This window comes from Nonomuraea sp. NPDC002799, assembly GCF_053592075.1.
Genome location: NZ_JBSFVA010000030.1, coordinates 1 through 56,073 on the forward strand (window position 1 = coordinate 1; position 56,073 = coordinate 56,073).

At 66.4% G+C, this 56,073-nt stretch carries 54 protein-coding genes and 2 pseudogenes (1 of these 56 only partly in view); 18 read left to right on the forward strand and 38 right to left on the reverse strand.

The annotated features are described in order from the left end of the window. Positions 1-362, forward strand: a 362-nt coding sequence (locus tag ACWD0F_RS38140; protein ID WP_449885148.1) for a tyrosine-type recombinase/integrase, incomplete at its 5' end; no start/stop codon positions are given. Positions 363-490: 128 nt separating this feature from the next. On the opposite strand, the gene ACWD0F_RS38145 is transcribed toward ACWD0F_RS38140, so the two are convergent. Together ACWD0F_RS38145 and ACWD0F_RS38150 are read right to left on the reverse strand one after the other, a co-directional pair. Then, on the reverse strand, positions 491-1,138 hold the full coding sequence (locus ACWD0F_RS38145; RefSeq protein ID WP_449885151.1) for a response regulator: 648 nt from the start codon (positions 1,136-1,138) through the stop codon (positions 491-493). A 3-nt stretch (positions 1,139-1,141) separates the two neighbouring features. Further along, positions 1,142-2,260, reverse strand: coding sequence for a sensor histidine kinase (locus ACWD0F_RS38150; RefSeq protein WP_449885154.1), 1,119 nt, complete (start codon positions 2,258-2,260; stop codon positions 1,142-1,144). A gap of 129 nt (positions 2,261-2,389) precedes the next feature. Between ACWD0F_RS38150 and ACWD0F_RS38155 the strand changes: the two genes are divergently transcribed. Further along, a complete protein-coding gene (locus ACWD0F_RS38155; protein WP_449885156.1) occupies positions 2,390-3,103 on the forward strand; it encodes an ABC transporter ATP-binding protein in 714 nt (237 codons plus the stop codon). After that, positions 3,100-3,828 carry an ABC transporter permease gene (locus ACWD0F_RS38160; protein ID WP_449885159.1) on the forward strand — a complete coding sequence of 243 codons (729 nt, stop codon included), beginning with the start codon at positions 3,100-3,102 and terminating at the stop codon, positions 3,826-3,828. The genes ACWD0F_RS38155 and ACWD0F_RS38160 overlap by 4 nt, the downstream gene beginning before the upstream one ends. A 136-nt stretch (positions 3,829-3,964) precedes the next feature. On the opposite strand, the gene ACWD0F_RS38165 is transcribed toward ACWD0F_RS38160, so the two are convergent. Continuing rightward, complete coding sequence (locus tag ACWD0F_RS38165) at positions 3,965-4,129, reverse strand: hypothetical protein (protein ID WP_449885161.1); 165 nt, start codon at positions 4,127-4,129, stop codon at positions 3,965-3,967. Positions 4,130-4,524: 395 nt separating this feature from the next. Between ACWD0F_RS38165 and ACWD0F_RS38170 the strand changes: the two are divergent. Further along, a pseudogene (locus ACWD0F_RS38170) lies at positions 4,525-4,635 on the forward strand (IS3 family transposase); the annotation flags it as partial. Between the two features lie 57 nt (positions 4,636-4,692). On the opposite strand, the gene ACWD0F_RS38175 reads toward ACWD0F_RS38170, so the two are convergent. The 11 genes from ACWD0F_RS38175 to ACWD0F_RS38225 form a co-directional block, all read right to left on the reverse strand. Then, positions 4,693-4,884, reverse strand: coding sequence for a hypothetical protein (locus ACWD0F_RS38175; protein WP_449885164.1), 192 nt, complete (start codon positions 4,882-4,884; stop codon positions 4,693-4,695). Between the two features lie 457 nt (positions 4,885-5,341). Continuing rightward, complete coding sequence (locus tag ACWD0F_RS38180) at positions 5,342-6,928, reverse strand: peptide ABC transporter substrate-binding protein (protein WP_449885167.1); 1,587 nt, start codon at positions 6,926-6,928, stop codon at positions 5,342-5,344. 138 nt (positions 6,929-7,066) lie between these two features. Next, positions 7,067-8,113 carry a hypothetical protein gene (locus tag ACWD0F_RS38185; protein WP_449885170.1) on the reverse strand — a complete coding sequence of 349 codons (1,047 nt, stop codon included), beginning with the start codon at positions 8,111-8,113 and terminating at the stop codon, positions 7,067-7,069. Between the two features lie 23 nt (positions 8,114-8,136). After that, a complete protein-coding gene (locus tag ACWD0F_RS38190) occupies positions 8,137-8,724 on the reverse strand; it encodes a pyridoxine/pyridoxamine 5'-phosphate oxidase (RefSeq protein ID WP_449885173.1) in 588 nt (195 codons plus the stop codon). Further along, positions 8,721-9,941, reverse strand: coding sequence for an amidohydrolase family protein (locus ACWD0F_RS38195; protein WP_449885175.1), 1,221 nt, complete (start codon positions 9,939-9,941; stop codon positions 8,721-8,723). Before ACWD0F_RS38195 ends, ACWD0F_RS38190 begins: the two co-directional genes overlap by 4 nt. A 25-nt stretch (positions 9,942-9,966) precedes the next feature. Beyond that, positions 9,967-11,226 carry an amidohydrolase family protein gene (locus ACWD0F_RS38200; RefSeq protein WP_449885178.1) on the reverse strand — a complete coding sequence of 420 codons (1,260 nt, stop codon included), beginning with the start codon at positions 11,224-11,226 and terminating at the stop codon, positions 9,967-9,969. 30 nt (positions 11,227-11,256) lie between these two features. Beyond that, the gene (locus tag ACWD0F_RS38205) at positions 11,257-12,273 is read right to left on the reverse strand and encodes an ABC transporter ATP-binding protein (protein WP_449885180.1); all 1,017 of its coding nucleotides are present in this window, start codon (positions 12,271-12,273) and stop codon (positions 11,257-11,259) included. After that, positions 12,251-13,255: an ABC transporter ATP-binding protein gene (locus tag ACWD0F_RS38210; RefSeq protein WP_449885182.1), complete on the reverse strand. Its 1,005-nt coding sequence runs from the start codon at positions 13,253-13,255 to the stop codon at positions 12,251-12,253. The genes ACWD0F_RS38205 and ACWD0F_RS38210 overlap by 23 nt, the downstream gene beginning before the upstream one ends. Further along, positions 13,252-14,151, reverse strand: a complete 900-nt coding sequence (locus ACWD0F_RS38215; RefSeq protein ID WP_449885184.1) for an ABC transporter permease — start codon at positions 14,149-14,151, stop codon at positions 13,252-13,254. Before ACWD0F_RS38215 ends, ACWD0F_RS38210 begins: the two co-directional genes overlap by 4 nt. Then, positions 14,144-15,067: an ABC transporter permease gene (locus ACWD0F_RS38220; protein ID WP_449885187.1), complete on the reverse strand. Its 924-nt coding sequence runs from the start codon at positions 15,065-15,067 to the stop codon at positions 14,144-14,146. Before ACWD0F_RS38220 ends, ACWD0F_RS38215 begins: the two co-directional genes overlap by 8 nt. A 364-nt stretch (positions 15,068-15,431) precedes the next feature. Then, the gene (locus tag ACWD0F_RS38225; RefSeq protein ID WP_449885190.1) at positions 15,432-16,592 is read right to left on the reverse strand and encodes a diaminopropionate ammonia-lyase; all 1,161 of its coding nucleotides are present in this window, start codon (positions 16,590-16,592) and stop codon (positions 15,432-15,434) included. A gap of 116 nt (positions 16,593-16,708) precedes the next feature. Here ACWD0F_RS38225 and ACWD0F_RS38230 point away from each other — a divergent pair, with 116 nt between their 5' ends. From ACWD0F_RS38230 to ACWD0F_RS38240, 3 genes are read left to right on the forward strand one after another with little or no spacing between them, the layout of a single operon-like run. Then, entirely contained in the window at positions 16,709-17,368 is a 660-nt protein-coding gene (locus ACWD0F_RS38230; RefSeq protein WP_449885193.1) for a GntR family transcriptional regulator, read from the forward strand. Then, positions 17,369-18,442, forward strand: a complete 1,074-nt coding sequence (locus tag ACWD0F_RS38235; RefSeq protein WP_449885196.1) for a histidinol-phosphate transaminase — start codon at positions 17,369-17,371, stop codon at positions 18,440-18,442. It abuts the gene before it with no gap. 11 nt (positions 18,443-18,453) lie between these two features. Further along, a complete protein-coding gene (locus ACWD0F_RS38240; RefSeq protein ID WP_449885199.1) occupies positions 18,454-19,677 on the forward strand; it encodes a pyridoxal phosphate-dependent aminotransferase in 1,224 nt (407 codons plus the stop codon). A 354-nt stretch (positions 19,678-20,031) separates the two neighbouring features. Here ACWD0F_RS38240 and ACWD0F_RS38245 read toward each other — a convergent pair. Further along, positions 20,032-20,277, reverse strand: a pseudogene (locus ACWD0F_RS38245) (transposase); the annotation flags it as partial. A 117-nt stretch (positions 20,278-20,394) separates the two neighbouring features. Between ACWD0F_RS38245 and ACWD0F_RS38250 the strand changes: the two are divergent. The 3 genes from ACWD0F_RS38250 (at position 20,395) to ACWD0F_RS38260 (ending at position 24,666) form a co-directional block, all read left to right on the forward strand. Next, positions 20,395-21,483, forward strand: a complete 1,089-nt coding sequence (locus ACWD0F_RS38250) for an integrase core domain-containing protein (protein ID WP_449885202.1) — start codon at positions 20,395-20,397, stop codon at positions 21,481-21,483. A 75-nt stretch (positions 21,484-21,558) separates the two neighbouring features. Beyond that, positions 21,559-22,137 carry a tyrosine-type recombinase/integrase gene (locus ACWD0F_RS38255; RefSeq protein ID WP_449885205.1) on the forward strand — a complete coding sequence of 193 codons (579 nt, stop codon included), beginning with the start codon at positions 21,559-21,561 and terminating at the stop codon, positions 22,135-22,137. Between the two features lie 1,146 nt (positions 22,138-23,283). Beyond that, entirely contained in the window at positions 23,284-24,666 is a 1,383-nt protein-coding gene (locus ACWD0F_RS38260; RefSeq protein WP_449885208.1) for a hypothetical protein, read from the forward strand. 22 nt (positions 24,667-24,688) lie between these two features. Here the strand turns inward: ACWD0F_RS38260 and ACWD0F_RS38265 are convergent, their stop codons facing one another. Further along, positions 24,689-25,699, reverse strand: a complete 1,011-nt coding sequence (locus ACWD0F_RS38265) for a hypothetical protein (RefSeq protein WP_449885211.1) — start codon at positions 25,697-25,699, stop codon at positions 24,689-24,691. 1,019 nt (positions 25,700-26,718) lie between these two features. On the opposite strand from ACWD0F_RS38265, the gene ACWD0F_RS38270 reads away from it, so the two are divergent. The 3 genes from ACWD0F_RS38270 to ACWD0F_RS38280 all read left to right on the forward strand — a co-directional run bounded on the left by ACWD0F_RS38270 (position 26,719) and on the right by ACWD0F_RS38280 (position 31,244). Further along, a complete protein-coding gene (locus tag ACWD0F_RS38270) occupies positions 26,719-27,429 on the forward strand; it encodes a DUF2637 domain-containing protein (RefSeq protein WP_449885214.1) in 711 nt (236 codons plus the stop codon). Positions 27,430-28,213: 784 nt separating this feature from the next. Then, positions 28,214-29,176, forward strand: a complete 963-nt coding sequence (locus ACWD0F_RS38275; protein ID WP_449885216.1) for a hypothetical protein — start codon at positions 28,214-28,216, stop codon at positions 29,174-29,176. 259 nt (positions 29,177-29,435) lie between these two features. Continuing rightward, positions 29,436-31,244 (forward strand): AAA family ATPase, encoded by a 1,809-nt coding sequence (locus ACWD0F_RS38280; protein WP_449885219.1) that lies wholly within the window; start codon positions 29,436-29,438, stop codon positions 31,242-31,244. 213 nt (positions 31,245-31,457) lie between these two features. Here the strand turns inward: ACWD0F_RS38280 and ACWD0F_RS38285 are convergent, their stop codons facing one another. Further along, on the reverse strand, positions 31,458-31,805 hold the full coding sequence (locus ACWD0F_RS38285) for an IS66 family transposase (protein ID WP_449885221.1): 348 nt from the start codon (positions 31,803-31,805) through the stop codon (positions 31,458-31,460). A gap of 105 nt (positions 31,806-31,910) precedes the next feature. Here ACWD0F_RS38285 and ACWD0F_RS38290 point away from each other — a divergent pair, with 105 nt between their 5' ends. Further along, a complete protein-coding gene (locus ACWD0F_RS38290) occupies positions 31,911-32,399 on the forward strand; it encodes an RNA polymerase sigma factor (protein WP_449885224.1) in 489 nt (162 codons plus the stop codon). Beyond that, the gene (locus ACWD0F_RS38295; RefSeq protein WP_449885226.1) at positions 32,392-33,105 is read left to right on the forward strand and encodes a hypothetical protein; all 714 of its coding nucleotides are present in this window, start codon (positions 32,392-32,394) and stop codon (positions 33,103-33,105) included. The genes ACWD0F_RS38290 and ACWD0F_RS38295 overlap by 8 nt, the downstream gene beginning before the upstream one ends. A gap of 145 nt (positions 33,106-33,250) precedes the next feature. On the opposite strand, the gene ACWD0F_RS38300 is transcribed toward ACWD0F_RS38295, so the two are convergent. From ACWD0F_RS38300 to ACWD0F_RS38325, 6 genes are all read right to left on the reverse strand, one after another. Then, positions 33,251-33,493: a hypothetical protein gene (locus ACWD0F_RS38300; RefSeq protein WP_449885229.1), complete on the reverse strand. Its 243-nt coding sequence runs from the start codon at positions 33,491-33,493 to the stop codon at positions 33,251-33,253. A 336-nt stretch (positions 33,494-33,829) separates the two neighbouring features. Continuing rightward, positions 33,830-34,633 (reverse strand): SDR family NAD(P)-dependent oxidoreductase, encoded by an 804-nt coding sequence (locus ACWD0F_RS38305; RefSeq protein ID WP_449885232.1) that lies wholly within the window; start codon positions 34,631-34,633, stop codon positions 33,830-33,832. Next, positions 34,630-35,043 carry a carboxymuconolactone decarboxylase family protein gene (locus ACWD0F_RS38310; protein WP_449885235.1) on the reverse strand — a complete coding sequence of 138 codons (414 nt, stop codon included), beginning with the start codon at positions 35,041-35,043 and terminating at the stop codon, positions 34,630-34,632. The genes ACWD0F_RS38305 and ACWD0F_RS38310 overlap by 4 nt, the downstream gene beginning before the upstream one ends. Continuing rightward, positions 35,040-36,251, reverse strand: a complete 1,212-nt coding sequence (locus ACWD0F_RS38315) for a cytochrome P450 (protein WP_449885237.1) — start codon at positions 36,249-36,251, stop codon at positions 35,040-35,042. Before ACWD0F_RS38315 ends, ACWD0F_RS38310 begins: the two co-directional genes overlap by 4 nt. 20 nt (positions 36,252-36,271) lie before the next feature. Further along, positions 36,272-37,480, reverse strand: a complete 1,209-nt coding sequence (locus ACWD0F_RS38320; RefSeq protein ID WP_449885240.1) for an NAD(P)/FAD-dependent oxidoreductase — start codon at positions 37,478-37,480, stop codon at positions 36,272-36,274. Positions 37,481-37,535: 55 nt separating this feature from the next. After that, a complete protein-coding gene (locus ACWD0F_RS38325) occupies positions 37,536-37,730 on the reverse strand; it encodes a ferredoxin (RefSeq protein ID WP_449885243.1) in 195 nt (64 codons plus the stop codon). Between the two features lie 153 nt (positions 37,731-37,883). On the opposite strand from ACWD0F_RS38325, the gene ACWD0F_RS38330 reads away from it, so the two are divergent. After that, on the forward strand, positions 37,884-38,516 hold the full coding sequence (locus tag ACWD0F_RS38330) for a TetR/AcrR family transcriptional regulator (protein WP_449885246.1): 633 nt from the start codon (positions 37,884-37,886) through the stop codon (positions 38,514-38,516). A gap of 184 nt (positions 38,517-38,700) precedes the next feature. Here the strand turns inward: ACWD0F_RS38330 and ACWD0F_RS38335 are convergent, their stop codons facing one another. From ACWD0F_RS38335 to ACWD0F_RS38350, 4 genes are all read right to left on the reverse strand, one after another. After that, a complete protein-coding gene (locus ACWD0F_RS38335) occupies positions 38,701-39,843 on the reverse strand; it encodes a flavin reductase (protein ID WP_449885249.1) in 1,143 nt (380 codons plus the stop codon). Positions 39,844-40,013: 170 nt separating this feature from the next. Further along, positions 40,014-40,961 (reverse strand): amidohydrolase family protein, encoded by a 948-nt coding sequence (locus tag ACWD0F_RS38340; RefSeq protein WP_449885252.1) that lies wholly within the window; start codon positions 40,959-40,961, stop codon positions 40,014-40,016. Next, positions 40,961-42,106 (reverse strand): LLM class flavin-dependent oxidoreductase, encoded by a 1,146-nt coding sequence (locus ACWD0F_RS38345; RefSeq protein WP_449885254.1) that lies wholly within the window; start codon positions 42,104-42,106, stop codon positions 40,961-40,963. The genes ACWD0F_RS38340 and ACWD0F_RS38345 overlap by 1 nt, the downstream gene beginning before the upstream one ends. Before the next feature lie 3 nt (positions 42,107-42,109). Continuing rightward, positions 42,110-43,402 carry an MFS transporter gene (locus ACWD0F_RS38350; RefSeq protein WP_449885257.1) on the reverse strand — a complete coding sequence of 431 codons (1,293 nt, stop codon included), beginning with the start codon at positions 43,400-43,402 and terminating at the stop codon, positions 42,110-42,112. Positions 43,403-43,735: 333 nt separating this feature from the next. Between ACWD0F_RS38350 and ACWD0F_RS38355 the strand changes: the two genes are divergently transcribed. Both ACWD0F_RS38355 and ACWD0F_RS38360 read left to right on the forward strand, forming a co-directional pair. Further along, a complete protein-coding gene (locus ACWD0F_RS38355; protein WP_449885260.1) occupies positions 43,736-44,872 on the forward strand; it encodes an LLM class flavin-dependent oxidoreductase in 1,137 nt (378 codons plus the stop codon). 152 nt (positions 44,873-45,024) lie between these two features. Further along, the gene (locus ACWD0F_RS38360) at positions 45,025-45,633 is read left to right on the forward strand and encodes a TetR/AcrR family transcriptional regulator (RefSeq protein WP_449885263.1); all 609 of its coding nucleotides are present in this window, start codon (positions 45,025-45,027) and stop codon (positions 45,631-45,633) included. Here ACWD0F_RS38360 and ACWD0F_RS38365 read toward each other — a convergent pair. The 11 genes from ACWD0F_RS38365 to ACWD0F_RS38415 all read right to left on the reverse strand — a co-directional run. Then, a complete protein-coding gene (locus tag ACWD0F_RS38365) occupies positions 45,620-46,555 on the reverse strand; it encodes a LysR family transcriptional regulator (protein ID WP_449885265.1) in 936 nt (311 codons plus the stop codon). The two genes, ACWD0F_RS38360 and ACWD0F_RS38365, sit on opposite strands and share 14 nt — an antisense overlap. A gap of 191 nt (positions 46,556-46,746) precedes the next feature. After that, complete coding sequence (locus ACWD0F_RS38370; protein ID WP_449885267.1) at positions 46,747-47,694, reverse strand: fumarylacetoacetate hydrolase family protein; 948 nt, start codon at positions 47,692-47,694, stop codon at positions 46,747-46,749. A 146-nt stretch (positions 47,695-47,840) separates the two neighbouring features. Beyond that, positions 47,841-48,773, reverse strand: a complete 933-nt coding sequence (locus ACWD0F_RS38375; RefSeq protein ID WP_449885269.1) for a VOC family protein — start codon at positions 48,771-48,773, stop codon at positions 47,841-47,843. Further along, positions 48,770-49,768, reverse strand: a complete 999-nt coding sequence (locus ACWD0F_RS38380; protein ID WP_449885271.1) for an amidohydrolase family protein — start codon at positions 49,766-49,768, stop codon at positions 48,770-48,772. The genes ACWD0F_RS38375 and ACWD0F_RS38380 overlap by 4 nt, the downstream gene beginning before the upstream one ends. Next, a complete protein-coding gene (locus ACWD0F_RS38385; protein WP_449885274.1) occupies positions 49,765-50,874 on the reverse strand; it encodes an FAD-dependent monooxygenase in 1,110 nt (369 codons plus the stop codon). Before ACWD0F_RS38385 ends, ACWD0F_RS38380 begins: the two co-directional genes overlap by 4 nt. After that, positions 50,874-51,851: a cyclase family protein gene (locus tag ACWD0F_RS38390; protein WP_449885276.1), complete on the reverse strand. Its 978-nt coding sequence runs from the start codon at positions 51,849-51,851 to the stop codon at positions 50,874-50,876. Before ACWD0F_RS38390 ends, ACWD0F_RS38385 begins: the two co-directional genes overlap by 1 nt. Then, positions 51,841-52,764 (reverse strand): fumarylacetoacetate hydrolase family protein, encoded by a 924-nt coding sequence (locus ACWD0F_RS38395; protein ID WP_449885279.1) that lies wholly within the window; start codon positions 52,762-52,764, stop codon positions 51,841-51,843. Before ACWD0F_RS38395 ends, ACWD0F_RS38390 begins: the two co-directional genes overlap by 11 nt. Before the next feature lie 78 nt (positions 52,765-52,842). Then, positions 52,843-53,496, reverse strand: a complete 654-nt coding sequence (locus ACWD0F_RS38400; protein ID WP_449885282.1) for a TetR/AcrR family transcriptional regulator — start codon at positions 53,494-53,496, stop codon at positions 52,843-52,845. 73 nt (positions 53,497-53,569) lie between these two features. Continuing rightward, positions 53,570-54,547: an amidohydrolase family protein gene (locus ACWD0F_RS38405; protein ID WP_449885285.1), complete on the reverse strand. Its 978-nt coding sequence runs from the start codon at positions 54,545-54,547 to the stop codon at positions 53,570-53,572. After that, entirely contained in the window at positions 54,544-55,635 is a 1,092-nt protein-coding gene (locus ACWD0F_RS38410; protein ID WP_449885287.1) for an LLM class flavin-dependent oxidoreductase, read from the reverse strand. Before ACWD0F_RS38410 ends, ACWD0F_RS38405 begins: the two co-directional genes overlap by 4 nt. A 169-nt stretch (positions 55,636-55,804) precedes the next feature. Next, positions 55,805-56,073, reverse strand: partial view of a TetR/AcrR family transcriptional regulator gene (locus ACWD0F_RS38415; protein WP_449885289.1) — the final stretch only. It continues 415 nt past the right edge of the window; the window shows 269 of its 684 coding nt (coding positions 416-684); its start codon lies off the right edge, out of view; the stop codon is at positions 55,805-55,807.

Sequence of the window (56,073 nt, forward strand, 5' to 3'; positions counted from 1 at the left end):
ATGATCGACAATGCCAGCAAGCGCATAACGGACGAGGCGACACCAACCTGGCGAGGAACGTACTAACACAAACATGGGCAAACCAAATGCCCTCTAAGAACGCGCCACGCGCGCTGGCCGAGCGCGCCCGCATCCGCTGGCTGCGCGCCGTGGCCGAAATCGCCCAGACGGCCGGCCTGGACGATCCCGCCACCGCGCACGTCCTGCGTCACACGCTCGCCACCACTCTGGTCCGCGGCAAGACTGACCTGGTCCTGGTTGCCGAGATCCTTGGCCACGCCCGCCTGGAGACCATCCGGCGCTACAGCTTGCCGTCCGACAAGGACAAGGAAGACGCCCTCAAGCTACGGCGCGTACTTTGACCTGCGCGTCCCGCGCAGGCTCATCGCCTCGGTCAAGTGGCCCAAATTGGACGCTCTATTAGTTATTCGCGGGTTGCGGGCGGCGGTGGCCCCATAGTGCCCGATCGAGGAACTGGCCGCAGCGGGGATCAGAGTAGTCCGGCGTCGCGGACCTTCATGGCGACCTGAACACGGTTGTCGGTGCCGAGCTTGGCGAAGATGCGGGTGATGTTGGCCTTGACCGTGGCGACGCTCATATAGAGTCCCTGTGCGATCTCGGCGTTGGAACGTCCTCTGGCCACCTCGACGGCCACCTGCCGTTCCCGGTCGGTCAGCTTGGCCAGCTCCCGATGGGCCTCCTCGCGGTGTGGCTCGTGCCCGCCTGTGGCGGCCGCGATCACCTGGTGAGTGACGCTCGGTGACAGCACCGGCTCGCCGGCGGCCACGGTGCGAACCGCCTCGACCATCTTGCCCGGCGGGGTGTCCTTGAGCAGGAACCCGGCGGCGCCAAGGCGGAGCGCACGCAGCACCATGTCGTCGGCGTCGAAGGCGGTCAGGATCAGGATCCGCGACGGCTCCGGCCAGGACAGCAGCGTCTCGGTCGTGACCAGGCCGTCCTGGCCGGGCATGCGGATGTCCATCAGCACGACGCAGGGCCGCAACTCGCGGATCACGCCCACCGCCTCGCGGCCGTTGCCCGCCTCGCCGACGATCTTCATGTCGGACTCGCCGCCCAGGATGAGGCGCAGGCCCGTACGCACCATCGGGTCGTCGTCCACGATCACCACTCGGATCACGGGTCAACCCTTCCACGGCAGTCGGACATCGAGGATGAACCGCCCGTTCTGGTGGTCATGTGTCATCGTGCCGCCCGCCAGACGGACCCGTTCGCCCAGGCCCACCAGGCCAATTCTTCCGCCGGGACCGGCGGCTGCCCCGAAAGAGGCCGGGTTGGTCACGTGGATGTGCAGCGCGTCACCCGGCCGCCCGTTCAGCTCGACGGTTACGCTGCTGGCTGGTGCGTGCTTTCGCGCGTTGGTGAGCGCCTCTTGGACGACTCGGTACGCGTTGCGCCCGGTCTGCGTGGGCAGCAGGTCGTGTTGTTCGATGGCGTCGGCCACGATGACCTTCTGCCCGGCGGCCCGTACCTCGTGGAACAGGTCCCGCAGGTCGGCCAGGGTCGGCTGCGGGGCCGCAGTGGCGCCACCGGCGTGGAGGGTGCCGAGCACGGTGCGAAGCTCGTTGAGCGACTGGTGGGCGTTCTCCTGGATAACCTGCGCGGTCTGCCTCATTTCCTCGGGGCCGAGGTCTGTTCGGTAAGCCAGGCCGCCGGCGAGCATCGCCAGCAGTGACATGCGATGGGCCAGGGCGTCGTGCATCTCGTGGGCGATCTTCGCACGTTCGGCCAGTTTGGCCTGTTCGATGCGCTGTAGTTCCGCCCGGTCGGCGGCCAGGTCGGCATCGCGCAGCGAGCGTAGGTAGAGACCGAAGATGGTCAGCCCGCCGAGGATCGCGGTGCTGGTGGTCAGGCTGACAACGGCCTGCTGCGTTGTGCCGCCGGAGAGCGCGTACACGCCCGTACAGGCCCAGAACAGAAACGCGATCGGGACGATCTGCCGCCGGCGGCGGTGCGTGCACAGCGACACGTACGCCACCTGGGCGGGCCCGGTCGCCATGCTGGACAGGGCGGTCAGCAATACGGTCACCGCGGCGATCTGCCACGGCCACCGACGCCGCGACCGCATCAGGACCAGCCCCAGCACGCTCAGACCCACGTCGAGCAGCGCGCGCGGCAGCCGATCCGGATGCTGCGGGAGGACCCAGGCCCAGATCGCGCCGTAGAACAGCATCGGCGCCACGGCCGCGAGGTAACGCAGCGCGCTGCCCCAGCGGTCGAGTGGCGGCTGATGGTCGTACACGGGTTCAAGCATAGGAAAGCCGCGACCGTGCCCTTAGCGACCTGGGTCGATGGCACTACCGCCCTAGGGCTACCCGATGCTCGACCTGGCTCCGATGAGTGAGCGCCGTACTTGCGATGAACTTGGTCCGTGATTGAGTTCAGCCATGTAAGCAAGACCTACAAAGACGTGCGGGCGCTCGAGGACGTGTCCTTCACCGTCGAGCCGGGCAGCGTCACGGGTTTCGTCGGCCCTAATGGCGCGGGCAAATCCACCGCGCTGCGCATCCTGCTGGGGCTCGGCCGGGCCACCTCCGGGTCGGCCACCGTGTTCAGGCTCCCGTACCAAGAACTGGAGCACCCGGCCTCCCAAGTGGGTACGCTGCTCGACGCCAACGCACTGCACCCCGGCCGCAGTGGGCGCGAGACCCTGACCCTCGGCGCGATCGTCCTGGGACTGCCCAGGGTGCGCGTCGACGAAGTGCTCGACCTGGTCGGCCTGACCCGCGCGGAAGGGCGGCGCGCCGTCGGGTCCTACTCCCTCGGCATGCGACAGCGGCTAGGCATCGCGCACGCGCTGCTCGGCAAGCCTCGTGCGCTCGTCCTGGACGAGCCGGTCAACGGCCTGGACCCGCAGGGGATTCACTGGATGCGCGCGCTGCTGCGCGACCTTGCCGACGCGGGCTGCGCCGTTCTGCTGAGCTCCCATCTCCTGCACGAGGTGGAGCAGGTGGCCGACCACATCGTGGTGATCGGCCGCGGGCGCGTGCTCGTCCAGGGCTCCATCGCCGAGCTCAACCACGGCCGCAGCCTGGAGCAGACCTTCCTGGAGCTGACCGCGAACACCGATCGGAGCCTCGCATGACCACGCCCTTCCACCGCCTGCTGACCGTCGAGAGCCGCAAGCTCTTCGACACCCGCAGCTCCATGATCCTCACCGCGGTCCTGCTCTGCCTGACGGTCGGGGCGATCGTCGGCCGCGGCCTGTATCTGGGCCCCGACCTGCGACGCCTGGTCTGGACGGCCGGCATCGGCTACGCCACCCTCCTGCCGGTGCTCGCGATCCTCACCGTGACGAACGAGTGGAGCCAACGCACCGCGCTGACCACCTTCGCGCTCGAACCCCGCCGCCGGCGGGTGATGGCCGCCAAGCTGATCCCGAACGTGCTCGTGGCAGTGGCAGCAAGCCTGTTCGCCCTGCTCGTCGCGGTCCCCGCGACCGCGCTCGCCGGCGCCGTACGGCACACGCCCGCCCACTGGAACGCCACCTTCGCCACCCTGGCCGGTTGGACGACCACCAACGTGCTCTTCGTCTTGATGGGATTGGCCCTGGGCGCACTCCTGCTCAACGCTCCCGCGGCGATCGTCGTCTGCCTGGCGAGCACCGGCCTGTGGAGCGCCGTCGCCACGCTCGGCGGCACAGGCGCGACGATCGCGGAATGGCTCGACCTGAACAGAACCACCGCCTCGCTGTCCACCGGCGACTGGGCGCATGTCGCCCCCGCCCGCCTCGCCGCATCGACCGCCCTGTGGATCGTCATCCCTTTGCTGCTCGGCACGGCCCGCGCGGCGCGCAAGGAAGTGAAATAACGCTACGGCCGAGTCGGATGCGGCGGTTCTGCCGTGATCTTCCGGAGCAAGGCGTGCAGGGTCAGCCGCTCGGCCTGGTCCAACGGGCCGAGAATCGTCTCCTCGAGGGCGGCCATCGCGATGTCCAGCCCAGCGTTCATGCGACGCCGGTCGGCGTCGCATGAACGCGCTTGCCACTCACGTCGCCGCGCTCCATTCGGCGCTCGACGAGACTGCGGTGCTCCAGCCCCTGCAGCAGGCTCGAAACGGCCGCCGCGCTCGTACGGGTCCACTGTGCGATGTCGCGCTTGTGCCGCTTCATAACTCATCGGGTGGCGCCTGATCTGCGGCTTTGACCTCCAGAGGCCTCGCGGGCAAGATCGCGGTCTGTGCCGGTTCGTCTGCTGTATCTGACCTTGATTCGAGTGTTTGGCTGGCTGGTGTTGCTGGGGCGTAGTCAGGCGTCCAAAGACGCCGAGATCATGGTGCTCCGGCATGAGGTGGCCGTGTTGAAACGGCAGATCGTCCGGCCGAAGCCGGACTGGGCCGATCGGGCCCTCCTGGCGGCGTTGGCCCGTTTCCTGCCGACGGCGCTGCGAGCTCACCGGCTGGTCACCCCAGGCACCTTATTGGCCTGGCATAGGCGTTTGATCAAACGCGCATGGATTTACCCCCACCGCACTGGCCGTCCCGGAACAAAGCAAGGATATCCAGGATCTGGTCCTCCGTCTGGCCCGCGAGAACCCCAGGTGGGGGTACCGGCGGGTACATGGTGAGCTGGTTCGCCTCGGCTTGCAGGTTAGCGAGGCGACCGTGCGCCGGATCCTGCGTTCACACCGACACCGGCCGGCGCCACGAAGCCTCGACACCTCTTGGCGGACGTTTCTACGGCTGCACGCGAAAGGACTGCTCGCCTGTGACTTCTTCCACATCGACACGATCTTCTTGAAACGCCTGTACGTCCTGTTCGTCATGGAGGTAGAAACACGACGCGTTCACATCCTGGGCGTGACTGCCCATCCCACCGGCGCCTGGACGGCCCAGCAGGCCCGCAACCTGCTCATGGACCTCGGGCACAGGGCCACCTCGTTCCGGTTCCTTATCCGTGACCGGGATACCAAGTTCACCTCCGTTTTCGAGGAGATCTTTGCCAGGGCTGGTGTCACGGTGGTGAAGACTCCGCCGCGGACGCCCCGAGTCAACTGCTACGCCGAACGCTGGGTGCGCACCGTCCGAGCCGAATGCGCTGATGCTGATCTACGACGAACGCCATCTGCGATCGGTTCTGAACGAGTACGCCGAGCACTACAACGCGCACCGCCCGCACCAGTCCCGCCAACAACGCCCACCCGATCAAGACGAGGACGTCGTGGTGCCGCTGGAAGGCCGGATTCAGCGCCGAAGGTGCTCAGCGGAGCCATCAACGAGTACCACCGGGCCGCCTGACAGGCCCGACGAAACACCAGCTCAGACCACGTGTACGAGTTTTGAAGCGGTACAGATTCCCAGCGCTTTCATTTGCGGGTGAGAGCGATCACTTGACCGTCACGGATTCGACACGCAGGCGGCGGAACGGATCGACGATCACGTCACTGACCCGGGCGGAGTGTCCGGAGATGATTCCCTGGTACCACAGGGGAATGTAGGGCATGTCGTCGAGCAGGACCTTTTCGGCCTGGAGATACTTCTCGTCGGCCTGCAGGGGATCTGCCGCGGAGTCCCCCTCCCCAAGAAGGTCTTCGAACTTCTGGTTGTGGTACTGAGAGAAGTTTTCGCCGGCGCCCTTGACGTACAGCGGCTTGAGATAGTTCGCGATGCTGGGGAAGTAGAAGGTCCATGCCGTGCGAAAGGCGGTGTCCACCTTGCCCGCGCCCAGGTCGTCCAGCAGCACGGACAGCTTGGGGTAGGCATTGATCTTGACATCGACGCCGAGGGCGCTCGACACCTGCCGCGCCACGGCCTCCACCCACTCCTTGTTCTCAGGTGCATCGCTGTTGTAGCCGATGGTGAACGTGTTGCCCGGGATCCCGCCCGCCGCCTGGAACATCGTTTTCGCCGCCGCGGCGTCGTGCTTACAGCTGGCGCCACAAGCGTCGGCGGCCGCGCGCGGTACGACCGGTGGCACATAGCCGGTCGCTCGGGTGCGCGTGTTGAGGAAGATCGCCTTGATGATCGCGTCGCGATCGATCGCCATGGAGATGGCCTTCCGTACGCCGGCCTCCTTGAACTTCTCGTTGGCCACCGGGAAGCCGAGATATTCCATCCGCCCACTGGGCGACTCCTGGAAACGCTCACCGAGGAGTTGCTTCGCCTCGTTGACCTTCGCGGTCGGGATCGCCCGCAAGATGTCGAGGTTGCCGGCGAGGAGGTCGTTGTATGCGGTGTCAAAGCTCTGGTAGATCCGGTAGGTGACAGCGGCCGCCTTCGCCTTCGTGCCACCGTAGGAGTTGTAACGGCTCAGTTTGATCGTCTGGTCGTGCACCCAGGCGCCGTTCATCATGAACGGCCCGTTGCCGATCGGCTGCTGCTCGAAGTCCTTGGGGTTTTCGTAGGCGACCTTCGGTAGCGGAGAGAAGGCCGGATAGCCCAGCAGTTGCCGGAACTGCGATGACGGCCGGACCAGCTTGACCTCGAGATGTTGATCATCGATCGCTTTCAGGCCCGACATCGATGAGGCGGCACCGGAGACAGTCTCCTTGTACCCGGAGATGTCCCCGAAGACATAGGCGTTCAGCTGCGCGGAGTCCTTCTTGACCGCGAAGTTCCAGGCGTCGGCGAAGGACTTGGCGGTCACTTTCTCGCCGTTGTGGAAAGTCCAGCCGTCCTTCAGCTTGATCTTCCAGACGATGTTGTCCGTGGTCTCGATGTTCTCCGCGACCTGCATCTGGGTTTCGTTGGTTTTGATGTCGAAGGTCACCAACGGAGTGAACAGGGCGGACACGATTTCGGCGCCGTAGACCTCCGAGTAATTGGCCGGCATCAGCGATGACGGTTCCAGGATCGCCGTGGAGAACTGCTCGGGGTCGCTGTTCGGGGAGTCGGCGCCTGAACACGAAGCGGTCGACGTCAGCAATGCTGATGCGACGACGACCGTCGCGATGGCTCGAAAGGGCGAGATCATGGGTCCACCTATGAGTCTTTGGCCACTGCTGTCGTGGCCGACAGGCGATAAGCTGAATTCTGTATTCATATAAAGATGATGTTGACCGGCAGCACCCGCTGCCGCGCGGGCACGCTCACTCCGTCAAGGCGGCTTCCGCTAGCCCTTGACGTTGTCCTCCAGCCAGGAGGTGATCGTATGAGCCACTCTGTCCGCGCTGCGATCCATCATGATCATGTGTGAGTTGCCGGAGTAACCGTGATCCGGAAGGTCGATCCAGGTGGACCGTCCTCCGGCCGCTCGCAGCGCATCGTGAAAGCGACGGGCGGAGGCGTACAACTCGCCCCATGAGTCATCCGCATCCAAATGGTCGCCCCAGATGACGAGGTGCGGAATCCGGCGCAGCTTCCTGAAATCGACGGTCGACGGGTCGGGGGCACCGGACGGTTCGATCGCGACGTGCGCACGGACCTGGTCGGGAGCGGCGATGGTCACCGCGTAGCCGAGCGGGCCGGCCGCACTGTGGGAGAGGATCACACTGGGCCCGACCTTGGCGACCAGGGCTTCATAGCCGGCCTGGGTCGACTGATCGTAGGTGCGAAAACGCGGTACCACCTGCTTGACGAACTCGTCGAAGGCTGCCACGGGGAACAGCGTGTCCGGGTACGGCCGGCGATCAGCCGGATCGGTGGCATAGGAGCCGGCGGGCCCGATGCGGAACAATTCCCAGAGTTGTTGCTTTGTACGGAACACCGGTTCGGCCGGGGCGATCTCCGGGTAGCGTTGCCACGGGGCGCGGCCTCCCGCGAACCCGTCGGTCAGATGGACGTCATGCCCCTCGGCCAGGAAAAGTTGCTGCCACCCCGGCCGCCCATCCGGCGTGGTCTCGAAGCAGGCGCCGCTCAGGCCACCGCCGTGCCACATGAGCAGTGGCAGTGAACTGCGAGGGCGCACCAGACGCACATACTGGACATAGACCTGTCCTGTTTCGAAGTCGCCGTTGGGATCTACCCGAACCGGGGGCTGCCCCTCGGCAACGAAGGCGTCCCGAGGCGCGGCACCGGTGAGCGTCATCGAGCGTCCGCCGACGTAGTAGCTGCCCATCTCACGTACGCGGATGCCGTCGCCGTCCGGACTGCCCAGGCCACCTGCCGCACCGACGATCACCGTGGGCACGGCACCGGCCAGGAGCTCTCGACGTTTCATGTCTAACTTCCGATCTAACAAGCTCAGGAACTGAGCGCCTGCCGTATCCAGGTGTCCCCGACGAGCCGAAACCGATCACGTATGTGCAGGCGATCGGGGCGACCCGCCTGGACGAACTCGTACTCCACCGGAGTGATCACATATCCGGCCCAGTGCGTGGGCACGGGCACGGGTGTGCCCTCCGGCCAGCGGCGGGTGGCCGCGGCCATGGCGGCGTCCAGGACGCTGCGGTCCGCGATGGGCGCGGACTGGTGGCTCGCCCAGCTCCCGAGCTGGGCGAGCCGGGATCGGCGGCGAAACTCACGATTCGCTTCCGCCGTGCTCATGCGAACCGCTCGGCCACGCACGCTGACCTGACGGCGCAGCGACATCCAGGTGAACAGCACCGCCACCTGGGGATGGGCGGAGATGTCCTGCGCCTTGCCGGAACGGCTGTCGGTGACGAAGCCGATCCGGCGGTCGGCCATGAGCTTCACCGCGACGGTGCGCAGGCTGGGGTCGCCGGCCGGACCGACGGTGCCCAGCGACATGAGTTCCGTCTGCGGATCGCCGGCTTCCCGCGCGGCCGCCTGCCAGCCGAGCAGGATGCACATCGGGTCGTCCTGGCTCACCGGGTGACCTGCCCGTCACGTGCCACGGCGAGGATCCGGTCGAGCGCGGTCAGATCCCGCACGGGATCGCCGTCCGTCGCGATGAAATCTGCCAGATATCCGGGTGCGATCCGGCCGAGACGGTTGCCCATGCCGAGTGCGGCGGCAGCGTGGGTGGTCGCCGCGGCCAGGGTGTCCCGGTTGCTCATCCCCGCGCCGGCCATGAGCCGCAGTTCGGTGGGCAACGCGTCGAAAGGGGTGAAGCGCCAGCCCGCGTCCGTGCCGCCCACCATCCGGACGCCGCCGCTCACCAGGCGCCGAAAGTCTTCCAGGTCGTGGGGATGACGCCTTCGCCACAGTCTGCCCACGTCCCCGGAGGCCGCGGGTGGCGCGGCGAGCACATGGTGACCGACGGAAAGGGTGGGACAGATGACCGCGCCGGCGTGGGCGAGCGATTCGGCGACAGCCGGGTCGAAGCCGCTGCCGTCCTCCTGTGCTGTGCGGAACTTCCCGTGTTCCATGAGCGTGACACCCGCCGCGAGGGCGGATCGCATGGAGTCGGCCGACAGGCAGTGGACTTTCAGCGGACGGCCGAGCGCCGCGGCCGTGTCGACGGCGGCTCGGAGCGTCTCCTGGGGAAAGCTGGGCTCCCAAGCCGGTGCACCAGGGGTGCCGCCGCCGGAGGCCATGATCTTGAGGAAGTCGGCTCCAGCTGCGGCGAACCGCGTGGCCAGCTCCACCACGTCACCCGCGTCCGCCGCCTCTCCGCCGAAGCGCCAGGTGTGTCCGCGTACCGTCGTGATCGGTGCTGCGGCCACCAGCGTCCGGGAGCAGCCGGCCAGGTCGGCAGCCCTGGCACGCACCGCGAATACGGCTTCCGGCTGGCCGCCGCAGTCGGCGACGGTGGTGATGCCCGCACGCAGCGCGGTCCGGGCGTTCTTGATGCCCAGTTCCACTCGCTCATGCATGGTGAGCGCCGCCGAGACCTCTTCTCCGGTTCCATCCCCGAACTCGGTCAGGTGAACGTGGGAGTCCACGAGACCGGGGGAGACCACCGCCTGCCCGAGGTCGAGGGTGGGACAGGCGTCGGGCCATTCGGCCGGCCTGGTCGGGCCGGGGACGATCTCCGCGAAACGACCGTCCTTGATGAGCAGCCACGCGGGACCCGGGGCTGCCGCCCAGGGGTCCGTACGCAGGAGCCCGGCATATACCACCAGCTCACCGGGTGACCGGGTCATGGCCCTTCGCCTCATCTCAGGGAGTTCAGCGGACCGGCGTCCACAGAAGCTCGGAAGCCTTCGCGGATACGGTGAGGTCGTCGCGGTGGACCAGACCACCCTTCATGACGAACGCCACCCGCTTGAGCGCCTCGATGTCCTGGACGGGATCGCCGTCGACAGCGATGAGGTCGGCGTGAGCGCCGGCGGCGAGCGTGCCGATCTGTCCCTGCTTGCGCAGCACGTCTGCCGCCACCACGGTGGCCGACCTGATCGCGTCCAGCGGCTTCATGCCGTACTGCACCATCAGGCTGAACTCGTCCATCTGCTCGCCGTGGGGGAAGGAGCCGACGTCGGTGCCGAAAGCGATCTTGACACCGAGTTCGAGGCCGCGCTTGAAAGCTCCTTCGTGCCTTTTGACGAAGCGCCTGTCGAACTCGGTGTGCTGGCGCTTGTAATACGTGCCCATGGTCGGCACCCAGTAGGTGCCGAACTCGAGCATCGCCTGCAGGTCCTCCTCCGTGAGGAGCGGGCCGTGCTCCAGTGTGCGGACGCCGCCGCGGATCGCGGCCTGAGCGCCGTCCTTGCCGTAGGCGTGCGCGGCGACGTCGCGCCGGTACCGCTTGGCCTCGGCGACCACGGCGGCGATGTCCTCCTCGGTGAACTGGTGGAGTGGCTCCAGTTCCTCCGGCTCGACATCCTTGCGCGTGCTGGTCGCGTAGATCTTGACCCAGTCCGCGCCGATCTTGATCTGGCGGCGGACCTCCTTGATCAGCTCGTCCCGGGTGTCCACCATCCCCGCGACGTCGGGCAGGTTCAGCTCGGGGTTGACCTTGTCGTCGATGCGCATGTCACCGCCGGTGATGGAGATGCCGTCGGAGGCCACGGCCATCCTCGGCCCGGGGATGATGCCCTCCTCGATGGCGTCCCGCAGCGCGGTGTCACCGTGCCAGACCTGTTCGTTGTCGGTGTCACGAGCGCTGGTGAAACCGATCTGCAGAGCCCGGTCACACGCCGCGACCCCCTCGATCACCCGGTAGACCTGCGTCTTGAACAGGATCGCCGGCGGCCACACCTGGTCTTCGGGGCGCAGCAGCATGTGGGTGTGGCAGTCCACGAGACCGGGCATGAGAGTCAGCCGGCCCATGTCGACGACCTCGGCGTCGGCAGGCGGGGTGTCAACGACGGACACAATCCGGCCGTCGGCTACGACGACGCTCGCGTTCTCGTAGTACTCGCCTGACTCAGGGTCCAGCACACGGGCGGCGCGCACGGCGTACTGCCGGTCGTTGGGGGGATTGTTCACTTTTCCTCCTGAATGGTGTGCAAAAAATGGTTACGAGATGGCTTGGTGTCCGGAGAGCGTCCGGATGGGACCGACGAAGTGACACGCCGTACGGTGACGTGCGTCCATGCCCTCCATCAGCCTGGGCTCGTGCGCCGCGCACACGTCCTCCGCTTTCCAGCAGCGAGTGCGGAAGCGGCAGCCGCTCGGGGGCGCCGTCGGGCTGGGGGGATCGCCCTCAAGCATGATCACGTCTTGCTCCTGGGCCAGGCGCGGGTCCGTCGGCAAGGCGGCGGACAGCAGCGCCTGGGTGTACGGGTGTCCTGGCTCGCCGTAGACGGCGTCCTCGGCCCCTATCTCGATGATCTTTCCCAGGTACATGACGGCCACCCGATGGCTGATCTGGCGGACGACGGCCAGGTCGTGGGCAATGAAGATGTAGGACAGGTTCATGCGTTCCTGCAGATCCGCCAGCAGGTTGAGGACCTGCGCCTGGATCGAGACGTCCAGCGCCGAGACCGGCTCGTCGCAGACGACGATCTCCGGACCGAGCACGAGCGCGCGGGCGATGCCGACGCGCTGGCGCTGGCCGCCGGAGAACTCGTGTGGATAGCGGTTGATGTGATCGGGATTGAGGCCGATCAGGTCGAACAGTTCCCGGGTCCGGCGCCTGCGCTCAGCAGCCGTCCCCTCCCCATGCACCACCAGCGGCTCGGCGACGATGTCACCCACCGTCATGCGGGGGTCCAGGCTGGTGTACGGGTCTTGCAGAATAATCTGGATCTTGCGCCGCAGCGCCTTCAAGCCGGCTCGGCTGAGCCGGTGAATGTCCTCACCGCGGTAGGTGACGGCGCCGGACGTGGGCCTGTCGAGCGCGACCAGAATCCGGCCCAGCGTGGACTTCCCGCAACCGGATTCGCCGACCAGGCCGAGCGTCTCCCGCTCTCCCAAGGTGAAGGACACACCGTCGACGGCATGCACCTGTGACGCTTGGCCCCTCGGCCAGCGACGCCCTGCCGGGTAATGGCGCGCGACGTCCGTGACCTCAAGAATTGGCTGGGAGCACATCGGCGATCAGCTCCTTTCCCAGATGACAGGCGCTCCAACGGCCTTGCGCGTGCTCGCTCAGCTCCGGCTCGCGCTCTTCGCACGCGGCGTGAGCGAGAGCACAGCGAAAGCGGAAGGGGCAGCCGTCCGTCTCCGTGCCCAGCACCGGCGGCTGTCCGGGCAGGGCTGCGAGCTGCCCGGCCCGGCGGTCGGCCCGCGGGACCGCCTCAAGCAGCGCTCTGGTGTACGGATGTGCAGGACGGCCGAAGATGTCACGCACCGCGCCCGACTCCACGACCCGGCCGGCATACATGACCACCACCCGGTCCGCGACCGAGGCGACGGCGCCGAAGTCGTGAGTGATCAGCACCAGCCCCATGGACAGTTCGCTCTGCAACGTCTGGAGCAGGCGAAGGATCTGAACCTGCACGGTCGCGTCCAGCGCGGTTGTGGGCTCGTCCGCGATCAGCACCTGCGGCGAGAGCGCCAGCGCCATCGCGATCACGGCACGCTGCCGCATTCCCCCGGAGAACTGATGCGGGTACTGGCGGTAGCGCTTCTCCGCGTCCGGGATGCGGACCTGCCGCATCAGCTCGACCGCCTTTTCCTTCGCCTGGGCCCGGGACAGGCCGAGGCGGGTGCGTAGGGTCTCGCCGATCTGCGGCCCTACGCGTACGACGGGGTTGAGCGCGGACAACGAGTCCTGGAAAACCATGGCGATGCCCTCGCCGCGCACCTTGCGCCTCTCGGCCTCCGGCAGGCGAAGCAGGTCGCGACCGCCCCAGTACACGCTGCCGCCAGTGATCTTGGCCGGCGGGGTGTCCAGGATTCCCATGATCACCTGGGCGGTCATGCTCTTGCCCGACCCCGACTCCCCGAGAACCGCGAGAGTCTCTCCGCGCTCCACATGCCAGCTCACGCCGCGCAGTACTCGCACGGACCTGTCATCGCCGGCGAACTCGACCCGCAGGTCGTCGACGGCAAGCAGATGTTCGTTGGTCACGATGCCCCTCTCGGGTCGATCGCATCCCGGACGACGTCGCCGAGCAGGATGACCGCCAAGACAGTGACGCTGAGGAACAACGCCGGGCCCAGCAGCGGTAGCGGAGCCTCCAGGAACCGCGCCTGGGCGTCGTGGATCATCTGCCCCCACGAGATCGTCGGGGGGCGCAGCCCGACCCCGAGCATCGAGATGATGGACTCGTAGGTGATGAACACGCCGAGATTCGTCGTCACGACCACCAGCCACGGACCGAGGCTGTTCGGCACCACGTGCCGGGCCAGCGCCCTGAATCGTGAGCAGCCGATGGCCGCCGCGGCCAGCACGTAGTCATGCTGCTTCGCTTCCATCACCGACGAACGGGTGATCCGGGCGACCTGCGGCCAGCCGTGCACCATCAGCGCGATGATCACCATCCAGGCGCCGCTGTCCGACGTGCCGAACAGCGTGAGCAGGACGCTGGCGCCCAGCAGCAGCGGGATGGCCAGGAAGATCTCGATGACCCTTGACAGGGCGCCGTCGACCCAGCCGCCGAAGTATCCGGCCGCGGCGCCGATGACGCCGCCGATGAGACCGGTCAACAGGGAGACGGCGACGCCGATGCCGAGGCTCGCCCGCGCGCCGTACACGCTGCGCGAGAACACGTCGCAGCCCTGCAGATCGCGGCCGAACCAGTGTCCGGCATCCGCTCCGGCGAGCGTTGAGCCGAGGTCGCACTGGTATGGATCGGCCGGCGACAGAAGACCCGGCGCGACGGCCATGGCCGCCATGATCAAGAGCAGAACGGCGGACAGGAAGAACAACGGACTGCGCGACAACCTGCGCCAGACCGCCGGCCGCCTCCGTCGCGGCTCCGCGGTTCGCTGCGGTATGTCACTGACCGTAGCGAGCTCAGGCATAACGAATCCTCGGGTCGAGTACGGCGTACAGCAGGTCGACGACCAGGTTCACGATCACGTAGACGAGGACGAAGACGGTGACGATGCCCACCACTGTGGTGCGCTCGCCCAGATAGACGGCACGCGCCATGGCCTGGCCCATGCCGGGGAGATTGAAGATGCTCTCGGTGATGACGGCGCCGCTGAGGAGCGCGCCCACCTCCAGGCCGAGGAAGGTCACTACCGGAATGAGGCTGTTACGCAGGGCGTGGTGCACCACGACCCGGACCCTGGTGACCCCCTTCGCGGTGGCCATGCGCACGTAGTCCTCGCGCAGCGCCTCGTTGAGCTGACCTCGGGTCAGCCGTGCGACGTAGGCGGTGGAGAGTGATCCGAGCACAAGCCCAGGCAGGATGTAGCTGAGCAGTCCGTCCTGCGATCCGGCCACGGGCAGCCAGCCCAGCTTCACGCCCACAACGAGCTGGAGGATGAACGCGGTCACGAAGAAGGGGATGGATAGTCCGGCGAGGGTGAAGATGCGCACTCCGGTGTCGGCGATGCCGTTGCGGCGCAGAGCGGACAGGATTCCGGCGCCCATTCCGACGAGAATCTGAAACGCCAGGGCGACGGCGGCGAGTTGCGCGCTGACCCCGATCCGTTCACTGAGCATCTGGGCCACGTCCTGCCCGCTGAATGTCTGCCCCAAGTCGCCTTGAACGACTCCGAGCAGGAAACGGCCGTACTGCATGAGCAACGGGTCGTCGAGGTGATATCTGGCGCGGATCGCCTCCGCGAACGCCGGGTCGGCGGCACGCTCACCGGCCAGCGCCTGTACGGGATCGCCCGGCAGAGCGAAGGTTATGACGAAGATGGTGAAGGTCGCGCCGACGAGGACCAGCACCGCCTGTGCGACGCGGCTCGTGAGGTAACGGAGCAAGGTGGTTTCCTTCGCTTGCTTTACTTCACGAGCACAGGCTCGGCCCGCGGCACGTGTCTCGGGCTCTCCCTGAAGATCGCCTTTGTGGCCGGGGAGTAAAAACGGGACATGACCGAGCGGGCCATGCCGACGGCCGCCAGGCCTCTCGTGCGCAGCAATATATTCATCCCATCTTTGTTTCGTCGAGAAGGCCGGAGTCGGCCGTCGGGGATGCGAGCAGTTGAGGCAGGCCCCTAGATGTGCGCTCTGAACACAGAATGCAGATGCCTGGCGACCGTTGTCAAGAAGATGGGGGAGCCTATTTGTCCTGGCGAAAAATCAGGAACCGGGGCGTCCGAATCTCACACGCTCCGGGCACGGGCGGTCAGCCGCTGGAGGCGGCCATACCTTCTACGGTGCGCAAATAGCTCTCGCGGTCACTGGCGCCCTCGGTGTTCAGCAGCAGGATGGCACTGCGCGGCGTCAGCCCAAGGCCGGCGCGAAGGTCGGGGTTGGTCGTCGCCAGCAGGGCGCCTGCGAGCGAAGCGGCACCGCTTTCTCCCGACTCGATCCCACACTCGGCCAGTATCCGCATGGCATCGCGCGCGGCTTCGTCGTCAACCGTGAGAGTGGCGTCCACCGTCTCGACCAGGACCGGCCAGGCCACCACGCTGGTCTCGCCACAGTTCAGGCCCGCCATGATCGAGTGGTGCGGTCCCGGCACCGTGATGCGCTCTCCCGCGGACAGTGAACGGTGCACACAGTCGGCCCTGTCGGGTTCCACCGTGGCGATGCGCGTAGCCGGGCGCCCGCCGAAGTGCAGGCCGACCGCCGCGGCGAAGGCCCCCACCCCCGCAGGCACGACTGCCAGATCCACGGCTTGGGCGGGATCGAGACCCAGCTCGCCGACCTGCTCGTCGAACTCCTGAAAGATCGTCGAATATCCCTCGATCACGCGTTTCGGCACTGTCTCGTATCCGGGCCAGGCGGTGTCGGAGATCAGGATGGTGCGTGGATCGTGATCGGCTTGGGCCGCGGCGTAGCGCACCGCGTCGTCGTAGCTCGCGAACACCCGGACAACCTGGGCTCCTTCGCCCTCGATGGCCGCCGCCCGCGACGCCGACACATCGAGCGGCACGTAGATGAGCGCGCGCAGGCCGAGGAGCGCGGCGATATGGGCCACGGCCCTGCCGTGATTGCCGTCCGTCGCGCAGGTCAGTACGTGATCACGTACCGGCCCGGCGGCCTGGCGGAGCTCTTCGAACGTGGCGGAGGGGTCGAGGCCAAGGCGTTCACACAGCGTGCGGTGGATGCCCCAGGACGAACCGAGGATCTTGAACGAGGGCAGGCCGAGCCGGGACTGCTCGTTCTTGACCAGCACGCGCCCCACCCCCATCCGTCGCGCGAGATCCGGCACATCCACCAGGGGCGTACGCGTATAACCCGGCAAGGTCCGGTGAAACCGCCGGGGAGCGTCATACAGGTCGTCACTCAACGTCAACCTATTCGTGACTTTGAGTGATTGATGGAGGGCAAAACGGGGCATGGAGCGGCCTCCGCAGGTATAGGTGGATGAGTCGGAGTCAGAGTCACGCGAATGCACTCTGAGTTCAGTATGTAGTATTCTCTTCTCGACACCCTAGAGCAGAGCCTGGAGGCGCAGTGGCGATCGATCGCAGACTCTTGCGCGAGCAAGTCCGAGACGACATTCTCGATCGCCTTCTCAAGGGCAAATATCCGGTGGGCTCCCGCATCAACGAAGTCCATCTCGCCACGGAGATCGGCGTGAGCCGGACCCCGCTTCGCGAAGCGCTGGCAAGCCTGGCGCAGGAGGGCATCCTCGACGCCCGCCCGAATCGGGGCTACTACGTCTCAACACTCAGCGAGAAGGATGTCCGCGAGGCCTATCCGATCATCGCGAACCTCGAAGTGTTCGCGATGAAGCTCTCCGACCTTGGGGAACTCGCCGAACGCGCTCCGCAACTCATCGAACTGGCCGAGCAGATGATGCCCGCCGGGGACGCGCGCGACACACAGCGCGCCGATGACGAGTGGCACGCGTGCCTGCTGGCGTCCTGCCCCAATGGCCGGCTCCTTGACATGATCCAGGACTCCAAGCGCGTCATCCATCGCTACGAACATGCCTATCTCGGCGATCCTGACACCGCCCGGGAATCGGTCCTCCAGCACAAGCGCATCGCCGCGGCCCTGGCAGAACAAGACCTGGCCACGGCCATCCGCGAGTTGGAAAGCAACTGGACGACCTCCATGCATCGCCTCCTCGCGCGCATCAATGGATCGCCAGACGCAACCGGAGAATGAATGCCACCCCTGCTTGTCCGCGACGACTTGCGGACGACTCGGCCGTACGACACGCACCCCTTCCCCTCCGCAGTCGCTCCAGCGGCGCCGCTGAACAACAACGAGTCCCCGTTTCCGCTCATGGGACGCCACCTTGAGGCGCTGCACGCCGCCGCGAATCACGCGTTGGCGCACGCCAATCGCTATCCGGACACCGACCTGACGGCGCTGCGGACCGCGCTGGCACGGTATGTCGGCCAAGGCGTAAGCCCCGACATGGTCTGGGCTGGTAACGGCTCCAACGAGGTGTTACAGCACCTACTCCAGGCCTACGGCGGCCCTGGACGCTCTGCTCTCGGATTCGGGCCCAGCTACTCCATGCACCAGAACGTCGCTAGGGTGACCGGAACCCGATGGACGTCCGCGACCCGGGGACCGGACTTCGCCCTCGATCATGAGATGGCCATCGCCGCCGTCCAACGGCACAGACCTGACATCATCTTTCTCTGCGCGCCCAACAATCCGACAGGAACACCTCTGGACCTCGCGACGCTGGACGCCATCCTGCGTACGGCACCAGGGCTGGTCGTGCTCGACGAAGCCTACGTCGAGTTCTCCAGCGTAGGCTGCCAGGCCGCGCTCCTCGCCGAGCACCCTCAGCTGGTGATCTCCCGGACCATGTCGAAGGCGTTCGGTCTCGCCGGGATCCGGATGGGCTTTCTGCTCGCCTCACCGAACGTGCTGGAGCCTCTGCGGGTCGTCGCGCTGCCGTACCACCTGTCCACGCTGACAGTGGCGGTCGCGCTCGCCGCACTCGAGCACGCCGACGACCTGCTGGCTCACATCCCGGTCATCCTCTCCGAGCGCACGAGAATGCGCAGTGCGCTGATCGACGCTGGTCACGACGTAGCACCGAGTGATGCAAACTTCCTTTTCTTCGACACCGGAGCCGACTCCTCGCAAGTGGCGGCGCGGCTGGCCGAACGCGGCGTTCTCGTCCGTGATCTGGGCCCGGCCAGCTGGTTGCGCGTGAGCGTCGGACACCCCGATGAGAACGACTTCTTTCTCAATGCCCTCGCCGATTTGTCCTTGTGAGTGGAGGAACCATGTCTATCAAGTTGAGCGAACGAGCAGGTGCCATAGCGGGGTCTGCGACCATGGCGGTCTCATCGCGCGCAGCCGAACTGCGAGCAGCGGGACACCGCATTGTAAGCTTCGGCGCCGGGGAGCCCGACTTTCCCACCCCTGACCACATTGTGGAAGCCGCCCAGCGGGCTTGCACCGATCCGGTCAATCATCGATACACCTCCGCGGCCGGGCTGCCGGATTTGCGGCAAGCCATCGCCCAGACCGTCCTCACCGATACCGGCCTCAACATTGACGACAGCGCCATCCTTGTGACGAACGGCGCCAAGCAGGCGGTCTATCTCGCCTGCATGGTCCTGCTCGACGGTGGCGATGAGGCTCTCATTCCCGCCCCTTACTGGACCACCTATCCCGAGGCCGTACGGCTTGCCGGCGCGACGCCGATCGCGGTTGCCACTGACAGCCGCATGGACTACAAGGTGACACCCGAGCTTTTGGACGCACACCTGTCGCCACGGACCAAGGTGCTGTTCTTCGGCTCTCCCGCGAATCCGACCGGCACCGTCTACACGCCGGAAGAGACTCGGGCGATCGGCGTATGGGCGGCACAGCGCGGCATCTGGGTGATCAGCGATGAGATCTACCAGCATCTGGTTTATGACGGAGCGGTGGCCCAGTCCATGCCCGTGGCGGCCCCCGAGGTGGCCGAGCATTGCATCGTCATCGGCGGCGTGTCGAAGACGTATGGCATGACGGGCTGGCGCGTCGGTTGGCTCTACGGTCCCCACGCGGCGGTCAAGGCAGCGATCAACCTGCAATCCCACATGTCGTCCAACGTCGCCAACGTCGCCCAGGCCGCCGCCGTGGTGGCGCTGCGTAGCGGTCGCCCAGGCTTCGCCGACGTACTGGCCGCCTACGATCGGCGGCGCCGGCTCATGGTTGACGTTCTCCAGGGAATCCGCGGGGTCGACTGTCCCACCCCCGTTGGCGCCTTCTACTGCTTCCCCTCCGTTGAGCGCCTGCTCACCCGGACCATCCTCGGCCGCTCCTTCGCGAACACCGCCGAGCTGGCCACATTTATCCTGGATGAAGCTTCAGTTGCCCTGCTGCCCGGCGAAGCCTTCGGCGCTCCGGGCTGCCTCCGCCTGTCCTATGCCCTGGACGACCAGAGCCTCCAGACAGGCATGGAACGCCTGCAGCGACTTCTCAGCTCTCAAGATCTTCCCCGCGCCCACGTCCACTGATCCGGCTGGGCGCTGTTCTGGTGCAGCGGTTCCCGTTCCCAGCGGCAGGCCGAGCATGTGCCGGTCAGGTCGCGAGGTGCGACTCGCGGATGCCACCGCCTCCATCAGCTCGCCCGTGCCCGGCCCTGCACCGCCTGCCCGACACCGCCGGACGGCCGCCTCGTGCTGCGCTGGTGGTGGCCGCGTAAGCGCGGACCGACCGCAGGATGGCCACGACGACGCCGGTCAGGCTGACCCGAGCGCAGCCAGAGACACCGGCGCGGGGACACTGTCGGACGGCAGCCGGTTAGAGCCGGCTAGGAGTGTCCTGAAGATCTTGATGAGTGAGTCGGCGTGAGCTGGCTCACCCTCTTGTTATGGAGTGATCGGGGCGAGAGTCCAGATGCCTCTGCTGCGGGTGAGTCCGAGATTGATCAGGCGGCGGAGGTTGAGGGCGGCGCCGCGGTGGTGGAGCCAGCGGTGGTTGGCAGCGGTGCCGCGGTAGCGCAGGTGGCGGTTGCCTCGGGCGACCAGCCAGGCCACGGCGCGTTCGACCATGGGCCGCCAGCGGCGGTAGTCGTCTTGCCAGGCGGGATCGGTGGCGGCTTGGTGGCGGGCGGCGGCCTTGCGCCTGCCGACAATCCCGTCCGGCCAGGTCATGGCCTTGCGAAGCCCAGACTGGCATAGGCGGTCTCCACCCGTCCAGGCAGGAAACTGTGTGCGGCATGATGATCGGTCGTGCTTCTTCGCCTGGCGTATTTCACCGTCACGAACGCGTTCGCCGCACTGCGGCTACTGCCGATGAGTGATCGTGACAAGGATGTCGAGATTCTCGCTCTGCGTCACCAGATCATGGTCCTTCAGCGGCAGCTCGGCGCCGATGTACGGGTAAGGTTCGCCCCTGAAGACCGCCTGTTCTTATCCGCGCTCCTGACCTCACTGCCCCGAGCCGTCCTGCGTCGGCTGCGGCTTGTCGTCCGCCCGGACACCATCCTGCGCTGGCACCGCGAGATCGTGAAGCAGCAGCATGCCCGTACCTGCCGGCCGAAGCGGCGAGGGCGCCCGCCCACGGTCCGCTCCATCCGCACGCTCATCCTGCGCTTGGTCCGAGAGAACCCATCCTGGGGCTATCGGCGAGTGCACGGCGAGCTCACCACGCTCGGACTGAAGGTCGCACCGTCCACGGTCTGGGAGATTCTCCGACAGGAAGGCATCGACCCAGCACCCGAGCGGGCCTCCACCACCTGGGCCGGCTTCCTACGATCACAAGCCGACGCACTCCTGGCTTGCGACTTCATCGAAACCGTCACCCTCAAAGGACAGCGCCAATACATCCTCGCCGTCATCGAGCACGCCACCAGGCGCATCCGCGTGCTTGGCACCACCACTCACCCCACCGCGGCCTGGGTGACCCAGACGATAAGGAACCTCATCATGGACCTGGAGGACGCGAGCTGCCGGGCACGCTTCCTGATCCGAGACCGTGACGGCAAGTTCCCCGCACGCATAGACGAGATCCTCGCCGAAGCCAGGATCCAGACCGTACTCACCGGCATCCGGATGCCACGGATGAACTCCATCATGGAGCGATGGGTGCAAACCTGCCGCCGCGAACTCCTGGACCGCTGCCTGCTCTGGAACGAACGCCACCTACGCCACGCCCTGGGCGAGTACGAACGCTTCTACAACGAGCATCGCGCTCATCAAGCCCTCGACCAGGCGGCTCCACTCCGCGCCGTCCCCGAACCGGCGCGCATCATCGACCTGAACATCTGCCGACACGACCGGCTCGGCGGAATCATCCACGAATACTCACACGCCGCTTGAACTGGACGGACGCAATTTTCGGCAGGCGCACTCTCCTATGTGGGTAGCTGGCATCGTGCCCGAGGACGCCGCCTCGTGGCGTTCTTCGCCACCCTGTACTTCGCCGGCCTCCGTCCAGCCGAGGCGATCGGGCTCCGAGAAAGCGACTGCTTTCTGCCGGAGGAGGGATGGGGGCTGCTCACTCTCGAAGTCACCCGCCCAAGCAGTGGCAAGCAATGGACAGACAACGGGACCGTACACGACCAGCGCGGGCTCAAACAGCGGGAGGAACGCGAGGTTCGACCGGTGCCGATCCCGCCCGAACTGGTTCGCATCCTGCGAGATCACCTCCGAGAGTTCGGCACGGCCCCAGACGGACGGCTGTTCCGCAACGAACGCGGTGGCGTTCTCGGCGCTTCAACTTACTCACGGGCCTGGGAAGAGGCCCGCCGCTTCGCCTTGACCCCGCAGCAGGTCGCCTCGCCGCTCGCTGGAAAGCCCTACGATCTCCGCCACGCCGCCCTCTCCACGTGGCTAAACGCAGGTGTCGACGCGACCGTGGTAGCGGAGCGCGCCGGCAACAGCGTGGAAGTCCTCCTCAAGCGGTACGCCAAGTGCCTCGACGGGCGCGACAGCCAGATCAATCTCCGAATCGAGGCCGCCCTCGAGACCTAACCACTCGGTAGAAGCCTGAGCACGCCCTCAAGCGGAAAGGGCGACGAAGAACGGGCGGAGCCTCCCTACGCGTCTGGAGGCTTCGCCGATGAGTGCCTGCTTGCAAACGGGAGCCAGGTACTCTCCACGATCAAGATGGATCAGGATCGACTGCGATCTCAATCTGACGATGGAAGCCTCCGTTCTCATCATGACCGATTACCACTGCTCGCGTGGGAGACGTCCCGTCCCATCCCTGCTGCCGCAGATCGCGTCGCACTTGTGCGATACGAGTTGACATCGCTATGGGTATGGGCTCGTCCAGCAACATTGGACGTGCTACGACGATGGCCTGCCCTCCATCGCCACGCCTCATAAAGGCTACAGGGAACGCATGCTCCACATAAAGGGGCGCAGCTTGCTCACTACCCAGGAGTAGATCTATTGACACCGCATCCATCTCGGGGTGGGGAGGGATATCTACGGCGGGCTTCTCACTAACCTGCTCGTTGTATCCCTCGCGAAGTTCACTCCGAGGCACAGTAATACGCATCGCGTGGATCCACCCTGGGACAAGCTCCCCGTGCTCCTTTACAACGCCCAGATAAGGAGACTCGCCTTGTTGAAGTCGACCTCGTCCTTCACGTGTTACCGAGAAGTGCCATTGCCCAGATTCGTGGAAGGACGTCTTGAGCAGGTGTCCAGCTTCGCGATGTATCGCATATACGTCACCCTTGCCCTTGACTGTAAGGATCGACCAAGATGACCCGAGACGGTCACCTTCTCGCACGCGGAACCGTACTTGTGTACCGGGTCTCAGGGCCACTGACATCGCCTCCTTGTAGCTGCTCCGCGCGAAGCGCCAGAGCCATTCCCACCATACGACACCACATACGTGGCCAGGACCTGCATATTTCTTCTCTAGTTAAGAAATCACGCTCAATCCACTCGGACGTGTGCTAGCCTACGTCCGGTACCTTGGTTAGCTGTGGGCGCTGAGGGCCGGAAATGCGGGTCGGCTGGGGCCGACTATCGATGATGCAGTGACTGTGGCATCGGTGGGGCGAGTTCGATTCTCGTATGTACGGCAAAGGACCGTACTCTACCCCGGCGGTCCCCTATCGTTAGTCGAGGGGACCGTTGCGCCTACATATGGATGCTGTGCACATGACAAGGAAACTTCGTCTAACGAGAAGTCATTTCCTGACTATCCAGGTGCCATTCGTTGATCTCAGACTTCTCATCAGCCGTGACACCGGTCGATTGTCTCGACCGAGTTGGCCCGACCCAGATATAGGTCGGGAATTTATCCGCGGTGTTGGTGTGGTTCGCCCACTGCTGGATACCACCGAACCACGTCCATGGCGCGGCCCTCAGCCGTTCATCGATGCAACTCCTCTTATTAGGTTCCCGGCAGCAGCCTGGAGTGATCGATCATCGATATGGATTAAGCCGATCCATCGGCGACTGCTCTCGACTGGGCTAACATGGCGTGCCGATCTTGCGTTTGTGATCAAGTGGAGGGAAGGTGTTGGACCTCGCACCGCCACAGCATTGGCGCAAAGAATCTTCAATCTTCCCGTGCGCATATCGGGGCAAGAGAGGCCGCTGCGTGAGTTCGATCAAATGTTGGCGGCAGACCTTCTGCAGAGAACCACTCGTAAGGGCCGCAGCGAAACGGCGCGGTTTATAAGTTCTGGCCGGCCACTCTTCTTCCTCGACGAAGTCGATACAGCCCGTAATAAGATCGCCTTTCAGGCTAATTTCACCATTCTAGGCGCTCGTCCGATAGCAACTTTTGTTCTGCGCAGAAGAGAGTTTCACGTTGATGAAGCTCGTTTCATTCGTACGGAACTATTTCGAACGTATCATCAACTGGAGACGCTGCGACTCGTTCTGCGCGCGCGGCGATCTTACCCAGATGGTTTCGACTCCAGATTGCTGCGCGATTTTCTCGCGTCTCAACTCAAGCGCCTGTCTCGTCGAGGAAAAAAGGGGTATCTGCAACCTGATATAATGGGGATAGTGGCTACTGTGGCTGAATTTCCGATTAATGACCTTATTTTTCTGGCCGATGACTTCCGCGGAGAAAGCAAGGGACTTGTGCGCCAGATGAAAGACCTTGCTGAGAGCATAGATAGGTCGAGTCATCAGCAGACCGAAGCCATCCCAATCAACTGTACGGTTACTCTTGAAAGGTTAGAAATGAATACCGGTGATAACTTCACATTCAACGACCAGGCGGCTGGCGTGTTTGGTCGTGATAACACTGTGCAAGGCAATACCTTCGTCGCGGGATCGAACACCTCGCAGAGCGTTAATCTAGGTAACCTCATGTCCGCCGTGAGTCAATTAAGGGAACACCTGGATGCCGATTCTGCTACTGATCTAGATGTAGCAAGTGCAGAAATAGATGAGGCCGACAGCCCTCAGAAGATAAAGTCTGCCTTGCAAAAGATTGCAGGCATCGCCACCATGGCGGGTACCGCTGGCACGGCAGTGATCGAGGCTGTCAAGTCAGTAGCGGACGCATTGGCAATTGGCCAGTAGGCACAATGCCAAGTAGCACTCGCTAAGGGGCAGCGGCAGAGACCAGCTTCTTCAGCTGTGTGGCATAGGTAGGAAGCGGAGTAGCACAGAGCTCAGCGGACAGAAGAACGCCTGCTAGACAGCGCATCTCCGCTATTTCCATTTCGTCGGCCTCCCGATCTTCTCCGTGAGCCAGCCTGCATCGGCGACTATACAGGCGGTCAATGAGTTTTTTCCACATCCCTGGAGAGCAACCCAAAAGCGAGTGCAGTCGCGTGGCCATATGTGTCCGATCGAGAAGTGCTTCTGCTACTAGCCATAAGGTTATGTATTTTATGGCGAGATCAGACTGAGCGGCTGCAAGTTGCCACCATTGACACGCTATACGCACAACCGAGCGTTTGCTCTCGCGACGAGAGAGCCAGTTGTCGATTAGTGGTTTCAACGTATCGCGTAATCCGGTGGCAGTCTCTCCCTGCAAGTCGAGTTGCGGCTCCCACGCAAGCGAATCTGATGCGAGTGACCTGTTCCAATGCCAGTCGGGGAAAACCTCACCTACTTCTTCTGCAAGTGGAACCGCAGCCACTCTATGTCCGAATGAAAATTGGAGTAATGTCAACATGCTCGCTGTTGCCTTGCGACCCTCAACGGCTATTGGTTTCGTTTCGTTAGACTCCGTACGCATGAGCATTTCCACAAACGAAATTGACGTAACTGTTTCCTGCCATGCTTTGAACTCGATCACTTCAGGCCCTTTGCTCCTGAATGTGACTTGCTCGCCAGGCGGGGAAGAGTGTATTTCCTGAGGAAGAATCCATTGACCATGTTCACGCATCGGCACGGCGTTCGTGAGAACCATTCCACCAATATCCACATCGCCAACACCGATCCGGATGCGCATGTTGCTAAAGCCAAAAACTGCTTCTGGATAAACCATCCAGGCTAGCGAGCGCCAGACGATTCGATATCCTGAGTGGCCTTTTCCGGCAGGATGGTTTTCATCGGCATTTTGCCAACCGCTAGCCCGCAAGAACTCTAAGCCGTCGTAGTCCATGCTTCAGCATAACCTTTGCGGCAGACGTGGATCGACCCCAAGCCGATACCTTCAGTCGACACAACGCACGATCTGCGCAATTTGCGTCAAACGTCCGGATTGATGTGATGCATTCATCCCATCATGGAACGTCCAGAACGTTGCCTCGGCATTTGTACTCCGACGCCTTGCATAAGCGGCGCGGGCCGCGACCGGCCGGAGAGCCGCAGTGCGGCCAGCATCCGCCCGAAGCGGCAGGACCCCGCAGTCGGGCTGTCCATGAGGCTGTAGAGAAGAGTTCCATTCAATCGCCCGATCGGTGTCGAGCTTGAGATGGGCAGCCAGAACCGTCGATCAGCGGCGGTTCTTATCGGATTGCATTAACGCCCACGCCTACGAACTGGTTGACGCATCGGCCATCGCCGCCGTCGTGGTGCCTGCTGCTGTTACACCGCGGCGTCTCGAGGCACGCGCACGCCGCTCCGGAGCGCGAAGCCTATCGGTGCTCTTTCCAAGCGACTAGTCTTTGCCGGTTTGAGGATCTTCGGTTGGGCAGCTTTCCACGACGGGTGCAGGTCCGTGCTAGCGCGCCACAGGCGATCCCGCGCCGATCACGGCAGCTGGCGAGTGAGCAGCACCGCGGGCGAGTTGGGGATCTGCTGGCCGGCGTCAATCTCAGTCCCGTTTGAGGAAGCACCAGTGACATGGAGCCGCCTCGCCGTTCGAGGTTCAGAGGGAAACTCGATCATGGTCCACGGTTGGTCCACAACTAGTGAGCTTCAACGAGAACGGGCGGGACTCCGTGAGACTGGAGGCCCGCCCGTACTTGCGATGTTTGCCCTGGTCAGCGGCCTAAACCGCTGATCAAGATCGAGTGCCCCCTGCGAGGGACACAGAACTAGGGAACGCGTCGATGTGCCCTCTGAGCAGGGCGTTCTTACAGCTCAGCGATCGGAGCCGAGCCGGCAGGCGAAGCTCGAGGCGGTCCGTCGGCTGCCGCGGCGGCGCTCGGGGTCGGCAGCGCGAGCGATGGACGGGCGGTGATCGCGGTGGCTGCTCCTGCCGATGTCGTCGATCCTGCAAGAACGCCATCCAGGTCTGGGGACCATCCAGCTGAGGCGATCGATTCGCCGGTTGCGGAGCCGCTGTCGGCGGATCGATGGATCCGCTGGACGACCACCGGGGCGGTCCTCGTGCTGGCGGCGATCGCGGCTGTGGTGTCCTTCCGGCACATGCGCGAGTTGGCCTTGGCGCATGGGGAGGATGTGCTGGCCGCCGCGCTCATTCCGTTGGCGGTGGATGGCACGATCGTGGCGGCTTCGATGTCGCTGTTGCGGGCCAGTCGGCACGGTTCGCGTGGTGGTCTGCTGCCGTGGGCGTTGCTGATCGTCAGCGGTCTCGCCAGTATTGGGGCCAATGTGGCGGTGGCGGAGCCGACGGTGATTGCTCGGTTGATCGCGGGGTGGCCGAGTCTGGCGCTCATCGGGGCGTACGAGATGCTGATGTGTCAGGTCCGGCAATCCGCTGCCCGCCTCGGAACGCGGCCGGAACGATCATCGGGTGAGTCGGCCTCGCAGCAGTCTTCAGAGGGGGAGCGAGCGCTTCAGCGTGCGGCCTGGGAGTGGGCAAGGACCGTGGCAGGCGAGAACGGGCTGCTTCCGACGGGGCTGGTGATTGCCCAGCAGTTCGAACGTTCGCCGCGCTGGGGGAGGCTGGTGAAAAGGGCGGGGTTGGCGGGAGAACTTGGGTGAATCTGGCGGCCGCACGATGGGAGGCCCCCGATACGCCAGGTAAATCGGCCCAGACACTGGGCACCTCAAGATCAGCATGGTGGAGAGTCTGGTCCCGGACTGGATCACAGCTGAGAGGACCCCCCCCGCAGGCGCGGGGCCGACACATGCTGATCTGGTAGTTGTTCGGCTCGACTGCGGAACACCCCCGCACGCGCGAGACCGACGCGCGATCACACGCCTTGGTATCCCATGCACCCGGAACACCCCCGCATGCGCGGGGCCGACGAACAGGGAGGTCTGAATGGCCGGTACGTACCAGGAACACCCCCGCATGCGCGGTGCCGACACTTGTTCACCTGCGGGTTTGCCAACGGAGTGTGCCGTTTCCTTTGGTTCGGACAGAACGCCCTGAGCTTCAAGCATCCCGACTCTGAGCATTGCTTCGATCGCGCGGGCCTGAAGGATGTCACTGCAGCACACAGCGGTGAGTAGAAGTATCGACACCCATTAGGGTCATGAGGCTTTTCGTCGTTACTGCACGATCTCCTTGAGCGCCGCCCCTACTGCTGTGGCTTCGGACGGAGTCATGTCACATCCGATACCCCGGAAGACCGAGACCCCCGTAACACTCTACCGCTCCAAAGTCTACCCGGAGGGCGCACACATGCTGATTCGGGCGGCGGCCGATGCGGCGGTCCATTAGTCTTTTCGAGACGGCGGTTGCTGAGCGGTTTGTGATGTGTGGTGCTCACTTCCGCCGTCAGGTGCAGATGCCGTTGAGTCCTGAGGTGAGGGTACGCATATGGACGATGGCACGCCGGCACGGGCCATGCCCGGGCAGGTGATGAGCGACGAGGCGGTGGGGCGGCTGCTGTGTGCCCTTGCCGACGGATGCCGCCAGGCATGGACGGCTCAAGCAGAGGCCAGCCGACAGCTCGATGAGTCGTCGGCGGCAAGCCACCAGCCGGGTGAGCACACCGAGCCGGGTCTGCTCATCGACCCGAGACGTGCGCTCGCCCACGAGCGTACGCTGCTTGCCGAGGATGTCGTGGCCCACCAATACCGGACAGCCCGGCGTTTCATCGCCTGGTGGGTCGATATGGCGATATGCGCCGTGGTCTCCGCAGTCTGCGGGACACCCCTGACCGTGGCTCGCGCGGTGGCAGGCGACCCAAGCCAGTGCTTGGAGGCAGAGGAACTAGCCCTGCTCCCGCCGATCCCGAAAGAGGACCGGCAACTCGCCCAGCTCGCTCTGGACATGGATGAGGGGCTCCCTGCCGACCCGTCGCGCGCCGGGATGGCCCTGGTCGGTGGTCACGCGTTCGCCGCCGAGATCGGACTGTCGGTCAAGCACACCTCCTTCGATGGGCAGGCGGTGCTCGTCGAAGATGGCGCACCGGAAGCGCGACGCAGGCGCTTGTGGGGCCAGACGTGGATGGTATATCAGATGCCGCCGTTGCCCGAGACCAAGGGCCTTCTGCAGACCCTGGAGGAGATCGGTGTGCCGCCTGCGGTGATGTCAGACGTTAAGGCGGCGTCGGACGCTGTCGATGCGGCTCTGCGGGCCCGAGTACGCGCCGTCGAGCTGGAAGAACGGGACGGCCTGGAGAACGCCACAACCGAGGATGCGCTAGACGCGGAGGCTACCGAGCTGTGGGGACGTTATGACCGGTTGCCCGACCTGCTGATGGACTATGCCCGCTGCCTGACTGGGCACTTGCCCGCCCTGCGTAATGCCCGCGCGATGTCACTCAAGGCGCACTGATTCAGCTCCTCGATTCTGTGGGGACATCTGCAGACAGCCCGATGACTGTGGTTGACACCACCGAAAACCCGTCGCCGCGGGCGTTATAAGCCAGTGCCACCACGTCGCATAGCCCCAGCTCAAACCACATAGATCAATATTCGAGCTGTACAGGTTGAGAAACGTAGTTTCAGCACTCATCGCAAATTGCCCGGTGCGGAGACATGTCTACCCAATACGCTGGCGTGCATCACCCCTGCAAGGAGTAAGGAAGGCCACGATGAACGACAGGGTAGAGCATGTTGAGTGGTCCGACGGTGGGGCGGGCACACACAGAGATTTGAACAATCTTATAGACGGCAACGCCGATAGATTCTCTATACAAATCGACAGGGTCACCACCGTCGCTGGGGACATAATTCACCTCCCCCCTAGTGGGGTCACGGTCGTAACTGGAGGCAACAATGCAGGGAAATCAACATTCTTGAGCGAGCTGGGAAAGCATTTAGGCTGGAATGGAGGAGCAAGAACTCCGGGGCGAATCATTGAACATGTTAGCTTGGAAAGAACGGGTGGTGCAAAGGATCTTATCGCCTGGCTGGATTCGCATCATGCGAGAGCCGCCTCGCGCCAGAACGGCGAAGGTTTCATGGATCAGCGTCACACCCACACTTCGATGACTAGCATTATCAATGCCTGGCAGACAGAGAATTCGACTGGAAGCCTACACCAACTTTCCGGTCTTCTGGTTCATTCAGGTGACGCACATGCACGACTTCAATGGGTCCAGCCGCAGCCGGCCAGGAAGGATTTCGGTCAGCCTGCAAGTCATCCCATACATCGGTTGCAGGACGACAATGAGATTCTGCAGGAAATCTGCAACCTATCGGAAATGATATTCCGTGAACAAGTCGTCCTCGACTGGTTGAGTGGCGAAGTACTACTTCGTGTCGGGACTCTAGCGGTGGACGTTCCACCGGCCAATGCCATCACTGCAGAGTATAGGCGGGCGCTAACTGCGCTACCTCCACTGCATGAACAAGGCGATGGCATGAAGAGTCTCCTGGGATTATTGCTACCAATAATCACAAGCCATTATCCGATTGCCATTGTCGATGAGCCCGAAGCTTTTCTTCATCCGCCTCAAGCAAACATGCTAGGGAAAATTCTCGGAAAACTGGCTCGGGATCGGGGTGTGCAAATAATCCTTGCAACGCATGACAGAAATCTGCTCATTGGGCTGCTGGAGTCTCAAGCATCAGTCTCAGTGGTACGACTTGATAGAAGAGGCGACAACGTATTTGCGCATCAAATAGACCCAAGTCGGGTTCAGGATCTATGGAGCGACCCAGTTCTCCGCTATACGAACGTGCTGGACGGGTTGTTTCACAGGGTTGTAGTTCTCGCGGAAGCAGATAGAGATTGTCGATTTTACAAAGCATCGCTGGATGCGGCGGAGTCGTTCGAACGACTCTCATTCAATGCGGGCGATGTTCTGTTTGTTCCTGCAGGAGGCAAAGATGGCTTTGTACGCCTTGCAATTGCGCTACAAGGAGTTTCGGTTCCGATCATCGCAGTCTCCGATCTGGATTTGCTTAACGATGAATCCAAAGCGAAGAGGCTGGTCACTTCATTCGGCGCCGACTGGAACGCTCACTCCGCAGAGTATCGAATTGCCACCCATGCCTTTCGCCAACCACGCGCCAGCCTCTCCTGCAGAATAATTTTGTCCCAAATACAGCTGATACTACAGGAGCATCTAGACAAGGCATATGATCGCGGCATTGCCGAGCAGGTTAAGGCGGCGATGCGGGTGGATCCGAGCGCATGGCAACAGCTCAAGGATGCTGGCGACCGTGCCTTCAAAGGAGAAGCAGCCGTGGCTGCGAATATTCTCCTGAACTGGCTCGATAGCATCGGCATCGTTCTAGTTCGCGCTGGTGAGCTTGAACGACTCGCACCCTTGGTTTCCACACAAAAGGGCGCTGGTTGGTTGGACGATGCGATACAGCAGGGCGCACATGAACAAGCTCTAGCCCAAGACCACATCAAGCGAGTGATCAAAACGGTTGAACGAATGCTTGGCTGATGTAGTACATGGCAGAGTCACAGCGTCGGTCGGGACAGCTGCACTGCGTTTTCGAGCCGCGCGCTGCTTTATCACAGCCGAAGGCCGTCACGACTCGTCCGCCGCGCTGTCCTGTGGGCCTGTCCCGCTCGGAAATACGGTTTCGTGCTGTGAGCTGGTGCTTTGCTGCGTAATCGGGGAGGTAGCTGCGTATCCATTCAGGCCTGTGATTGATCAGGCGGATTGAGGCGGCATCCAGGGGTTCCCGGCCAGGGCGTCGCGGAGGGCGTCGAGTGGGTGGATGCCGTGGTTGCGGGCGGTGCCGAGGTAGGAGCGGATGAGGCAGTAGCGGGCGGCGGTGCGTACGCTGCGCCAGCAGCCTCCGATCTTCATCTGCAGTTTGACCATGCGCTGTGGCTGCTCGGCGGGGTTGTTGGTGAAGGGCACGGCGAAGTCGGCGGTGAAGCGCCACACCTGCGGGGCCCGGGCTTGTAGCCGCCGTGCCAGGGTAGCCGGGATGTCGCCCTGAGGGCCAGTCGCGGTGGGTGTTGGTGGCGATGCCCCAGGCCACCGCCTGGTCATAGCGGGCGCGCAGCCCGTTTGAAACTTCCGGATCCATGGTGGTGGCGCCCTCGGCGCGGGCTTTGGCGACCGCGGCCTTGGCCTCGGTCAGCGCGGATCTTCGACATGCACTTCGCCGAGATTCACCGCTACATCGCCCGGCGGCTTTCCATAGACGACGCCGACGACCTGGCGGCCGAGGTCTTCCTCGTCGCTGCTAGAGGCGGATACGAATCCTCGCGCGGTCAGGTCAGGCCCTGGCTGTACGGCATCGCCCCCAAGCTCATCTCCAGGCACCGCCGCAGCGAGATCCGCAAGTGGAAAGCGCTCAGCCGGACCTCCGAACGCGAGGCGCAAAGCCACGAGGACGCGACGCTCACGCGTGTCGCGGCCGGAACGCTCAATGGCAGGCTCGCGGGGGCGCTTGCCGGTCTGAACCGCGGCGACCGGGACGTGGTGTTGCTGGTGGCGCTGGGCGGATTGACCCACCAGGAGGTCGCCGCTGCCCTGGAGATCCCCTACGGCACCGTCGCGTCCCGGCTCAACCGAGCACGTAAGCAGCTTCGCAAGGCACTAGGCGACGTCAACCCGCTGAAGGAGGCGCACGATGGATGAGGTCACGCTGCTCGCCCAGGCGGTACCGGACGTGCCGCCGCCGTCATCCGAGACCGTGGCCAGGGCCCGCGCGCGGCTGGCCGCCCGCCATGCTTTCGCACGGCGGCCCCGCACGCGCTGGTACTGGACGACAGGCGCCGCCGTCGCCACCACGGTGGTCGTCACGACAGTGGTCATGCTGGTGTCGAACCTGGTCGGCGCTTCCGAACCCGCGCCGCCGCCCGCGGCCTCCCCGGCCTTCGAGCAGGAGCCGCGCGTCTACAAGGGGCTGGATCGTCTGGCGGGAGCCAGGATGCCAGAGTCGGCCACGAAAGTGAGCCTCCGGTTCCGTCCCACAAGCAAGAAGATCGCGATCGTGATCTTCTGCCAGACACCCGGCTCGATCTTCTTCAGCCATGAGGCAGGGAGCAGCGCCGGCGGCGTGTGCGGCCCGGACGGTGCACTCAGCATGCTCGCGGACAAGGCCTACGAACCGGGCTGGCTCGGCCGCGATCACAACATCACGTTCTGGGTCTTTCCCCCCGATGCGCCCGTCGCGCGTGGACGCGGTTCGTGCCCGCCCGCGGGTGTATGCGAGAGGAAGTACGAGCTGTCCAGCCCGAAGACAGCCGACCGGCTGGCCGCCAAACTGGGCAGGCGACCCGGAGCCTGGTCGGTCGCGGCATACGACGTCCCGGCCGCGCCGACGGTCTCGTCCGCTGATTGAAGCGTTCCCCGAATGCGATCTTGGCTGCCAAGTAACGCCCAGTAGCCAGGCTGGTTGTCTGCACGGATGCCCGAAGCGGTCTGCACGCTCAGGCGTGCAGACCATCTGGTGGGACGCGGCTTGGTGTGGCATCTCATGAGATTGGTTACGGCTGGACGTTCTTGCGCGGTCGTCGCGTGCGGCCGGGGAACGTGGTATCCGGCCGGGGCGGCGGCGGGATCGGGATGGGGTCGCCGTTGGCCAGATACATGCGGACGAACACGGTGTCCTGATGAGCGGAGCCCGCTTGGGCGGCCGCGTCGAGGACGCTCAAGTCGTCCAGGACGTCGACGGCCCGGTTGGTCAGGCCGATGTGGGCTCCGTCCGTCCGGTCGTCGAGGTCGATCACCTCGCTCGCGATGCCCGCTGCCCGAGGGCTGCGGCCAGCGCGGAGCCGGCGATGCCCGCGCCGACGATCAGGATTGGCCCGTCGAGCGCGTCGTGGTCTGCCATCGAGGCTCCTCCCATGTGGCGTATCCGTGACCGACCGCGCGCGGCCAGCGATCTCACGACTCATCGAAGCGGCGGATCGCTGGCGTACCGGCGGCCTGTCCGTACCCGGCGTTCTGCGGGTGCCGGGCGTCATCGACCTTAGGCGAGGCCGGGACGCCCGGACCAGCTCAGTACGTTCGGTTCGCGCCACGACCGTCTTCGCCCGGACCGATGGCCCTCTCGCCGGGCCGGATCAAGCGTGGCGGGAGCGCAGGCTGAAGCCGCCGTCCACGGCCAGGACGGCGCCGGTGATGAACGCCGCCTCGTCCGAGGCGAGGAAGAGGGCGGCGTTGGCCACATCGTCGCTGGTGCCCTGATGACCCATGGGGACCAGCGCGGCCCGGCGGGCCGCCACCTGCGCGCGGTCCACGCCACCTGCGCGTGCGACGGCGTCGACGCCCATGGGGGTGTCCATCATGCCGGGTGCGAGGCAGTTGATCCGCACGCCATGGGGCGCGTACTCCAGCGCGAGGCTGCGGGTCATGGAGTGGACCGCCGCTTTGGAGGTGGTGTAGGCGATGGTCTCGCCACCGGCGAGCAGCCCGGCCATGGAGGAGATGTTGACGATAGCTCCGCTGCCTCGTTCCCGCAGGTGGGGCAGGACGTATTTGCACGTCAGCCACATTCCGGTGAGGTTGACCTCGAAGCCGCGGCGCCAGGCGTCCGCCGGGAGGTCCTCGGTGCGTCCGGCGGGCACGATGCCGACGTTGTTGTGCAGGATGTCGACGTGTCCCATGCCTGCCAGGGCGGCGTCGAGGATGCCCGCGCAGTCGGATTCGACGGTGATGTCGGCCCGGTGCGCCGTCGCCGTGCCGCCTTCTCGGCGGATCAGCTCCGCCGTCGTCTCGGCCGAGTCGAGGTCGCGGTCGACGACCAGGACCTTGGCGCCTTCGCGGGCGAAGAGCTGCGCGACCGCCCGGCCGTTTCCGGTCGTGGCGCCAGGCGTCTGCCCGCCGCCGACGATCACGGCGGTCTTGCCTTCCAGCCGTCCGGTCATCGACTGCTCTCCTTGCCGTCATCGCCGGAACGTTCGGCGACGATGTCGTTGATGAGGAACTCGAAGGCCGAGGCCACCGGGAAGCCCGCGTAGTAGGCGAGCTGGCGGGCCATCTCCTGGAGTTGTCCCTCGTCCAGGTCGCCGCTGTCGAGAGCGGCGTGGACGTGGTAGGGGGTGATACGTTCCCGGCCGAGCATCGCCAGGACGGTGAGGGTGATCAGCCGCCGGTCACGGATCGAGAGCTCTGGTCGCTGCCACACGTCGGCGAAGACGGTCTTGACGCACAGGTCGCCGAGTGATTGGCCGTGCCCGTCGGCGCCCGGTCCGCACATCACTGTCTCGTAGGTGGCTCTGCCCTGGTCGATGAGGTGCGCGAAGGGGTCGTGCTCCTTCGCGGGGGTGGCGCTCACCACGTCACCGGCAGGTCTTCGAGCCCGTACGTGAGCGCCTGGTCGTGGAAGCGCAACTCCTTCTCGTCCACGGCCAGCCGCAGGCCGGGAAGGCGCTGGAAGAGCCGGGGCCAGGCGACCTGCATCTCGACGCGGGACAGGTTCTGGCCCAGGCACTGGTGGATGCCGAAGCCGAACCCGACGTGCCGGCGCTCGACGCGGGTGATGTCCAGTTGCTCGGGCGCGGCGAAGACGGCCGGGTCCCGGTTGGCGGCGGGCAGGTTGCAGATGACACCCTCGCCGGCCCGGATGAGCACGCCGCCGATCTCGGTGTCCTGGATGGCGACCCGGCGCGGCTCGCTCTGCACCATGCTCCAGTACCGCATCATCTCCTCGACGCAGGTGGCCGCGTACCTCGCGGGATCTGATAGCAGGATGTCGCGCTGTCCAGGCTCGCGCAGCAGGGCGAGGATGCCGAGACCGATCATGTTGGCGGTGGTCTCGTGACCGGCGCCGATCACCAGCATGCCCAGCCTGACGGCCTGCTCGAAGGTGAGGTCGCCACCCGCGACATGCACGTTGACCAGCCGCGACAACAGCGAATCGTCGGGGTCACGGCGCTTGCGTTCCACGTGGTCGGTGAGGTTGGCGTGCAGCGCCTGCTGGGCCGCCAGCTTCTCCTCGTGCGGGGCGTTCAGCTGGACGATCTTCTTGGAGGACTCGTGAACGGTGTGGCGCTCGGCGTAGGGGACGCCGAGCACGTCGCAGATGACGACGGTGGGCAGGGCGAGCGCGAAGTGCTCGATCAGATCCACCGGCCGCGGCATGGTCACCAGGTCGTCGATGAGCTGGTCGGTGAGTTCGGCGATCCGCGGCCGGAGCGCCTCGGAGCGCTTGGCGGTGAAGTCCGGGTTGAGTATGCGGCGGATGGGCAGGTGCTCGTCGCCGTCCTTGCGGAAGAAGATGCCGCCTTCCACCTGCGGCTGGGCGCTGCTGGTGCTCGGGAAGCCGGGGGTGGTGACGTCGGCGCTGAAGCGGTCGGTGGCGCCGAGGACCTGCCGCACCTGCTCGTGGCTGGTGATCAGCCAGGGGGTGCTGTCGTTCCAGATCTTCACCCGGCGCGGTGCGCCGCCTTCGCGGAATTCCGTGGCGACCTCCGGCGGGGCGTACGGGCATCCACGCCGGAGCGGGAAGTCGGGGGTGGCGGCGTGATCGATGGTGGTCGTCATGCGATGTCCTTTCCTGGAGGTCAGGCGGCTGCGTCGGTGAGGGCGTCGTCCCAGGCTGCGCGGGAGGCGACGAGGGCGCGGAGGGCGCGCAGCGGGCGGATCATGTTCACGCCCAGCGCGGCGGTGACGTGTCCTTGTCTCCCGTACAGCGCGGTGAACCTCCGCTCCTCGATGCTCCCCTCGACGACGCGCATCCGGTCGGCGCCACGCGTCCGGCCATAAATCTGGATCTTGCGGTCGTACTGGTCGGACCAGACGTAGGGCACGGTGACGAAGGGCGTGGCGGCCTCGGGTCCGGCGAGGATATTGCGCGCCACGGCCAGACCCTGTTCGGAGGCGTTCGTACGGTGCTCGACGCGCAGCCGCTCGCCGGTGGCCGGGTCGGGCCAGGAGGCCACGTCACCGGCGGCCCACACGTTGCCGCCCGCGTGGAGGGTGGCGTCGCACTCGACGCCGTCGCCGACGGGGATCCCGCTTCCGGCGAGCCATTCGATGTTGGGCCGGGCTCCGATACCGACGAGGACGGCGCCCGCCTCGATGGTGCGACCGTCGGCGAGCCGCACCCCGGTGGCGCGGCGGCCGTCGGCGACGACGCTCTCGACCCGCGCTCCCGTCACGACCGACACGCCGTGTTCACGGTGTACGTCCGTCAGCATGGCCCCGATGCCGGGGCCGACCGCGTCGGCGAGCGGCACCTCCTGGTCGGTCACCATGGTGACCGCACGACCCAGGCCGCGAGCGACGGCGGCCGCCTCCGCACCGATGAACCCACCGCCGACGATCACCAGAGGCCGGCGGCTGTTCAGCGACTCCTGCAACGCGAGCGCGTCGTCCAGGGTGCGCAGCACGTGGACGCCTTCGATGCCGTCGCTCCCGGGAAGCCTCCGGGGACGGACGCCGGTCGCGACGATCAGATCGTCGTAGTGGACGGGATCGCCGGAATCGAGGTGGACCTCGCGGCAGTCGACGTCCAGCCCCCGAGCCCGTACCCCGAGGCGGACCTCCACCCCGAGGTCGTCGTAGACCTCGGGCGAGCGCAGCAGCAGCCGCTCGGCCGTCCAGTCACCGGCGAGAAGTTGCTTGGACAGCGGAGGACGGTCGTAGGGCAGGTGCTTCTCCTCCCCGACGAGGACGAGCCGCCCGTCGAACCCGGAACGGCGCAGTCCCTCGACGGCGGCCAGGCCGGCCGCGGAGGCGCCGACGACCACCACGGTGCGCAGCGCGCTCATGGGCGCTCCTCTCGTGGTGCGGCTGTGGCACCTGAGAGCGCTGCGCCGTGGCCGCTCATTCGTGGATCTCGATCGCCGCGGCCGGGCAGACGGCTGCGGCGTCGCGGACGTTGTCGTGCTGGCCGGCCGGTGGCCGCGCGTCGAGCAGGACGACGACGCCGTCCTCGTCGCGCTGGTCGAACACCTCAGGGGCGGACAGGACGCACTGACCGGCTCCGCAGCACTTGGCCTCATCGATGGTGATGTGCATGGTTGCCTCCAAATCGGGGGCGCTTGACGGAGAGCGCGCCACCCGTTAATAAACACTCGTTAATTTACAATCGTTTAGTTAGAGTGGGCAAGCTGACGGCGTGTGAGATGACCCACAGCCCGACCAGGGCCTTCTCTGTGCGAGGCTGGAGACATGCCCCAACGCCCCGACGCCTCCCTGCCTGCTCCAGGCCCCGCCAGGCGGAGACCGCGCAATGCCCGCGGGGAGGGCGAGAAGCTGCGCGAGGAGATCATCGAGGCCGTGATCCGGCTCATCGCCGACGAGCAGCGCATGAGGCCCATGCCGCTGTCCCTGCGCGAGGTGGCACGCGAGGCAGGCATCACCGCGCCCGCCATCTACCTGCATTTCGCTGACAAGGAAGAGCTCACCCGAGCTGCTTTCGGCCACCTTTTCGCGCGGCTTCTGGAGGTGATGGACCGCGCCGACGAGGACACGGCCGCCTGGCCGCCGGCCGATCGGCTCGCGGCCGTGGCGCACGCCTACTGCCGTTTCGCCGAGGAGCATCCTGCGAGCTTCAAGGTGATGTTCGCGGCCCCCGCCGAGGACGGCACGACCCAGGTCGCCGAGCGCTGGCGCAGGGCGGTCGCCCGGCTGGCCGAGACGGGCATGCGCCTGACTCAGACTCCCGAGACGGCGGCCATGTCGGTGTGGTCATCGGTGCACGGGCGTCTCCTGCTCGACCGCTCCGCGAGCGGCCTGTGGCAGCTCGGGGACGTGCACGCGTTCGTCGACGATCTCGCACGGTCCCTCACCACCATTGACTGACGTAACGGAACAACAGCGGCGCAGCGGGCGCGATGACACGCACCGCGCGGGGCGGCCGGCGCATCGTGGCGCTCGCAGGCACCGACGAGCTGCATATACGCGCCGGATGGTCGCAGGTCAGCGACGATTCGCCTGACTGCGCAAAACGGGCTTCACCGCGATGATCACCAGCGTCAGCAAACGGTCAAATCTGCCCGCCGACGGAGACGATCTCCTTCCGGACGCCACAGATCGCCAGGTCGGTGCGGCGCCGGATGGCGGCGAAGGCCGCGGCGGAATCCCCCACGGCGTAGGCATCCACCAAAGCGGCGTGGTGGCCGACATCCCGGGCCGGGAGGCTCGGCAGCAACGAGCGGCTGCGCAGGTTGAGGATGATCGCCGGAATGTTGATCCGGCGGTAGGCGTCGAGCAGCGTGCCGTTGCCCGCCAGGCGCACACCGTACTCCAGAAATGCGGTCAGGGCTCGCACCCAGGTCTCCTCGTCTGCCTCGCGTACGGCCCGCATCTCCTCCAGCAGGCGGCGAAAACCAGCCAGTTCCTCAGGCGTCAGCCGTCCGGCCCGCTCGGCGGCGACGCCCAACTCGATGGCCGCGCGGGCCTGCAGGGCGTCCTGTACGGCCTCGAAGGTGACCGGGGCCACGACGAACGCGCCCTCGGCGTCGCGGGTGACCAGCCCTTCGCCGGCGAGTTTGGCCAGCGCGTGGTAGACGGACCCGCGCGGCACCGCCAGCCGCTCGGCCAGGTCGGCCAGATCCAGCGGCTCGGAAACGGGGATCTCGCGGCTGAGCACACGGGTGCGGATCTCCCGCAGTGTGGTCTCGTCGTGGCCGAGCTCCAGCCGTCCGAACTGCCCGCGGAAGTAGGCCAGCGGCGTCCCTGCCCTGGCTGAGGCCCGTTCGACCTCGGCCAGGAAGACCCAGTGGGTGCCGCCGGTGACCTCTTGTGTCACCTGGCATTCGAGGGTCGCCAGTGCGTCGCGGAGCAGCGGCTCGCCTCGCGCGCCCGTGACCATCTCGACGCCGGTGAACTTGTCGTTTCCCTTGCCGGCGAAGCGCAGGGCATCGTCGGGCTGGTCCTCGGTGAGGATGTTGACCGCGAACCGGCGGGCGGCGCTGATCGCCTGGCCGGTGGAGGATTGTTTGTTCATGCAGATGAGCAGCATGGGCGGTTCGAGAGAGAGCGAGCTGACGGCGCTGGCCGTGGTTCCGTAGGGCTCGCCGTCGTACAGGGTGGTGATCACGGTCACTCCGCTGGCGAAGTGGCCGATCACGTCACGGAACTCGGCCGGGGTGAGCCGGCGCAGCCCGTCGTCGGTCGATGTCGTCATGTGTCCCACTCCAGGTTCTGCACGTGGTGATGGAGTCCATGGCCCGCGGGCTTCTCGCCGGAAGGCGCGGCTGGCGTGGCCGACTGCGGCGGCGCACGCGCGATAATTCTGAACCACGTCGCGTCCGGGGCGGACGGGTTGGAGGTGGCGTGAGAGCGGGCGGCCCCTGGTCACCATCCGGTTGTCTTGTCACCGGCGATCAGGGCCTCGGCACGCCGGTCGAGGATGAGGTTCTTCTCTTCTGGGGTCAGCAGGTCACAGCCCTCGATCGAGGCCACCGACGCGATCGGGTCGCCCCAGGGGGCATCGGAGCCGAAGACCAGCCGGTCCGTCAGGCCCGCTTCCCGCGCGGCGACCACGTACGTGCGATCGATCGAGGAGGTGTCGTAGTAGAAGCGGCGCAGTTCTTCGGCCAATCTGGCCGGCTCGGTGCCACGGTCGGCATGGGAGGCGAAGGACGCGCTGCGCAGCAGCTTCTGCCATTGGAACGGCAGTGCTCCGCCCATGGCGCCGAGGAGGAAGCGGATGTCGGGGAAGCGGGTGGTGACGCCGCGCAACACCAGTCGGACGGCGGCCACCGCGCTCTCGGCGGGACTGCCGAAGACCGGTCCCAGCAGCATCGGGTAGTCCGACACTCCCACGGCCACCTGATTGGCCCCGCCGGGGTGGAGGTAGACCACGGCCCGGCGGCGGTCGAGCTCCCGCCAGAGCGGGTCGAACTCCGCATCGTCCAGCGGGCGGCCCGCTGCCGAGCATCCCAGTCCGATCCCGGCGAACCCCAGCTCGTCCAGGCAGCGCGCGGCTTCGCGAGCGGCGTGTCCGGCGTGCGGAAGCGGAACACTGCCGAACGCGCCGAACCGGCCCGGGTGTTCGACGATCACCCGGTGGTAGACGGCGTTGGCGGCTCGAGCGCCCGCGACGGCCGCGCCGGTGTCATCCCAATACGGGTGCAGCGCCCCCAGGCTCAGGATCTGCCGGTCGACACCGGCGGTGTCCATGGCGGCCAGCCGCTCGTCCATCGCGGTGGGATGGTGCATCCGGATCGGCCGGCCGCCCAGCTCGCCGAAGACGCCGGCCAGTTCGGCGGGCATGTAGTGCGCGTGCACGTCGATGCGCATCAGGCGTTCCTGTATTCGGGCCGGACTTGCTCCGGGTGGGGGCCTGGAATCGTGTCGACCCCCAGGCGTGGCATGACCTCCTGGACGAACAGCCGGAAGGAGCGGCGGAACACCTCCGGGTCGTCGAGAGCGCCGAAGACGAACCGGGCGTGCGTGTGCGACAGCCCGGCCTTGTCGTACTCGGCCAGCTTCGCCGCCACCGTCTCGGGACCGCCGACGATCGCGGTGCGGTGCAGGAAAGCGGTCTGGTTCTCCGGCATGCCCATCGCCGGAGCGAATTCGCCGGGGTCGGCACGGTAGACGTCGCGCAGCCGCATGCCGTCGCAGGCTGGATCACGCCTGATCCAGGGCGCCATGACCATCGGGCCGGTGAAGAGCCGTTCGGCCGTGTCCCACGCTTCGTCGTCGGTCTCGCCGACATAGATGATCTTCGTGTGGATCAGCCAGCGGAGGTTGTCCTCGATGGTCTCGGGGGAGTGGCCGCCTTCTTGGAGGCTTCGCCGGTACAGCGTCGCGAGCCGACCCGCGCCTTCGGGGTCGAACGGGCCCAGGTGCACCTTGCGGCCGAGCCGCCCGGCCTCGGCGATCTTGGCGGGAGTGTTGGTGCCGATCGCGTACAGCGGTGGGGGGTGCGGTAGGAGTAAGGGCATCATCCGCCCCTCCATCACCCCGTGCTCGTCGTCGGTGGTGAACTCCAGCGGCGGGTCGCCGGCGCGGTGCGCCCAGGCGCGCAGCATGACGTCCAGCTTCTGATCGAAGAGCCGCGCCCGCTGGTCGGGCGCGAGATCGTGCTTGTGCCAGGCCTTCCCCTCCCGGGGCCGCCCGGCCGACATGCCGATGATGCAGCGTCCTTCGGTGAGCTGGTCGAGAAGGTTGCACCGCTCCACCATGAAGAGCGGGTGGTGCAGCACCAGCGGGACGACACTCGTGCCCAGGTAGGCGTTGCGCAGCCGGCCGACCAGGTAGGAGGCCATCATGAAGCCGTTGCCGTACGGCTCGTAGTCGTTGAAGTGCTGCTCGCCCACGTAGACGGCGGTGAATCCGGCCTCGTCGGCCTCCATCGCCTGTTCGATCCCGAGGTCGATGGCGCGCTTGTCCTCGAAGGGTCCGCGGACTCCGGGGCCGAGGAAGAGGGAGAAGTGCATCGCTCAGCGCACCCCTCGTACCGGGATGATCGACAGGGCGCTGACGACGGCGAAGATGGTGCCGGCCACGAACAGGGCGGTGTAGTTCTGCCCGGTGCCGATGCCGATGAACAGCGGGGCGATGGCGGGCGCAATGGCCTGGGGGAGGCTGTTGGCGATGTTGAAGACGCCCAGGTCCTTGCCGGCCGCCCGCTCGCTGTCCGGCAGCACCTCGGTGACCAGGGCGAGGTCGACGGCGAAGTAGACGCCTTGTCCGAGACCGATCAGGACCATCCCGAACAGGAATGCCGGCACCGAGCGGCCGACGGTGAGCGTCAGCAGCCCGGCCGAGCCGACCAGAGCCGAGACCAGGACGAACACCTTACGCCGGTCGACCTTGTCCGACAGCCAGCCGAACACGTTCGCGCCGAAGACGACCGTGACGGTCTGGATGAGCACGCCGAGCCCCACGAGCTGGGTGACCTGGGCCGTCGGCAGGCCCAGTCCGTCGGTCAGGTAGTAGACCTGGTAGTTCAGGACCGACGAGATCGACATGAAGATCATGAATCGGCTCAGCCAGGCCCAGCCGAAGTCCCGGTGCCTGACCGGGTTCACCCAGAAGCTGCGCAGCAGCTCGCCGAAATTGTACGGCGGGCGGTCGGCCGGGGCGAGGCGTCGGTCGGGCAGGACGGCCACCAGCCACAGGCAGGTGAGCAGCGTCACGACGCCGGGCGCGGCGAACATCATGAAGGGCACGTCGCCGACGGCGTTGACCAGGCCGATCCCGATGACGGCGGCCAGGGCCTGGCACATGCCGAGGATGCCGGAGACCATTCCGCGTCTCCTGGGTGTCACGTGGTCGGGAAGCACCGCCAGCAGGACGGCGAGCATGGCGTTGAGCGCGGCCGAGACGACGCACCATCCGATCAGGAGCACGGGGATGCTGGTGGCGGCCGCCATGACGAGCAAACCTGCGAAGGCCGTGAGCGCGCTGCCCAGCAGCCAGGGGCGGCGCATGCCCCAGCGGGAGGTCGTGCGGTCGCTCAGCCGGCCGAAGACGGGGTTGCTGACGAGCCCGCAGACCGCGCCGACGCCCAGGATGAGCGAGAGGCTCGTCTCTTTGGTCCCCGGTGCCAGTTCGCCGACGCGCAGCGGCAGGGTGATGATGACCGGGGTGAGCAGCACGACCCACAGCCCGAGGGTGGCGGCGCCGTAGGCCAGGAGAAATTTCAGAGGGATCCGGTCACCGTGCCGGGCGACGGTCGGAGATTTGGATGCACTCGCACCGGTGGGGGACGCTCCCGCGTCTGTGGCCATGGCTGGTTCTCCTGATCGGGCAGGACGAGAAGAGGGGGCTGCGATCGTGTCGTACGCAAGGGCGGCCGTGGAAAACGTTCCGGCTGGACGTCGAAGGATCGTTCTGGCGCGATAGCCAGTTACCTAGGGGTTTCCGTCGGGTTTCAACGAGGGTGCCGTCATCATCGCAACGGCAGGAGTATCGGGGAAATTGACATTCCGTATGTCGACTATTCGTGCGCCCGATGCCTCGCCACCGCGTTCACACCGTGGTTGCGGCACGCATTGACAGCTGAATGACCAAGCTTCTACGGTCAAAACCGACCGGTTGGCCGGTCGGATAACGGAGGCGTCATGCGATTCTCGCTCTTCCAGCTCCCCAGTTCGGCTCAGCCCGGCGACGACATGACGGTCCTGGACGCCGTTGTGGAGCAAGCCCTTTACGCGGACGAGGCCGGTTTCGCCGGGGTTTTCACCGCCGAGCACCACACCACCGGCCTGGCCCCTCAAGGCAGCGACTCGATGTTGTACGCCACCTACCTCGCCCCTCAGCTCAGGCAGGCGCATCTGGGCTTCGCCCTGATCGTGGTGCCCTACCACCACCCGCTACTGCTGGCCGAGCGGATGAATCTGCTCGACCAGCTCGCCAAGGGCCGGGTGCTGTTCGGCGTCGGCAGCGGAAACCGCGACATGCAGGAATGCGTCAGCCTCGGCGTCAACATGGACGATGCCGTCTCCCACCTGCTCGAAGACAACCTGCAGATCATGGAGAGGCTCTGGGCGAAGGAGCCGCAGGACGAGCCGGTCGTGTTCGACAACGGCTACCACCGGGGGACGCTCGTGGAGCGGATCGTCCCCGCCTCCCATGGTCCGCGGCCCAAGCTCATGGGAGTGGCGATGCGCGAGCAGAGCATCCACCGCTCGGCGGCGGGCGGCTGGCCGGTCTTCGTCTTCGGCGCCGGCCCGGACGCCCGGCGGCGCCTGCGTCTCTATCGGGAGGCACTGGCCGCCGCCGGGCACTCGGCCCAGGTGCTGGAGCACTGCATGGCGTGGACGACGCACACCTTCGTTCACACCGTGGTGGCCGACACCGACGCCAGGGCCCGCGAGCTGATGGTCGCCAAGCTCAGACACGAGAACCGGCGGCGCGAGCGCACCGCCCCCTTCCTGAAGAAGGCCATGGACATCGCCGGTGTCACCGCTCCGCTTCGGCAGACGTTCGGTGACCTGGGCGACCCCGACCGTCCCGACTACCTGTACGGCAGCCCGGACACCGTCGCCGCGCGTATCCAGGAGTACGCCGACCTCGGGATCGGCAACATCCTGCTCAACTTCGACGGGAACATGTACACGCCCGAGAGGCACAAGGCCAACGAGGCCGCCCTGAAGTTGTTCGCCCAGGAGGTCCTGCCGCGCTTCAGCGGCTTGACGTCGCCCGCCGACCCCCTGGCCGTGCCTCTCGACGAGATCTCGCCCGCAGTCGGGAACTGAGTGGAGATCCAGTCCATAGAGCACTCCTACGGCCGATACGGCCGACCTGAACCCGAGGTCGCTGATCAGCGATCCCTACGGGTCCTCGCCGGCGTCTTCGGTGTTCCCGGCCCGGAACCAGTGCGATGATCCCGTCGCGTACGCTTGCGGACGTGATCGACCGAAAGACCGCAGGACTGACCAGCAAAGGCGCTCGCACCCGGTCTCGGATCACAGCCGTCGCGGCGCGCCTGTTCGACGAGCGTGGTTACCACGCCACCTCTCTGCATGAGGTCGCCGAAGCCGCCGGCATCAGTAAGGCGACGATCTATCACCACTTCAAGACCAAGGACGAGATCCTGGTCGACATCTTCCAAGGCCTGATCCGGACCCTCACCGCACGCCAGGAGGAGCGGTGGCGCCAGGGGGCGGGGTCGGCGGAGGAGATGCTGCGGGCCGTGATCGGGGATCTGCTGGAGCTGATCGAGCTCAACCCCTCCCACCTGCGAGTCTTCGTGGAGCAGTTGCGCCGCCTGCCGCCTACGGCGCAGGAAGGGCCGGAGCGGGAGCGCCTGCGTTTTCAGGACGAGCTGCGGCGGATTCTTGAGGCGGGTATCACCTCGGGCGAGTTCGAGGTCGAGGGTGACCCGGAGTTGGCGGCGGCGGCGATCCTCGGGATGTGCTGGACCTATCACTGGTTCCCACCCCGAGGCGCGGTCGGATCTGGGGACGTCGCCACCGCTGTCACCACGCTTGTTCTGCGCGGACTCAGGCGGAGGTGACGGCGGAGCCGTACTCCGCCACTCGTGCGCCCACCCGGCCCAGGACCTCCCGCAGCCAGACGTGGCCGACGTCGTTCTGGTGCACCGCGTGGTACCAGAATGCCTCGATGACGGGGACCGCGTCGTAGGGGCAGGGCAGGATGTGGAAGTCGGTGACGCCCTTCAGCCGCAGAGCGAGGCGCTCCTGGATCAGGGCGATGCGGTCGGTACCGGCGATGAGGAACGGCAGCGACTGGAAGTTCTCCACCACCACCTCGACGCGGGGCTCGACGCCGAGCATGCTGAGCTGGCGTGCGCCCGCGGCATGCGCCGTGGGACCCCGGTAAGTGGCAACCCAGGGCAGCCGGCGCAGGTCGTCCATGGTCAGGCCGTCACGGGCGACGCGGTTCCCCTTGCCCGTGATGATCACCCAGCGGTCGGAGTAGAGGTCGATGTGGGGATGGGCGGAGATGAAACCGTGCGGCATGAGGAGGCCATCGACCGAGCGGAGCGTGGTGTCGATGTCGTCCACCAGCGCCGGGGCGATCTGCACGAAGCGCACCCGCACGCCCGGTGCCTCCTCGTGAAGGATGCGCAGCAACTCCTCGCCCAGCACGGTCACCGCGTAGTCGGAGGTCACGACGGTGAACTCGCGGTCAGAGGCGGCCGGGTCGAAGTCGGGCTTGGCGGAGAAGACTCGGTGCACGATCTTGACGGCCAGGGTGACGGGATCGATCAAGGAGACTGCCAGCGGTGTGAGCTCGTAGCCGCCGCGCACCCGGACCAGCAGTTCGTCACCGAAGTGCCGGCGCAACCTGCCCAGGCAGCCGCTCATGGCCGGCTGGCTGAGGCCGATGCGCTGCCCGGCCCGCGTGACGTTGCGCTCTTGCAGAAGCGCGTGCAGGGCGACGAGTAGATTGAGGTCAAGGCTGGCCAGTCGCATGGTCCTCGAAGTATTGGTCACAGCGATATTTCTGTAAGAGGTATCTACTGTGCAGATTGTCGTGCAGGGCTGCAGCGATGGCAATCGCACCGGAGGCACCGTGTTGGGAACGTCACCGATCTCCTGAGGACGCCTTCTTCGCGACACATTCGACGCGACCGGAGCGCGGCACCGCTCGGCCCTCAGGTGCGTCATTCACGTCGGAGTTTCTTGCGTGCCTTCGGCAGCGGTATCGGGGGCGTGCCGCCGACCACAGTGTTGGAGATGGAGCCGATGCCCTCCACCGTCATCTCCACCACGTCTCCTGGGCGGAGCGGCGGCGGGTCAAGCCTGCCGGAGCGGCCCCAGAGCTCGGCGAGGCTGCCGCCGTTGCCGCAGGTACCGGAGCCGAGCACGTCGCCGGGACGGACCCAGGTGCCGCGCGAGGCGTAGGCGACGAGTTCCTCGAACGGCCAGCTCATGTTGGAAAGCAGGTCATGGCCGATACGGCTGCCGTTGACCGTGACCGAGAGGTTCACCTGTAGGAAGCCCTCCTCATCCCGGTACGGCGCCAGTTCGTCGGCGGTGGCCAGCCATGGGCCCAGCGTCGTCGCGGTGTCCTTGCCCTTGGCGGGCCCCAGGTTGACCTGCATCTCCCGGCTCTGCAGATCGCGAGCTGACCAATCATTCATGATCAGATAACCGGCGATGTGCCGTCTGGCCTCCTCGGGCGTGAGATCGTGGCCGGGCGTGCCGATCACGGCCGCGACTTCCAGCTCGAAGTCGAACTCGGTGCAGCCCGGCGGGATCGGCACGTTGTCGGTCGGGCCGATGACGGCGTAGGGGTTGGTGAAGTAGAACGCGGGGGCGTCGTACCAGGCGTCCGGTACTCCCGCACGGCCGTCGACGCGCCTGCGGACGCCCTCGACGTGCTCCTCGAAGGCGACGAAGTCGCGAATGGTGGGCGGCTGGAAGGGGACTTCGAGCCGGATCCGCTCGTCGAGCGGGATGGGTTCTCCGGCCAGGTGGCCACTCTCGCGCAGTCGCCCGTCACGGATCAGATCGAACAGCGTGATCCCATCGGGGAGTGGCCTGATGGCGTCGGCTTCCACGATGCCGCAGCGTGTGCTGCCGTCATGAGTGAAGGTGGCGATGCGCAAGGACGTATCCTCCGATGACTGAGTGGCTTGAGCTTGAGGGTCTGTGGGCGCCGGCGGCCTGAGTCAGGAAGATTTGAGCGCGGTCTCGCCCGACCAGGGCCGTTCCTGGCTCACCTCTCTCGTCGAACTTTCGCCACCGTGATCCGTTAGACCGGGGGAGCGACGAAGACGCCGCGATCTGGGTCGTTGAAGGATTCCTTGGCGACCAGCTCGTTCATCGGGTTGGCGGTGCCCCACTGGTCGGTGACCTCCGGCTGGGAGAAGTCGTAGACGTGCGGGTGCCAGGCGTCCTCGTCGAGAGTCTCCAGTTCGGTGGTGTACTCGACGGTGTTGCCGTGCGGGTCGAGGAAGTAGGAGAAGGTGTTGTCACCGGCCAGGTGGCGGCCAGGACCCCAGATCATTTTCACTCCGGCGCGCAGCAGGCGGCCGGTGCCGTACATGTACTCGTCGAGGCCGCGCAGCTCGAAGCTGATGTGGTGCAGGGAGGCGTGCGGGCCGCGGGCGATGGCCATGCTGTGATGCTGGGGGTTGCACCGCATGAAGTGCATGACCTGGCCCATATGGGGATGGGCGAGGGTGTCGGACAAGGCGAAGCCCAGATGGGTCTCATACCAGGTGCGGGTGGCGTCGATGTCGGGGGCGTTGAGCACGACGTGTGACAGCCGTACCGGGACCGATTCCTTGGCCTCCAGTTTGCGGTGCTGCCGCACGGCGACGTTGGCGGAGACCTCGACGGTGCGGCCGTCGAGGTCGAAGAAGCGGAACCCGTAGCCGCCGCCGGGAGTGTCGAGTTCGCCCGGCTCGGTGATCAGCCGGACCTCGGCGGCGCGCAGCCGTTCGGCCAGGGCGTCCACGTCAGCAGGTGTGGCGGCGCCGAAGGAGACCAGGTCGAGGCGCTTCTCGGCGGCTTTGCGCAGGCGGATGATGTACTGCTCGGGCGAGCCCTCAGCGGCCAGGAAGGTGATGCCGGAGTCGTTGGCGACCTCGGTCAGACCCCAGACTCCGGAGTAGAAGTCGCGCTGGTTGTCGTAGTCCGGCACGGCGAGATCGACATGCCGCAGATGGGTGATGGGTCTCATCGGCGGTCCTTCAGATCGAAGAGGCGGACGGCGTTGCCGCCGCGGATCGCGTCGTGGGCAGCAGAGCCGAGCTCGCCCGCCCGCAGGGTGGCAAGCGGGTCGGGCACGCCCATGTCGAAGGGGAAGTCGGAGCCGAGCAGCACCCGCTCGTACCCCGCCACGGCGACCAGCGTGCGCAGCACTGACGGGTCGTGCACGAGGGAGTCGAAGTACAGCTCGCGCAGGTAGCTGCTGGGCTCGCGCGCGCAGTCGCGGGCGTCGGGGCGCTCGCGCCAGCCGTGGTCGGCCCGGCCCAGGTAGGTGGGGAGGTAGCCGCCGCCGTGCGCGGCCAGCAGCTTCAGCCCAGGGTGCCGGTCGAGCACGCCGGAGAAGATCAGGTGGGACAGCGCTACGGCGTTCTCGACGGGCTGGCCGACGATGTTGGACAGGTACCAGCGGTCCAGGCGCTCGTCCAGTGTGCAGCCGAAGGGGTGCAGGAACACCACCGCGCCCGTCTGCGCGGCCCGCGCCCAGAACGGTTCGTAGGCGGGATCGGACAGCTCCCGTCCTGGCGCGTGGGAGGAGATCTCCACGCCCTTCAGGCCCAGGCTGAGCGTGTGGTCAAGGATGTCCGTCATCAGGGCGGGGTGCTGGAGCGGGACCAGGGCGAGGCCGTACAGCCGGTCGGGGGCCTGGGCCACGTGCTCGGCCACGCCCTCGGCGGCCAGGCGGCAGACCCGCGCCGCGAGCTCGGTGTCGGCCCAGTAGTGGTAGTGCTGCGGGGAGGGGGAGACGATCTGGACGTCCACCGCGGCCGTGTCCATCGCCGTCAGCCGGTCGGCCGCCCGCGTGAGCAGCCCGATCCGCTCGCCGATCATCTTGCCGGAGACGGCCAGCGCCTCGGGCCCGTTGCGCCGGGCGTCCAGCTCGCGGTGCGCGGCCAGCCCAGGATGGCCGTCCACGGCCTGCTCGATCGCGGGGAGCAGGACGTGCGCGTGTACGTCCACCGTCGTCATGGCCGCTCACTCACCAGCGCGGAGATTCGGCCCATCAGAGCGGGCACGTCGGCGTCATGCGCGCCTTCGAGCTGCCAGCGGGCGAGCTGGACCGACGACTCCACGACGGTGCGCACCCGCTCGAACCTGCGTGTCATGAACGCGTCGAACAGCTCCTGATCCACGCGCCCCCGGGCGAGCAGCAGCTCGGCCAGCACACTCGCGTCCTCCAGGCACTGCGCCGCCCCCTGGGCCACGGTGGGCGGGCAGGCGTGGACGGCGTCTCCGGCCAGGACCACGTTGCCGCGGTGCCACGGGGAGTCGACGAGCAAGGATTCGAACCAGGTGTAGTTGACTCGGTCGGAATCGGTGATGTCCTGGCGGATCTCCTCCCATGCCCCGCCGTACGGCTCGGCCAGACCACGCATGATCGCCGCCCTGTCGGCCGAGCGGACCGAAGACTTGTCGCGATTCGGCTCGACCAGGTAGGCGTAGAGGCTGTCCGGGCCGGTCGGGCAGTAGCCGGCGATGAAGCAGGGGCCGCCGTAGACCAGATCGGTGCGTTCGACGGACTGGGGGCGGCGGGTGTGCACCCGCCAGATGCCCATTCCCACGGGTTCGGGCAGCACGTCGATGCCGAGCATCGCCCGGACCGAGGAATGGACGCCGTCCGCGCCCACCACGAGGTCGTAGGAGCCGGTCGTGCCGTCGTCGAACACGACGGGATCGACCGAGGTGACCGTGCGGCCCAGCCAGATCGCGGCCCCCGCCCGCTCGGCCGCGCCCACGAGGATGGTCTGCAGGTCGGGACGGTACATCCCCATGGTGGCCGGCAGGTCGTCCCCGCCGCTGCGCAGGTCGGAGGTCTCGAACATCAGGGTGCCGTCGGGCGCGCGGATGCCGACGGAGTCGAAGGCGTACCCGCGCTCGCGCACCGCGCCCCACACGCCCAGCTCGCGTAGCACCCGCAGTGCGTTGCCCTGCAGGGTGATGCCGGAACCGAGCGTGGTCCACGCCGGCTTGACCTCGGCGACGTGTACCTCGGCGCCGCCGCGGGCGAGGAGGACGGCGAGGGCGGTCCCGGTGATGCCGCCGCCGACGATGAGTACCTTCAGTTGCTGAGGCATCACTTCACCGCAATCGGATTGACGGGAGAGCCGACGGCTCCGGTGACAGGCAGAGGGGCGGCGGTCAGGAAAAAAGCGTAGGCGCCGTCGGCCGCGCAGTCGGCGGCCAGCGCCTCCAGGTCCCACATCTCGCCGATGAGCAGGCCCAGGTGCGGGATGGCCACCTGGTGCAGCGGCTGGAAGGCGTTCTCGAATTCGTTGGGGCGCACCTCGAAGCCCCAGGTGTCGGTGGCGATGGCGGCGATCTCGCTGCCGTGCAGCCAGCCGGCGCTCCAGAACGACAGGCCGGGGGCGGGGCCGCCCGCGTACTCGCCCCAGCCGTCACGCCGGACGCGGGCGAGCTGCCCGGTGCGCACGCACACGATGTCTCCGGCGCCGACTTCGACGCCGTGGGCCTGAGCGGTGGAGGCCAGGTGCTCTTCGGTGATGGCGAACCCGTCGGGCAGTTCCTTCAGCCCGCATCCGCCGGACTGATGCTCCGGCGCGGAGCCGTAGACGGCGGCGACGTCGAGCAGGACGCCGCGCCCGGTCAGCACGTCGCTGACGTGCTCGATGCCGGTGACCAGGTCGCCTTCGCTGGTGACGACGTCCTGTGCCTTCCTGCCGTTCCAGGCCACTCCGTGGTCGAAGATGTGGCCGAGCCCGTCCCATTGGGTCGAGCACTGCAGCGGCATCGCGATCACGTCGTCCGCGCCGCCGAAGCCGTGCGGGAAGCCCTGCTTGCCCAGGGCCGCGTCCGTGCCGGTGTCGGTCATCGTGTGGACCGGGTTCGTCCGCCGTCGCCAGCCCTTCTGTGGGCCGTTGGTGTCGAAGCGCTGGGACAGTGAGAAGCTGACGCCCTTCCTGACCAGCCGCGCGGCAGCTACGCGATGGGACGGGGTGAGGAAGTTGAGCGTGCCGCGCACGTCGTCCTCGCCCCAGCGGCCCCAGTTGGAGTAGGTGGCCGCGGCCTCGGCGATGGCCTGCTCAGCGTTCATCGCGGCACCTGATCCGCTGGGTGCCGAGCCCCGTGATGGTGCCCTCCATGACGTCGCCGTCGCGCAGGAACCGGCCCACGGCCATGCCGTTGCCCGCGGGACTGCCGGTCAGCAGCAGGTCGCCGGGCTCCAGCCGGACGATCTCGGAGGCGGCCGACACCAGGGCGGCCACGTCGAACAACATGTCCTCGGTGGACTCGTCCTGGAAGGTCTCGCCGTTGACGCTGAGCGTCACCCGCAGCGGCTGCTCGACGAACTCCGACGGCACCAGCCACGGGCCCAGCGGCAGGAAACCGGGCGCGTTCTTGCCCCGGAACCAGTCGGTTCCGATCTCCCGCATGTCCTTGCGGAACACCAGGTCTCTGGTGGTGATGTCGTTGCAGATCGTGTACGCCGCCACATGATCCAACGCTTTTTCGCGATCTATCCGGAAGGCTGGGCGGCCGATCACCGCCGCCAGCTCCAGCTCCCAGTCGTGCATCTGGCTGTACCCCGGCAGGACCAGATCGTCGTACGGCCCGGCCACCGCGCTGGGCAGCCCCACGAACAGGTACGGCGTCCCCTCGGCCGCCCGCCGGTCCATCATCGCGGCGACCTCTTCCCGGGCTGCGGGATCAGCGGTGCCCCGATGGGCCAGGGCCAAGTCGATGACGTGCGTACGGTAGTTGGCCCCGGACTGGATGACCTGGCCGGGGCGCAGCGGCACCCGTGTGATGAACTCGGCCAGATCAGCCCACGGCCCGTCGCCCGCCGCCAGGCCGTGCAGCTCGGGCAGGGCCGCGTCCCAGTCGCGCAGCAGGACCTCGGTCGAGCTCCACCGCGATGCCAGATCCAGCACCCGCTCGCCTTGGACGAGTCCGGGAAAGGTGCGGTCCTGAGCGGAGAATGTGCCGAGGGCGAAGCGTGTCGTCATTCGCTGTGCCTCCGAAGTGATTGCCCTCACTCTGGCCCGGACAGAAGGAATGAGGGAAATCGATACCTTGTATGGGGACTATCCACCTGATCGATGGCCGAGCCCGGCCGAGACCATGCTCATGAGCAGGTCGAAGGCGGGCATGGTGGGGACGTCGGGGTCGAGGAGCCACTGCCGTTGCAGTCCGTTGATCGCCGCCGCGACGAGCGCCGCGGTGGCGGGCAGGTCCGCGTCCGCGGGTAGCAGACCCTCGGCGGCCGATCGTTCCAACCGGGCCAGCACCTCGGTCCGCACCGCCGCGGCCCGCCGGGCGGCGTACTCCAGCGCGATCGGGTTGCCGGCGATCGCCTCGCCCTCCAGCACATGGATCAGCTTGAGGGGGACGAGCGCGTCGTCGGTGCGGCCGAGGAAGGCGGCCAGTTCCCGCACCGACGGAAGCCCTTCGCCGGTCAGGTGCCGCTCAGTCTGCCGTTGCCCCCAACGGTAGAGCTCCTCCAGCACCTCGCGGAAGAGGAACTCCTTGGACGGGAAATGGTGCAGGATGCCGGGCCGCGACAGCCCCACGCGCTTGCCGATGTCGACGAGCGTGGTCTGCGCGTAGCCTTGCTCGGCGAACTCCGCCATCGCCTCGCGCACGATCCGGGCCTTGAGTTCGGCGCTCTCCTCGACCTGCCGCTCGGATCGGTTTCGCGGGCGCGGCCGGCTTACTGACTCATCGGTCCGTTCGTTCATGAGGGTCAGCGTACGCCGGGCGCGGGCACAGTCGTGATCGTCGGGAGGCGCATGACCCGCTTGAACTGGTCGTTCATAGTCTCAGCAGGTCCTGGGCGTTACGGTCGAGGATCGCCGTCTTCTCCTCGCCGGTCAGGTACGGCGAGTCCTCGATGTAGGTGACCGACTCCGCCAGCGAGGCGAAGATGGCGTCGCTGCCCAGCACCATCCGCTCCACACCGTAGGTCTCCTTGGCCACCAGCATCGCGGCCGGGATGTCCTGGATGGCGGTGTCGTACCAGAAGCGCTTGAGCGCGCCCATCGGGTCCCGCCGGTCGATGGGCAGGTCGTCCAGGTAGGAGAAGAACGACCCGCCGACCGCCTTGACAGCGCTCATCTCGATGCCGCGCCGCAGATTACGCTCGTGCCGAGGCCACAGGAACGGCAGGACGCCGCCGCACATCGCGAACACGAACCGCAGCGTGGGATGCCGGAAGGTCAGGCCGGAGAAGACCGTGCGCACGGGGGCCACCGCGATCTGCAGCGGGCTGCCGTACGCGGTGTGCAGTCCCCAGTCGGCCAGCCCGGGATGGCAGGCCGAGTTGGTGCCCACCGGATGCACGTAGACGACCGCGTCGTGCCGGGCGGCGGCCTGCCAGAACGGCTCGAACACGGGATCGTCGATCGGGACGCCGTCCACCGCGCAGGGCAACGCCACGCCCAGGAGACCCAGCTCGCCCAGGCACCGCTCGGTCTCCTCGACGGCCTGCTCCACGTGCGGCAGCGGAACCTGCCCGAAGGCCCGGAAGCGGCCGCCGTACCGCTCGGCCAACTCGGCGTAGGCGTCGTTGACGAACCTGGCCGCATGGAGCGCGGCGCCCGCTTCCGGCACCTCCAGATCGGGGCCGACGGCGCTGAGCACCTGCACGTCCACCCCGGCCTTGTCCATCGCGGCGAGCCGCTCGTCCAGGTCGTCGGCCTGCCCGACGAAGGCCAGATCGGGGCGGCCGGACGCGACGAGCAGCGCGGCGTAGCTCTGGGGGAAGTAGTGCGCGTGGACGTCGATTCTCATCGCGTGGCCCCTTCGAAGTAGCGCGGCGACAGGCTCGGCAGAACCTCTTTCTTGAACAGCTGGAACGAGGCCCGGATGTGCTGCGGCTGGTAGGTGCCGACGGTGAAGCGGGTGTTGAGGTGGCCGATGCCGAGCCGCTCGTAGGCGAGGATCTGCTCGGTGACCGAGCCGGGAGCCCCGGCGATCACCCATGACTGGACGAACACGGCGTTGCGGTCGCGCGGGTCGTGCATCGCCGTCAGGTCGATGGGCGCGGTGCTCAGCTCGCGCAGCGACCGCCCGTCCTGGGACCTGTCCATCATCGGGGCTCTGCCGACCAGTGCCTCCGCCCGGTCCCAGGCCTCCTGCTCGCTCTCGCCGACGATGACGTGCCGGGTGACGAACGACTTGGCCACCGCGTCGTCGTACGCGGGCCCGGTGATCCCGGCGGCGACCATCGTCTCGCGGTGCAGTCTCAGCCTGGCGGCGGCCTGCGTCGGGTGGCACGGCCCGAGGAACAGCGGCCAGCCCAGCTCGGCGAAGCGCTCGATGGTGGCCTCGGTGTTGGTGCCGATGGCGAGCTGCGGCCCGCCCTTCCGGTAGGGGGCCGGCATGAGCCGGCCGATGAGCGAGCCCTTGTCCCACGTGGTGTCCATGACGATCGGCGGGTCGCCGGGTTGGTGGGCGCGGGCGCGCAGCAGGAAGTCCAGCTTGGTGTCGAAGGCCGCGTCCCGGTCGGCCGGGTCCACGCCGAAGTTCTGGAAGTCGGGGGAGAAGCCGATCCTGCCCGCCGACAGGCCCAGGATGAATCGGCCTTTGAGCAGCAGGTCGGCGAGGTTGGCGTTCTCGGCGACGCGCAGCGGGTGGTTGAGCGGGAGCGGCACGATCGTGGTGCCGAAATACGCCTGGCCCAGCTCGGGCGCTAGCCGGGCGGCCATCATGAACGGATTGCAGTACGGCTCGTAGTTGTTGAAGTGCTGCTCGCCGAAGGTGATCAGGCAGAAGCCCGCCTCGGCGGCCTCGATCGCCTGTTCGACGCACAGGTCGATGAGGGGAGCGTCTTCCGCGGGAGTGAGGGAGGCCGGTCCCATGAAGACCGAGATGTGCATGGTGGTCAGCTCCAGGGGGGTGGAAGTGAGCGCAACGTACCAACCGACTCGTCAGTAAGTTAATGAAGGGACCTGCGTCGCGCCCGCCCACGGCGTCGAGCCGGTAGACCTGGCCCGCGTACGCGGCCAGGCCATGGCGGACTGGTGCGGTCGTGCTGGCCGGGGGCGGTCAGGCCGGGCCCGGGCGGCAGGTCCGGCCGAGCTGGATCATCGCGCGGTACAAGCCGGTGGGGGTCGGCGGGGGCGGCAGCGGCTCGGGTGGGGCGCCGGGCGCGGCGAAGGCCGCGATCATGTAGCCGACCAGGCGGCGCCAGGTGCCGGGGGCGGCCTGGCCGGTGGCGGAGACGACGCCGGCGTTGGCCATGAGCAGGATCACCAGATCTTCGGCGGCGAAGTCGGGCCGCAGCCGTCCGGCGGCCTTGGCGCGGTCGATCAGCT

Coding starts and splice junctions, on each gene's coding strand:
- ACWD0F_RS38380 (WP_449885271.1), bottom strand. CDS start 49,768: ATGACGACGGTGGACGTACACGCGCACGTCCTGCTCCCCGCGATCGAG.
- ACWD0F_RS38235 (WP_449885196.1), top strand. CDS start 17,369: ATGCCACCCCTGCTTGTCCGCGACGACTTGCGGACGACTCGGCCGTAC.
- ACWD0F_RS38335 (WP_449885249.1), bottom strand. CDS start 39,843: ATGACGACATCGACCGACGACGGGCTGCGCCGGCTCACCCCGGCCGAG.
- ACWD0F_RS38365 (WP_449885265.1), bottom strand. CDS start 46,555: ATGCGACTGGCCAGCCTTGACCTCAATCTACTCGTCGCCCTGCACGCG.
- ACWD0F_RS38330 (WP_449885246.1), top strand. CDS start 37,884: ATGCCCCAACGCCCCGACGCCTCCCTGCCTGCTCCAGGCCCCGCCAGG.
- ACWD0F_RS38305 (WP_449885232.1), bottom strand. CDS start 34,633: ATGACCGGACGGCTGGAAGGCAAGACCGCCGTGATCGTCGGCGGCGGG.
- ACWD0F_RS38355 (WP_449885260.1), top strand. CDS start 43,736: ATGCGATTCTCGCTCTTCCAGCTCCCCAGTTCGGCTCAGCCCGGCGAC.
- ACWD0F_RS38160 (WP_449885159.1), top strand. CDS start 3,100: ATGACCACGCCCTTCCACCGCCTGCTGACCGTCGAGAGCCGCAAGCTC.
- ACWD0F_RS38215 (WP_449885184.1), bottom strand. CDS start 14,151: ATGCCTGAGCTCGCTACGGTCAGTGACATACCGCAGCGAACCGCGGAG.
- ACWD0F_RS38345 (WP_449885254.1), bottom strand. CDS start 42,106: ATGCACTTCTCCCTCTTCCTCGGCCCCGGAGTCCGCGGACCCTTCGAG.
- ACWD0F_RS38290 (WP_449885224.1), top strand. CDS start 31,911: ATGCACTTCGCCGAGATTCACCGCTACATCGCCCGGCGGCTTTCCATA.
- ACWD0F_RS38280 (WP_449885219.1), top strand. CDS start 29,436: ATGAACGACAGGGTAGAGCATGTTGAGTGGTCCGACGGTGGGGCGGGC.
- ACWD0F_RS38395 (WP_449885279.1), bottom strand. CDS start 52,764: ATGACGACACGCTTCGCCCTCGGCACATTCTCCGCTCAGGACCGCACC.
- ACWD0F_RS38285 (WP_449885221.1), bottom strand. CDS start 31,805: ATGACCAGGCGGTGGCCTGGGGCATCGCCACCAACACCCACCGCGACT.
- ACWD0F_RS38340 (WP_449885252.1), bottom strand. CDS start 40,961: ATGCGCATCGACGTGCACGCGCACTACATGCCCGCCGAACTGGCCGGC.
- ACWD0F_RS38195 (WP_449885175.1), bottom strand. CDS start 9,941: ATGACCCGGTCACCCGGTGAGCTGGTGGTATATGCCGGGCTCCTGCGT.
- ACWD0F_RS38185 (WP_449885170.1), bottom strand. CDS start 8,113: ATGAAACGTCGAGAGCTCCTGGCCGGTGCCGTGCCCACGGTGATCGTC.
- ACWD0F_RS38165 (WP_449885161.1), bottom strand. CDS start 4,129: ATGAAGCGGCACAAGCGCGACATCGCACAGTGGACCCGTACGAGCGCG.
- ACWD0F_RS38240 (WP_449885199.1), top strand. CDS start 18,454: ATGTCTATCAAGTTGAGCGAACGAGCAGGTGCCATAGCGGGGTCTGCG.
- ACWD0F_RS38320 (WP_449885240.1), bottom strand. CDS start 37,480: ATGAGCGCGCTGCGCACCGTGGTGGTCGTCGGCGCCTCCGCGGCCGGC.
- ACWD0F_RS38260 (WP_449885208.1), top strand. CDS start 23,284: ATGACAAGGAAACTTCGTCTAACGAGAAGTCATTTCCTGACTATCCAG.
- ACWD0F_RS38410 (WP_449885287.1), bottom strand. CDS start 55,635: ATGCACATCTCGGTCTTCATGGGACCGGCCTCCCTCACTCCCGCGGAA.
- ACWD0F_RS38225 (WP_449885190.1), bottom strand. CDS start 16,592: ATGCCCCGTTTTGCCCTCCATCAATCACTCAAAGTCACGAATAGGTTG.
- ACWD0F_RS38350 (WP_449885257.1), bottom strand. CDS start 43,402: ATGGCCACAGACGCGGGAGCGTCCCCCACCGGTGCGAGTGCATCCAAA.
- ACWD0F_RS38205 (WP_449885180.1), bottom strand. CDS start 12,273: ATGTGCTCCCAGCCAATTCTTGAGGTCACGGACGTCGCGCGCCATTAC.
- ACWD0F_RS38385 (WP_449885274.1), bottom strand. CDS start 50,874: ATGCCTCAGCAACTGAAGGTACTCATCGTCGGCGGCGGCATCACCGGG.
- ACWD0F_RS38390 (WP_449885276.1), bottom strand. CDS start 51,851: ATGAACGCTGAGCAGGCCATCGCCGAGGCCGCGGCCACCTACTCCAAC.
- ACWD0F_RS38275 (WP_449885216.1), top strand. CDS start 28,214: ATGGACGATGGCACGCCGGCACGGGCCATGCCCGGGCAGGTGATGAGC.
- ACWD0F_RS38375 (WP_449885269.1), bottom strand. CDS start 48,773: ATGAGACCCATCACCCATCTGCGGCATGTCGATCTCGCCGTGCCGGAC.
- ACWD0F_RS38400 (WP_449885282.1), bottom strand. CDS start 53,496: ATGAACGAACGGACCGATGAGTCAGTAAGCCGGCCGCGCCCGCGAAAC.
- ACWD0F_RS38180 (WP_449885167.1), bottom strand. CDS start 6,928: ATGATCTCGCCCTTTCGAGCCATCGCGACGGTCGTCGTCGCATCAGCA.
- ACWD0F_RS38315 (WP_449885237.1), bottom strand. CDS start 36,251: ATGACGACCACCATCGATCACGCCGCCACCCCCGACTTCCCGCTCCGG.
- ACWD0F_RS38325 (WP_449885243.1), bottom strand. CDS start 37,730: ATGCACATCACCATCGATGAGGCCAAGTGCTGCGGAGCCGGTCAGTGC.
- ACWD0F_RS38265 (WP_449885211.1), bottom strand. CDS start 25,699: ATGGACTACGACGGCTTAGAGTTCTTGCGGGCTAGCGGTTGGCAAAAT.
- ACWD0F_RS38405 (WP_449885285.1), bottom strand. CDS start 54,547: ATGAGAATCGACGTCCACGCGCACTACTTCCCCCAGAGCTACGCCGCG.
- ACWD0F_RS38295 (WP_449885226.1), top strand. CDS start 32,392: ATGGATGAGGTCACGCTGCTCGCCCAGGCGGTACCGGACGTGCCGCCG.